General features: G+C 66.4%; 54 protein-coding genes and 1 pseudogene (1 of these 55 running past the window's edge). 41 read left to right on the forward strand and 14 right to left on the reverse strand.

Going from position 1 to position 57671, the window contains the following annotated elements; genetic code table 11:
- Positions 1–107: 107 nt before the first annotated feature.
- From E3O67_RS17645 to E3O67_RS12880, 10 genes are all read left to right on the forward strand, one after another.
- A complete protein-coding gene (locus E3O67_RS17645; protein WP_255575876.1) occupies positions 108–230 on the forward strand; it encodes a hypothetical protein in 123 nt (40 codons plus the stop codon).
- A gap of 127 nt (positions 231–357) precedes the next feature.
- A complete protein-coding gene (locus tag E3O67_RS12845; protein ID WP_135102873.1) occupies positions 358–786 on the forward strand; it encodes a hypothetical protein in 429 nt (142 codons plus the stop codon).
- A 4-nt stretch (positions 787–790) separates the two neighbouring features.
- The gene (locus tag E3O67_RS12850; protein WP_135102874.1) at positions 791–1474 is read left to right on the forward strand and encodes a hypothetical protein; all 684 of its coding nucleotides are present in this window, start codon (positions 791–793) and stop codon (positions 1472–1474) included.
- A gap of 614 nt (positions 1475–2088) precedes the next feature.
- A complete protein-coding gene (locus E3O67_RS12855) occupies positions 2089–2373 on the forward strand; it encodes a helix-turn-helix transcriptional regulator (protein ID WP_135102875.1) in 285 nt (94 codons plus the stop codon).
- 1 nt (position 2374) lies between these two features.
- Complete coding sequence (locus E3O67_RS17010; protein WP_167726628.1) at positions 2375–2512, forward strand: hypothetical protein; 138 nt, start codon at positions 2375–2377, stop codon at positions 2510–2512.
- Positions 2502–3365 (forward strand): bifunctional DNA primase/polymerase, encoded by an 864-nt coding sequence (locus tag E3O67_RS12860; protein ID WP_135102876.1) that lies wholly within the window; start codon positions 2502–2504, stop codon positions 3363–3365. The genes E3O67_RS17010 and E3O67_RS12860 overlap by 11 nt, the downstream gene beginning before the upstream one ends.
- A complete protein-coding gene (locus E3O67_RS12865; protein WP_167726630.1) occupies positions 3362–4600 on the forward strand; it encodes an AAA family ATPase in 1239 nt (412 codons plus the stop codon). The genes E3O67_RS12860 and E3O67_RS12865 overlap by 4 nt, the downstream gene beginning before the upstream one ends.
- Positions 4601–5543: 943 nt before the next feature.
- Positions 5544–5864: a hypothetical protein gene (locus E3O67_RS12870; RefSeq protein WP_134507000.1), complete on the forward strand. Its 321-nt coding sequence runs from the start codon at positions 5544–5546 to the stop codon at positions 5862–5864.
- Positions 5857–6150 (forward strand): hypothetical protein, encoded by a 294-nt coding sequence (locus E3O67_RS12875; protein ID WP_135102878.1) that lies wholly within the window; start codon positions 5857–5859, stop codon positions 6148–6150. The genes E3O67_RS12870 and E3O67_RS12875 overlap by 8 nt, the downstream gene beginning before the upstream one ends.
- The gene (locus E3O67_RS12880; protein WP_135102879.1) at positions 6147–6761 is read left to right on the forward strand and encodes a recombinase family protein; all 615 of its coding nucleotides are present in this window, start codon (positions 6147–6149) and stop codon (positions 6759–6761) included. The genes E3O67_RS12875 and E3O67_RS12880 overlap by 4 nt, the downstream gene beginning before the upstream one ends.
- Before the next feature lie 19 nt (positions 6762–6780).
- Here E3O67_RS12880 and E3O67_RS12885 read toward each other — a convergent pair whose 3' ends face one another.
- Positions 6781–8406 carry a DNA methyltransferase gene (locus E3O67_RS12885; protein ID WP_135102880.1) on the reverse strand — a complete coding sequence of 542 codons (1626 nt, stop codon included), beginning with the start codon at positions 8404–8406 and terminating at the stop codon, positions 6781–6783.
- 270 nt (positions 8407–8676) lie between these two features.
- Here E3O67_RS12885 and E3O67_RS12890 point away from each other — a divergent pair, with 270 nt between their 5' ends.
- Positions 8677–9303 carry a DUF4145 domain-containing protein gene (locus E3O67_RS12890; protein WP_167726632.1) on the forward strand — a complete coding sequence of 209 codons (627 nt, stop codon included), beginning with the start codon at positions 8677–8679 and terminating at the stop codon, positions 9301–9303.
- 81 nt (positions 9304–9384) lie between these two features.
- Here the strand turns inward: E3O67_RS12890 and E3O67_RS12895 are convergent, their stop codons facing one another.
- Together E3O67_RS12895 and E3O67_RS12900 are read right to left on the reverse strand one after the other, a co-directional pair.
- Entirely contained in the window at positions 9385–9735 is a 351-nt protein-coding gene (locus tag E3O67_RS12895) for a hypothetical protein (protein ID WP_135102882.1), read from the reverse strand.
- Positions 9736–9838: 103 nt separating this feature from the next.
- Positions 9839–11413 (reverse strand): recombinase family protein, encoded by a 1575-nt coding sequence (locus E3O67_RS12900; protein ID WP_135102883.1) that lies wholly within the window; start codon positions 11411–11413, stop codon positions 9839–9841.
- Positions 11414–11456: 43 nt separating this feature from the next.
- Between E3O67_RS12900 and E3O67_RS17650 the strand changes: the two are divergent.
- The 3 genes and pseudogenes from E3O67_RS17650 to dprA form a co-directional block, all read left to right on the forward strand.
- Positions 11457–11720: pseudogene (locus E3O67_RS17650) on the forward strand (ATP-binding protein); the annotation flags it as partial.
- The gene (locus E3O67_RS17655; protein WP_255575882.1) at positions 11709–12068 is read left to right on the forward strand and encodes a hypothetical protein; all 360 of its coding nucleotides are present in this window, start codon (positions 11709–11711) and stop codon (positions 12066–12068) included. The pseudogene E3O67_RS17650 and the gene E3O67_RS17655, both read left to right, overlap by 12 nt.
- The gene (dprA, locus tag E3O67_RS12910) at positions 12065–13324 is read left to right on the forward strand and encodes a DNA-processing protein DprA (protein ID WP_134430120.1); all 1260 of its coding nucleotides are present in this window, start codon (positions 12065–12067) and stop codon (positions 13322–13324) included. Before E3O67_RS17655 ends, dprA begins: the two co-directional genes overlap by 4 nt.
- Before the next feature lie 79 nt (positions 13325–13403).
- Here the strand turns inward: dprA and E3O67_RS12915 are convergent, their stop codons facing one another.
- Entirely contained in the window at positions 13404–15422 is a 2019-nt protein-coding gene (locus E3O67_RS12915; RefSeq protein ID WP_135102884.1) for a hypothetical protein, read from the reverse strand.
- A gap of 111 nt (positions 15423–15533) precedes the next feature.
- Complete coding sequence (locus tag E3O67_RS12920; protein WP_135102885.1) at positions 15534–16040, reverse strand: hypothetical protein; 507 nt, start codon at positions 16038–16040, stop codon at positions 15534–15536.
- A 230-nt stretch (positions 16041–16270) separates the two neighbouring features.
- On the opposite strand from E3O67_RS12920, the gene E3O67_RS12925 reads away from it, so the two are divergent.
- Positions 16271–17170 carry a phosphodiesterase gene (locus E3O67_RS12925; RefSeq protein WP_135102886.1) on the forward strand — a complete coding sequence of 300 codons (900 nt, stop codon included), beginning with the start codon at positions 16271–16273 and terminating at the stop codon, positions 17168–17170.
- A 5-nt stretch (positions 17171–17175) separates the two neighbouring features.
- Positions 17176–18213: a tyrosine recombinase XerC gene (locus tag E3O67_RS12930; RefSeq protein WP_135102887.1), complete on the forward strand. Its 1038-nt coding sequence runs from the start codon at positions 17176–17178 to the stop codon at positions 18211–18213.
- A 54-nt stretch (positions 18214–18267) separates the two neighbouring features.
- On the opposite strand, the gene E3O67_RS12935 is transcribed toward E3O67_RS12930, so the two are convergent.
- Entirely contained in the window at positions 18268–18873 is a 606-nt protein-coding gene (locus E3O67_RS12935; RefSeq protein WP_135102888.1) for a M23 family metallopeptidase, read from the reverse strand.
- Positions 18874–19196: 323 nt separating this feature from the next.
- Between E3O67_RS12935 and rpsB the strand changes: the two genes are divergently transcribed.
- The 9 genes from rpsB to E3O67_RS12980 all read left to right on the forward strand — a co-directional run bounded on the left by rpsB (position 19197) and on the right by E3O67_RS12980 (position 25998).
- Positions 19197–20120 (forward strand): 30S ribosomal protein S2, encoded by a 924-nt coding sequence (rpsB, locus tag E3O67_RS12940; RefSeq protein ID WP_134430137.1) that lies wholly within the window; start codon positions 19197–19199, stop codon positions 20118–20120.
- Between the two features lie 9 nt (positions 20121–20129).
- Entirely contained in the window at positions 20130–20957 is an 828-nt protein-coding gene (tsf, locus tag E3O67_RS12945) for a translation elongation factor Ts (protein ID WP_135102889.1), read from the forward strand.
- A gap of 291 nt (positions 20958–21248) precedes the next feature.
- The gene (gene pyrH / locus E3O67_RS12950) at positions 21249–21965 is read left to right on the forward strand and encodes a UMP kinase (RefSeq protein ID WP_134430143.1); all 717 of its coding nucleotides are present in this window, start codon (positions 21249–21251) and stop codon (positions 21963–21965) included.
- 31 nt (positions 21966–21996) lie between these two features.
- Positions 21997–22551 carry a ribosome recycling factor gene (gene frr / locus E3O67_RS12955; protein ID WP_134430146.1) on the forward strand — a complete coding sequence of 185 codons (555 nt, stop codon included), beginning with the start codon at positions 21997–21999 and terminating at the stop codon, positions 22549–22551.
- 15 nt (positions 22552–22566) lie between these two features.
- Entirely contained in the window at positions 22567–23562 is a 996-nt protein-coding gene (locus E3O67_RS12960; RefSeq protein ID WP_241979261.1) for a phosphatidate cytidylyltransferase, read from the forward strand.
- Between the two features lie 46 nt (positions 23563–23608).
- The gene (locus tag E3O67_RS12965; RefSeq protein WP_135102890.1) at positions 23609–24154 is read left to right on the forward strand and encodes a DivIVA domain-containing protein; all 546 of its coding nucleotides are present in this window, start codon (positions 23609–23611) and stop codon (positions 24152–24154) included.
- Between the two features lie 141 nt (positions 24155–24295).
- The gene (locus E3O67_RS17520; protein ID WP_241979262.1) at positions 24296–24904 is read left to right on the forward strand and encodes a lytic transglycosylase domain-containing protein; all 609 of its coding nucleotides are present in this window, start codon (positions 24296–24298) and stop codon (positions 24902–24904) included.
- A gap of 39 nt (positions 24905–24943) precedes the next feature.
- Positions 24944–25240 (forward strand): hypothetical protein, encoded by a 297-nt coding sequence (locus E3O67_RS12975; protein WP_134430152.1) that lies wholly within the window; start codon positions 24944–24946, stop codon positions 25238–25240.
- Between the two features lie 29 nt (positions 25241–25269).
- Complete coding sequence (locus E3O67_RS12980; RefSeq protein WP_174776838.1) at positions 25270–25998, forward strand: alpha/beta hydrolase; 729 nt, start codon at positions 25270–25272, stop codon at positions 25996–25998.
- Here the strand turns inward: E3O67_RS12980 and E3O67_RS12985 are convergent.
- Together E3O67_RS12985 and E3O67_RS12990 are read right to left on the reverse strand one after the other, a co-directional pair.
- Positions 25995–27044, reverse strand: coding sequence for an AI-2E family transporter (locus tag E3O67_RS12985; protein WP_135102891.1), 1050 nt, complete (start codon positions 27042–27044; stop codon positions 25995–25997). The two genes, E3O67_RS12980 and E3O67_RS12985, sit on opposite strands and share 4 nt — an antisense overlap.
- A 20-nt stretch (positions 27045–27064) precedes the next feature.
- Positions 27065–28696: a hypothetical protein gene (locus E3O67_RS12990; protein WP_134430158.1), complete on the reverse strand. Its 1632-nt coding sequence runs from the start codon at positions 28694–28696 to the stop codon at positions 27065–27067.
- A gap of 251 nt (positions 28697–28947) precedes the next feature.
- Here E3O67_RS12990 and E3O67_RS12995 point away from each other — a divergent pair, with 251 nt between their 5' ends.
- Positions 28948–30726, forward strand: coding sequence for a hypothetical protein (locus E3O67_RS12995; protein WP_241982175.1), 1779 nt, complete (start codon positions 28948–28950; stop codon positions 30724–30726).
- Complete coding sequence (locus E3O67_RS13000; protein WP_134430164.1) at positions 30723–31703, forward strand: tetratricopeptide repeat protein; 981 nt, start codon at positions 30723–30725, stop codon at positions 31701–31703. The genes E3O67_RS12995 and E3O67_RS13000 overlap by 4 nt, the downstream gene beginning before the upstream one ends.
- 255 nt (positions 31704–31958) lie before the next feature.
- Here the strand turns inward: E3O67_RS13000 and glgB are convergent, their stop codons facing one another.
- Positions 31959–34304, reverse strand: coding sequence for a 1,4-alpha-glucan branching protein GlgB (glgB, locus tag E3O67_RS13005; protein ID WP_135102893.1), 2346 nt, complete (start codon positions 34302–34304; stop codon positions 31959–31961).
- On the reverse strand, positions 34301–36376 hold the full coding sequence (locus E3O67_RS13010; protein WP_174776839.1) for an alpha-1,4-glucan--maltose-1-phosphate maltosyltransferase: 2076 nt from the start codon (positions 36374–36376) through the stop codon (positions 34301–34303). The genes glgB and E3O67_RS13010 overlap by 4 nt, the downstream gene beginning before the upstream one ends.
- Before the next feature lie 80 nt (positions 36377–36456).
- On the opposite strand from E3O67_RS13010, the gene glgP reads away from it, so the two are divergent.
- Positions 36457–39030, forward strand: coding sequence for an alpha-glucan family phosphorylase (gene glgP, locus E3O67_RS13015; protein WP_134430170.1), 2574 nt, complete (start codon positions 36457–36459; stop codon positions 39028–39030).
- 78 nt (positions 39031–39108) lie between these two features.
- Here the strand turns inward: glgP and ybaK are convergent, their stop codons facing one another.
- Both ybaK and glgX read right to left on the reverse strand, forming a co-directional pair.
- Positions 39109–39603 (reverse strand): Cys-tRNA(Pro) deacylase, encoded by a 495-nt coding sequence (gene ybaK / locus E3O67_RS13020; RefSeq protein ID WP_134430173.1) that lies wholly within the window; start codon positions 39601–39603, stop codon positions 39109–39111.
- A 31-nt stretch (positions 39604–39634) separates the two neighbouring features.
- Entirely contained in the window at positions 39635–41677 is a 2043-nt protein-coding gene (glgX, locus tag E3O67_RS13025) for a glycogen debranching protein GlgX (RefSeq protein WP_135102894.1), read from the reverse strand.
- Positions 41678–41771: 94 nt separating this feature from the next.
- Between glgX and E3O67_RS13030 the strand changes: the two genes are divergently transcribed.
- The 5 genes from E3O67_RS13030 to ligA all read left to right on the forward strand — a co-directional run bounded on the left by E3O67_RS13030 (position 41772) and on the right by ligA (position 47348).
- A complete protein-coding gene (locus E3O67_RS13030; RefSeq protein ID WP_135102895.1) occupies positions 41772–42956 on the forward strand; it encodes a cysteine desulfurase family protein in 1185 nt (394 codons plus the stop codon).
- Positions 42957–43157: 201 nt separating this feature from the next.
- The gene (locus tag E3O67_RS13035; RefSeq protein WP_134430182.1) at positions 43158–43463 is read left to right on the forward strand and encodes a winged helix-turn-helix domain-containing protein; all 306 of its coding nucleotides are present in this window, start codon (positions 43158–43160) and stop codon (positions 43461–43463) included.
- Entirely contained in the window at positions 43463–43702 is a 240-nt protein-coding gene (locus E3O67_RS13040; RefSeq protein WP_134430185.1) for a hypothetical protein, read from the forward strand. Before E3O67_RS13035 ends, E3O67_RS13040 begins: the two co-directional genes overlap by 1 nt.
- Positions 43703–43843: 141 nt before the next feature.
- Positions 43844–45034, forward strand: a complete 1191-nt coding sequence (mnmA, locus tag E3O67_RS13045) for a tRNA 2-thiouridine(34) synthase MnmA (protein ID WP_135102896.1) — start codon at positions 43844–43846, stop codon at positions 45032–45034.
- The gene (gene ligA, locus E3O67_RS13050; RefSeq protein WP_134430190.1) at positions 45027–47348 is read left to right on the forward strand and encodes an NAD-dependent DNA ligase LigA; all 2322 of its coding nucleotides are present in this window, start codon (positions 45027–45029) and stop codon (positions 47346–47348) included. The genes mnmA and ligA overlap by 8 nt, the downstream gene beginning before the upstream one ends.
- A gap of 2 nt (positions 47349–47350) precedes the next feature.
- Here ligA and E3O67_RS13055 read toward each other — a convergent pair whose 3' ends face one another.
- Together E3O67_RS13055 and E3O67_RS13060 are read right to left on the reverse strand one after the other, a co-directional pair.
- The gene (locus E3O67_RS13055) at positions 47351–48127 is read right to left on the reverse strand and encodes an alpha/beta fold hydrolase (RefSeq protein ID WP_135102897.1); all 777 of its coding nucleotides are present in this window, start codon (positions 48125–48127) and stop codon (positions 47351–47353) included.
- A complete protein-coding gene (locus E3O67_RS13060) occupies positions 48124–48669 on the reverse strand; it encodes a PadR family transcriptional regulator (RefSeq protein ID WP_134430196.1) in 546 nt (181 codons plus the stop codon). The genes E3O67_RS13055 and E3O67_RS13060 overlap by 4 nt, the downstream gene beginning before the upstream one ends.
- A 262-nt stretch (positions 48670–48931) precedes the next feature.
- Here E3O67_RS13060 and E3O67_RS13065 point away from each other — a divergent pair, with 262 nt between their 5' ends.
- The 8 genes from E3O67_RS13065 to E3O67_RS13100 all read left to right on the forward strand — a co-directional run.
- Positions 48932–50296 (forward strand): alpha/beta hydrolase, encoded by a 1365-nt coding sequence (locus E3O67_RS13065; RefSeq protein ID WP_166786978.1) that lies wholly within the window; start codon positions 48932–48934, stop codon positions 50294–50296.
- A 38-nt stretch (positions 50297–50334) separates the two neighbouring features.
- Complete coding sequence (gene gatC, locus E3O67_RS13070; RefSeq protein WP_166786979.1) at positions 50335–50631, forward strand: Asp-tRNA(Asn)/Glu-tRNA(Gln) amidotransferase subunit GatC; 297 nt, start codon at positions 50335–50337, stop codon at positions 50629–50631.
- Positions 50632–50634: 3 nt separating this feature from the next.
- Positions 50635–52197: an Asp-tRNA(Asn)/Glu-tRNA(Gln) amidotransferase subunit GatA gene (gatA, locus tag E3O67_RS13075; protein ID WP_134430202.1), complete on the forward strand. Its 1563-nt coding sequence runs from the start codon at positions 50635–50637 to the stop codon at positions 52195–52197.
- Complete coding sequence (gene gatB, locus E3O67_RS13080; RefSeq protein WP_134430205.1) at positions 52197–53702, forward strand: Asp-tRNA(Asn)/Glu-tRNA(Gln) amidotransferase subunit GatB; 1506 nt, start codon at positions 52197–52199, stop codon at positions 53700–53702. The genes gatA and gatB overlap by 1 nt, the downstream gene beginning before the upstream one ends.
- 5 nt (positions 53703–53707) lie before the next feature.
- The gene (locus E3O67_RS13085; protein WP_134430208.1) at positions 53708–54016 is read left to right on the forward strand and encodes a hypothetical protein; all 309 of its coding nucleotides are present in this window, start codon (positions 53708–53710) and stop codon (positions 54014–54016) included.
- Between the two features lie 5 nt (positions 54017–54021).
- Positions 54022–55140: a VIT1/CCC1 transporter family protein gene (locus E3O67_RS13090; RefSeq protein ID WP_134430211.1), complete on the forward strand. Its 1119-nt coding sequence runs from the start codon at positions 54022–54024 to the stop codon at positions 55138–55140.
- Positions 55141–55623: 483 nt separating this feature from the next.
- Entirely contained in the window at positions 55624–56742 is a 1119-nt protein-coding gene (locus tag E3O67_RS13095; RefSeq protein WP_134430214.1) for an ABC transporter ATP-binding protein, read from the forward strand.
- A 17-nt stretch (positions 56743–56759) separates the two neighbouring features.
- On the forward strand, positions 56760–57671 hold the 5' portion of the coding sequence (locus E3O67_RS13100) for an ABC transporter substrate-binding protein (RefSeq protein WP_134430217.1). It continues 294 nt past the right edge of the window; 912 of the gene's 1206 nt are visible here — the first part of the coding sequence; the start codon lies at positions 56760–56762; its stop codon lies beyond the right edge, outside the window.

Here is a 57671-nt window from a genome sequence, read left to right on the forward strand (position 1 = left end):
ACCAGCTTCACGGCCTCGTCTTTGTACTCAGGGGTGAAGTCCCGACGTGATCTTGCCATAGTGAACATTCTCTCTTGTGAGGTGTCCACTCGACGGGGTCAGGGCCAATGCGCTACCCGTTGATCGACTCCGTGTACATGCGCGGCTTCGGTCTCGGCGTCCGCAACCGCGAAGCTGCGGCCGTCACCCAAATCAAGGCCAGCGGAACCTACACGGCTCCGGTCTGGTAACAAGCCGGGCGCTGGAGGGTTTTTTCACCCCTTTCACCTTTCAGCGCCCAACATCGGGGGCGTCGTTGCCTGGCCCTGGCGGCGACGCCCCTTCAACCTCACAGAGGGCCGATTGGGAGGGCCAACTATGCATGACAGCACTGACACTTCGGTAAACGCGATGACGGACCAGCTTGAGGCCGAGGTAGACGAAGCGCGGCGACTCGCTCCACATAATCGTTTCATGCGAGCGCATCCGGGCATCGGGCCGATGATTATCGACGCGGTGACCCACCTCGACGGGAGGCAAGAGGCCAATGGCGACAATCCTGTGCCGATCGTCCGGGCCCGGGATGCCCTCAGCGCACATACGAGTGAACTGACCCGCACGGGCACTGTCCCTATTGCATCCAGAGCGTGCGTCCGATACTGCGATGTCTGCAACAACGCTCAGGCGATTCTGGTGCCGTTCTGGGTTGCCTTCGGACAGTACATTGTGCAAATCGAGATGTGCGGCCTTTGCGCGGACTACTTCGTCTTCAACTATGGCGCGTCGCCACAGGCCGCGACGGAGTGAAATCATGGCGGCGAAGCGACAATGCAAAGGGACAGTCGGCGGGGCAAAGAATCCCAACAAGGGAAAGCCGTGTCGCAACTGGGCTATCTCGGGCAGCGAATTCTGTGGTGTGCACGGAGGGTCGATCAAGATTGCCACTGCGACAGCGGCCGATCTTCAGAACCGCTGCAAGGCTCATTCGTCTCGCACCGGTGAGCAGTGCAAGAAAGCAGCCATTCGTGGCGGCACAGTCTGTAAGACGCATGGCGGCTCGTCTGGGCATGTCGCAAACAAAGCACGCCAGCGACTTTTAGAGCTTGCCGAGCCTGCTGTCGTGCAGCTCAATCGCATCCTTGATGCCCCGGGCACCTCGGACAGTGACCGACTGCGCGCCATCCAGATGGTGCTCGACCGCACAGGCTCCGGCCCAGGGGTGAACGTGGAAGTTGAAGTGAAGCCGTGGGAAGTCACCATGCAGCACGTCTTCGCACAAAGCACTGGGATGCAAATCAACCGTGCCGTGCCCGAGGCGCTTCTCGCGCAGATGGGTGAACTTCCTGCCTACGCCACGACAGATGCAACCTTCCTGAACGTCGAGGATGCCGATGTAATCGAGGACGAAAACGACATTCCTCGCATCATTCCGGGGAAGCTCCTTGGCGAGAAGGCACACGTTCGAGGTTCAGCCGAACCTCCACAACGCAAGTAAGGGAGCCACCGTGAACGATCTGCGACTACCCGCTGGCCGACAGACAGGCGAATTCTCGCCCGAGCCGACCCCGAAGCCAGTGCCTAATCCCAAAGACCTTGTGCCGCCAAATGAATCCAGACGTGGCATGTCGGGGCACGGGTCGGGTGTTGAAGAATGAGCGATTCCACCACAGACATCAAGACATGGCGGCATCGCACGATTGAGTCGCGGCACGTCGCCACTGCACCTGGCTGTTTGAACAGTCCACACGGAATGGCGCACTGCGAATGCCGCACGTTTCCCTTGCATCGAGACTGCATTCGTTTCGTCGAGGAACAACAGGGCGAGGACTCCTAGTGCACTCGGAGCGATCCCAAAATGCCCGCTGAGGCCCTGGCTTCGCGAGGTCGATAAACACTGTCACCGCGCCTGCCGATTTTCTAGATGACCGCCAGACGATTGCGTCAACTTTTGTTTACGCGAGGAAACAAATGTGATAAATCTATAACTAATCGAGGCACATCTACACCCAGTCTCGACGGTGAGGAAAAGAAGGCCCACGGGTGGACATCTGTCCATCTGGCGGGCCTTTAGCTTTGCCCGTTTGGTGGACCCGCAGAAAGGTCCTCACCGTGACACTTCAACGTCGAAAGCAGATGCTTGGAAAGTTCATCCCCTTCAACGACTTTACGCGAGCCCAAGTAGCTCAGGCGCTCGGCACCGACAAGGTGCGTCTCAACAATCTCATTCATGGCGGCACCTATCCGACGCCGAACGAGTGCGATGTGCTCGAAAAGCTGTTCGGCCTGCCGGTTCAGGTTCTCTTCGACAAAGAGATGCTTGAGTACCGCTACGACTGGCCACCGCCTCGCGGCATCATGACGTCGGAACGCCTGCGCAAGAAGGCCGGCGAGTGACATGGCCACCAAGCAAACGGCAGAGGATCGCCTCGCGCCGTTCTACGGCGCCGTCGAAGAAGCGAAGGTCATCTCAGACGCGACAGTTGATCGTGTCATCGCCTTCCTGTACTCGCTAGAGGTCGAAGATGACTCGTGAGACCGCACGATCGGTCGAGCCAATCCGATTCCTACCGCTTATCCCCAGAACAAATCGCCCGTGGCTGACCGAATGGCCAAAGCGTGCAAGTGCTGATCCTGATCAGTGGCGCGCCTGGCAACTGGAGCTTCCTCACTGCAACTGGGGAATTCTGACCGGGGACGGTATCGGCGTACTCGACATTGACTGCAAGCCGAATCCGGAAAAACCGTGGAGCTTTCAAGGATTTACCTCGCTCATCGACGTTGAGGAACTGCTGGATATTGACCTCAGAAACTTGCCTTTGGTGCAGACCGCGAGTGGTGCCCACCTGTACTTCCGGTACGAAGGTGAGTTGCCGTCGAAAGTGCCGTGGGTTCCGCAAATTGACGTGAAGGCAGACGGCGGGCATCAGGTCGCAGCACCGGGCACCATCCGCGACGGCGTTGACGGTGAGCGGGTCTATACGCTGCTTCGCGGTTCTCTGGAAGATATCCCCTTCGCGCCTGAGCCTTTGCTACGGGCAATTCGAGGGTGGAGAATCAACCGCTCAGGGTTCGGTGGCGGCTCGCCATCGCCCGGTGCTGACCTTCCCTCCACAGAAGAAGCGATCACAAACGGCCTGCCTCTCAACTCCAGGAATGACTACATGCACCGGCTGGCCTGTCGGTGGTGGCTGAAGCTAGGTCTTGACGCCGAAGCGGAGGTCTGGGCGTTGGCTCGATTGGTCTGGGGGGCAACGCCTGGACAAGACAGCTTCCCATGGTCAGAGGTCGAGAAATCTGTACGCAGCGCTCGTGGCTTCATCGACAGAGAGGACCACATCAACCGGCAGATCATCACTGCTTGGCTCTGCAAGGAGGGCTTGGCATGAGCGAAGCATTCGACAACAAGCGGATTGCGGAGCTGCTAGGGAAGGTGAACGACAGTAGGCCTGACGTTGGAGGAAATCGCAGAACCAAGAGAAGGAGGGCATCTGACATGACGCCTAAGAAGACATGGTGGGCGTGGCAAAATTACGTCCCGATGGGAGCGCTGACGATCATTGCAGGAACGGCCGGCGTTGGAAAGTCAACGATCCTCACCCGCATGGCGGCTGACTGGTCGAAAGGCGTGATGGCTGGCGATCTCGCCGGGAAACCGGTCAACGTTCTCATGGCTGCTGGTGAAGACGACTTTGAGCGACAGGTGGTGCCGAGGCTGACTGCAGCCGGTGCTGATCTAACGCGCATCGAAGACTTCGTTGTCGAGATGGACACTACGACGGTAAAGGGTGTCGAGACGATGTTTCGTCTTGGTGACGACCTTGACTCGCTGCGGGCCGACATTGAGGACTCTGGCGCTCGGATTATTATTCTCGACCCGATCATCAGCTTCATGGACGGTAGCCCTGACCGCCCGAAGGAAGTTCGCATGGCACTTGATCCAGTAGCGAAGCTTGCACAGGAACTAAACGTGGCGATCATTGCAGTCATGCACTGGCGAAAGGGCCACGGCTCGATTGCTGAAAAGCTGTCAGGTGCCCATGCTTGGCGGGATATCTGCCGGTCGTATATCGCCGTTGCTCGTGAGCCTGGCACCAATCGCACTATCGCCCAACAGGACAAGAACAACTACGGTCCAGACGGTGACTGCTGGGCATATGAACTGACTCAGGCACCGGTCGAGGTTGAATCTGGCGAGTGGGATGAGAAGGGTGAACCAATCACCGAAACGCAGCTGTTCGGCGTCGCGGTCTACCTCGGGCCGAGTTCGACGTCTGTTGACGACCTGCTCGCGCAAGACAAGCGCACCAAGGATGGCCGTAGCGCCGGAGACCAGATCAAGGACGACATTCTTTCCTTCATCATGCTCGCGCAAGAACCTGTCACGCCCGCGCAGATTCTGGAGCACATGAACAACATTGATGGTGAGGGTGTGGGCTACGGCATGAAACAGCCTGCCCTTGTCAGTCGGCTGAAGCGGATGGTCGCCAATCACGAGATTGCTCAGCCGACCTATGGGCACTACGGGCGCGTAGTAGATCCGTTCGCGATGCCGTTCGAATCAGTCCAGCCAGCCGTCAATCAGCCGCCTTCGCCTAGCTTCGACCGTGACGACTGGGATTGACAGATTCACTGCACCCTCGGGTATATACAAATAGGGTGAATCTGTGAATCTAGGCGCTCAAAATGGCCAGATTCACCCTATTCACCTCATTTTATATATACGCGCGAGGAACAACTTAAGAGGCCACAGGACCTCAACATCGGCCGAAAGGAAGAACAATGCCAGAAGCACAGACTGTTGCTTGCCCGCAGTGCAGTACATCATGGGCGGGCGAGGCGAAGAAGGGCGTGCATGGGCAGTGCTCGGGCTGCGGTGCATGGCTCGTAGCGGACTATCCGAAAACGCACGGCAAGCCTCTCCGACTGTTCGCATACAAGACACGGTACCCTTCCGACCAAAAAGTAGGCGTTACTCGCATCCTCGGCCACAGTGATCCGTCCGTCGTCATCGAGTGCCCGTACTGCGGAGGGCTGCATAACCATGGAGGCTTCGGGCATCGGTTGAGCCATTGCAGCACTTTGGTCACGGTGCCAAGGCATGGAACCGTCGAGCTGACGGATAAGCAGCCTGCTTCGGGCTACCACATCGTCGAGCAAAGTGGCGGACCAATCGCCTGGATAGAGGAGCCGCAGACTATATGAGTCGTTAGGCGTGCTTGAACCTCTCTCAAGCCATGGACGGTCAAAGCCATAGAGGACGTTTTGAGGTGCATTTCGACAGTGAGGCACAGATCGAAGTCGCTTGCGCGATGTCCATTCCGCACCAGCGCCGCAGTGGCTTTCGGTAGGCCACACGATGCCCACCGAAGCAACGTCGGTGTGAGGTCGGGGATCGATATTACCTTGCCTGTCGATGCCTTAGATGTGCCCACGTCGCATGAAGTAAAACCCCAGATCAAACCCTATGTACAACAAACCGAGGGGTTAGTTGACACGAGGTCCTAGGTTGATATTGTCAACTTTGTAATCGAACACATCTTCGAGACTCAAAGGATGTAAAGACAATGATCGTTCAAGACCTCATCGAGGCGCTTCAAGGCCTCAACCCAAGTGCCGAAGTACGCATCGCGTATCAGCCGAACTACCCGCTCTGGTCTCTCGCCCGAGGAGTTGCCGAGGGCGACGAAGACGGCACGGCTGTTCACGCCTCGCCCGAGTGCAGCGAGTGCGGCGAAGACTCCGAACACCTTGCCGGTTGCCCTGCCGAAGGCGAGCCGATCTCTGAGGCGGTGCCGGAAGGCGAAGCCGGGTTCGTCTACCTCACGGCGAGCGACGCTCGCAACGGCTACGCTTCACCGTCGCTGTGGGAGGCCGCGAATGTCTAACCTCGATGCTTACTGGCAGGCATACGCCGCGACGCTCGCACGAATCCGTGCCGAAAAGCCGGACACGTTCGCGGCGTTGAAGGCGATCCTGGATACCTTCGAGCCGCCAAGCAGTGGCGATGCCTTCTTTCCAGATGGTGCCGACGACACGCTTGCCGACGCACTGGATAACTCAGGCTGGCGCGTTGAGTTCCGCGAGGCGTCATATGTCTACTTCGCAAAGCATTCCAAGACCGGTGCCCGTCTGTCCTATTTCGAGGGCGATCTGTTCGAGGGCATTCGATGAGGGTGATCGGCTACCTCCGAGTCAGTACCGTCACTCAGGAGCATGGCCTCGACGCTCAGCGGGCGAGCATCACTGCTGAGGCGAAGCGTCGAGGTTGGCAGGTGGAGTGGATCGAGGACGCTGGCAAGTCGGGCAAAGACATCGACCGTCCCGGCATCACGGCTGCGCTCGCCATGCTGAAAGCGCGTGAGGCCGATGCCCTGGTCGTCGCGAAGTTGGATCGGCTGTCGCGTTCGCTTGCCGACTTCGCTCGACTGCTGGAGTCCGCTGCGAAGCAAGGCTGGAGTGTTGTTGCGCTTGACCTCGGCATCGACACGACCACGCCGACAGGCAAGCTGGTGGCGAATGTCATGGCGGCCGTTGCCCAGTGGGAACGCGAGACTATTGGGCTTCGCACCAAGGAAGCGCTCGCAGCCGCAAAAGCCAAGGGCGTGCATGTCGGCCGGCCTCAAGGTCAAGACCCTGCCGTCGTTCGGCGCATTCGCCGTTGGCGCGCATCCGGCCGGACATATCGCGCCATCGCAGATCGCCTCAACGCCGATGCCGTGCCGTTACCAGGCGGGGGAGTGAAGTGGCACGCGAACTCGATCCGAATCATAGCCACACGCTAAGTTGACGCTTGACGTCTGTTTAGAACAGCGTAGCCTTTCCCGTGGCACTCGGCGCTTTCGCCGCAGCAATGTAGGGCAAGTATGTTCCGGGCATATTCGGAAGCTTGCCCGCAAGCAGCTCAGCAACCGTTATGACCTGAATTCGTGGATACGATTGGCCGGTGTTCGGGTGTTTGTACGACCCAGACTTGTCTGCGACCTCCTGTATGCCCTTCGTTACCGGACTTTGCACGATCAATACGCCGAGTTCGGCCTTCTGCTGGGCGAGCGTTCCTTCGAGGTCGCGAGCCATCGAAGGGTTGATGGTCTTGCCGCCTTTTACGCTCACAAGGACGCGCCCGGTCGTCTTCGAGTCGATTGGGAATCGTGCAACACCGTCGATGCCTTTGTCGCCGACCTGCTTCGCGTTCGGTTGTGCACCGACCTGCGAAACTGCCCACCGTTCAAAGTCGAACGGATTCTTAAGGAAGAGAGCTTGCGCCGCTGCTGAATCTTTCGGGATGCCAGCCACTGTGTATTCATTTTTGATCGCATCACCGTAGGTGTGCTGTAGGCGCTTCTCAATGAGGTCGACAGCAATATAAGTGATGTCGATGCCGACCCATTTCCGGTCCAAGGCCTGAGCCGCGTCAACGGCAGTTCCGCATCCACAGAACGGATCCAAAATGACATCATCAACATCAGTCGCAGTTTCGATGATGCGCCGAAGGAGACTTAGTGGCTTTTGCGTAGGATAACCGAGCGCTTCGGCACTTGCCGCTTGGAGGTTCGGGATGTCGTCCCACAGCGATTGTACTGGAACACCCTTGCCCTCGTCCAAATAGAGCTTGCGATTAGGCACGGTGCCAGGCTTCGTTTGGACGACCATGTCGGCATCGATTAGATCACTCATCTTCTTCTTGGAGTAACGCCAGTAGCGTGTGACTCCCAGGACCTCATACTGTGGGTTGCCTTTGGCCGCACCGCCTGGCCCGATCATAGAGATCAGCCTGTAACGTCGATCAGTGCCAGGTTCTACATACTTATACGCGGTCTTGACATATTCGTCTGAATACGCAGTGAACAGTTGGTTGTACTTCGCGTCCTTGGTCTTTTGGTAGTAGAGAATCGTGTCCGTGTTTGCCCCAAAGGCCTTTTGGCCCTGACCGAAGTTGCCCTTCACGGTCGTCGCGCGCTTCCAAATGATTTCGTTTCTGAAATTGCGCGGATCAAAAATGGAGTCGAGAAGCACTTTGAGGTAGTGACTCATGGTGGGATCACAGTGGAGAAACAAACTGCCAGTGCTCTTAAGTACCCGATGAAGCTCGACAAGTCGAGGTGCCATATTGACGAGGTAGGCAAGTGCGTCGTTTTGACCTATAAGAATGTTGAAGGCAGTGAGTGCTTCTGCGACTGCATTGGGGACCGCACCCCCTACATATTCGTCGTATTGGTCCTGCGTCCCTTGCGTCCACGTCCACGTGTCTTCGAACGCGTGGATCTGAGCACCGGCGTCGCTTGGGGTATCGCCTGTTCTCGCGAAGATGACGTTGTAATTCCGCGCCGAGTTGAATGGCGGGTCGAGGTACACAAGATCGACGCTCTCACTCGGCAGCTTTGCAAGTACTTCGAGGTTGTCGCCGTAGTAGAGCTGGTTGTCGGTCACAGGTGGAGTCTAAGGGGTGGGCCGATCGGCCACTTTGCACGACTCGCACCACCAGGCACCGATGACAGCCTCCATCGGCTCTAGGCACTTGGGACAGTTCGGCGTGCTCAGGTCGTCGAAGTCGTCCATGCGCCGATAGTACTGCGGGCACTCGAACTGGGGGGCGGCTGAGTAGGCGCACAAGTGACCTCTGCACTGGATGTCGGCTGTCGCTGGCAGAATGTAGGGATGAGCTCAACTACGTGTGCATTCTGTGGCCGATACTCACATATGACCACGAACTGGGCAGTCGGTCTGGAGACCAAGCGCTATACCGAGGTAGGTACTGTTAGCGGCACGTTGATTCAAGGTATCGCCACATGCGACTACTGCAAACGTGCGAGCCTGGGCGTGAGCGATTCGCCTGCCAGCGGGAGCTCAAACGTCGACAGGTTCGAGAGGGCGTCCGACGCAAGCTTCGTTTGGTATCCGAGGACGGGGGAATCGAAAGAATTCCCAGACGTGCCAGACGCGATTGCGGCGGCGGCGAAGGAAGCACATTCCGCGTCCAGCATCAACGCGCCGATGGCCGCGATTTTGATGGCGCGCACCGTCGTCGAGGCTACTGCCAAGGACAAGGGGATCAAGACAGGCAACCTTGTTGCGAAAATCGATGCTATGGCAAGTGCGGGCCTCATCCGGCCCGCTACCAAAGATGCGGCTCACGAGATCCGGCACTTCGGTAACGACATGGCTCACGGCGACATCGAAGACGTACCGACAGTTGAGGATTCGAGCGAGGTCCTGGAGTTGATGGACGAAGTGCTCAACGAAGTCTTTCAGGGGCCGGCGAGGACAGCACGCATCAAGGAAAAGCGCACTGGCAATGGCGCGACGGTTCCGGGTATGCCTGTATGACCCCGACGCGCTTGCTCAGGCATTGAGAGCACCGGTTCGATAGTCGATATCGCCGGTGCCCTCGTCGCGCCTGATGCACTTCTACGCCGAAACCTCAGCGCGACTCAGTAGCTCGACGACCTCAACGTCGGCATCACCTTCCGCGATGGATGCGTTTCGACGCGTGGCATGGAAGAAGCGCCTGCTGTCCGAGTCGTGGGCACCCGCATTCCGGCAGGTGTGCGTGAACCGAAATACCCCCTCAACAGCGCCCTCCGGGCCTTCTTCAAGGTAGGTGGCGCTCACCCACTCACGATCGCTGATCGTGTCAGCCTTGCGACCGAACGTCTCGGCGGCGAACTTCCGGTAGGTTGCTTCGTCCTTGAACCACAGCCACATCTCGATGCGTGCAGCGGTGGTGGGCTTGCGTTTCTTTGTCCTGACCGCGGTCATGATGGTTCCTTTCGTTCGAGCCGAACGAAGGTCGCCTAGACATGCAGATAGCCGAGAACTTCGCTCGGCTATCTTTTACCTGAGTGGCCCTCAGCCTAACTTCTCAGTTGACCTCGCGCCACTGAATCCGAACCCGCTGTTCCACGGCTTTCGCAAGGTTCGCTTTCTTTCGCGCGGCGTATACATCGGCAGATTCGTTTCGCGCTTGCGGGAACGTGCGAGGCACGCCATCGGGCCATTCATTGACGACGACACGATCAATAAGCATCTTCAGAAATTCTCGACGCTGGCCGGGAGTCCACCTAGGCCACGAGGTCAAGATATGGTCCAGCTTGCCGAAGACTTCACCGATCGAGGGTTTCCCGACCAGCTTGGCGATGTCCCTGCCGATTTGCTCGACCTCGGCATCAATGCTGTCTCGCGCAGCTTTCAGTTTCGCCTTGCTGATTAGTCCGTCCATCGCAAAGTCCTCAGTGCGGTCAAGTTTTTCAGCCAGTGCCGTGCGGCGTTCGTTGAGGGCCGCGATCTTCCCATCGACTGCAGGGTCTTTTTCAGACTTGCGCGAGTGCCAGTGCTCGGTCGACTTCAGTCGCGCTATCGCCTGGCTGAACACGTATGCCTCAAGGAGGTCGTGCGCTATGGCGACCCGTCCGGTGTCCTGCCAGACTTCGACCTTCTCACCGTTGCGAGCGACCATCCGCTGCACCTGCGGGTGATGCTCGCTGGGACCATGTACGCGCCGGAGGCATGCAAGGGCAGGGTGCTTGCCATTCATGCCTGACTTGGTGCTGGTGATGAGGGGCTTGCCGCACTTGCCGCAAACGGTCAAGCCTCCACCCATGCTGTACTTCCCGCCCTTGACGCCGGGGGAGTGCACCACCTTGCGCGAGGGGCCTGTGAGCAGAGCATGGAGGCGGTCGAATGTGGCTTGGTCGATGATCGGCTTCCAGCCCACCACACCTGCCTTGGTCTCTCCGAGCATTGCGCGGTTCAGAAGAATTGAGCGCAGATTGGGCTGTCGCCAGTGGTGGTTGCCTCGCGTCTGATGCTTTGGCTCAGACCCGCCGGGAACCTTCGGGCTGTTCCAGTCTGTGATGATCGCATACATCGGCTCGTAGTTTTCGAGAAGGCGTTTCGCAGCCTCCTTGATGAGCTTGACCTCGCTTTTCACTTCAACCAGTGCGCCGTCTTTGGCGGTGTAGCCATATGGAGGGATTCCTCCATGCCATTTGCCTGCCTCGCTCGCATGCTGCTTCGACCGCTTCTGACGCTCTGATGAACGGCGTGACTCGAACCGAGCAATGCCAGCGAGCATGGTGCCTCGAAACTCGCCGTCAGCAGTGCTGAGGTCAATCTCGCCATCAACAGTGACCACCCGTGCGCCAAGGTCAATCAGCGTGTTGAGGTCTCGGGTGTTCCTGAGCAAACGGTCGAGGTCGACGGCAATGACAACGGTGAAGTCGTTACCAATGCGGGGGAGCATTTGACCCCACCCAGTTTCAGGACCGCGAGGCTTGGACGCTCGAATCTCGTTGTCTGTATAAGTCGCGACGATATCCCAGCCACGAGCTTCTACAAGCTTGGTGCACCGAAGAAGCTGGCTGTCGATTCCTTCCGCACGATCAAGCGATTGCCGCAAATAGAGAGCAGCTCTCATCGGGGTTGATGATTGACTCATAGTTGACAATATCACACAGGTGTATTGCTAATTCTTTGTTGAGGCTCCCGAATTCGCGTCGGCGGTGCTCGACGCGCTCCGGCAGCCGCTGGAATCCGGGATGATCAGCATCCACCGCGCCAATGCGGTCGCGCACTTCCCGGCCCGCTTCCAACTCGTGATGGCGGCCAACCCGTGCCCGTGTGGCCAGTACGGCGCTCCCGACCTGGACTGCACCTGCCCGCCGAGTTCCCGGCGCCGCTACCTGGCGCGCATCTCGGGGCCGCTGCTCGACCGCATCGACATCCAGCTGAAGGTGCAGCGAATCACCGCCGCCCAACTGCGGCTCGCCGCCGAGACGCCGCGCCTGGTCAGCGCGGTCGCCCGCGGACGGGTGGTAGAGGCACGTGCCGCCGCGGCCCATCGCCTCGCCGGCACACCGTGGGCGCTCAACTCCGACGTGCCTGGCCCCTGGCTGCGCGGCCCCGCGGCCCGGCTCGGCGGCGCGGCCACGGCCATCCTCGACCGTGCGCTCGAGCGCGGTGGCATCACCATGCGCGGCTACGACCGCGTGCTGCGGGTGGCTTGGTCAATCGCTGACCTCCAGGGTGTCTCCCGGCCCGGCATCGAACAGGTTGGGCAGGCCCTGTACCTGCGGAAGGGAATGACGTCATGATGCTGTTCGGGCTGGAGGAATCCACGGTGATCGCGCTGACCGGGGGTGTGCGGGCATCCTGGGGGCCGGGCCCGACGGATGCCGCGGCCGCCGCCGACCTGTTCGCGCGCGCCGCGTGGACCGGCATCGCGGAGCCGGGCGACGGAGCCGCCGGACTGCTCGTGCAGGGGCTTGGTGCAGGGCCGGCCCTCACCGCCGTTCTCGACCTCTGGACCGGGGCCCGCCTCGCGGCCGCGCTGGCCGCCACGGGGTGGCCGCTGACCGACGACCTGCCGGTTCAACTGGAGCAGGGGCTGCAACGGTGGCGGCCGCGGCTGTCCTCGGCCGAGGTGATTCGCTCGCTGCAGCAGGCGGCGCGCGTGTCCACCGGGCTTCTCGTGCCCACCGATCCGCCCTGGCCGACGGGCGTCGACGACCTGGCGGTCCACGCGCCGGTCGCGCTGTGGTGGCGGGGCGTCCCGACGGCTCTGAGCGCACTCTCCAATTCGATCGCCCTGGTGGGTGCCCGTGCGGCCACCGGTTACGGCGAGCATGTGGCGATGGAGGCCTCCGCCGGGCTCGTCGACCGCGGCTTCCTGATTGTGTCCGGGGCGGCCTACGGCATCGACGGCATGGCTCATCGGGCGGCACTGGCCAGCTCGGGGCTGACCGTCGCTTTCCTCGCCGGGGGAGTGGACCGCTACTACCCGAGCGGCCACGACGCACTGCTGAGCCGCATCGCTACCGTGGGGGCGATCGTCTCCGAACTGCCCTGCGGGGCCGCGCCCACCAAATGGAGGTTCCTCCAACGCAACCGGTTGATCGCCGCCGCTAGCGCGGCCACGGTCGTGCTCGAGGCCGGCTGGCGCTCAGGTTCGCTCAACACCGCAGGGCACGCCGCCGCGCTCGGCCGCCCGCTCGGGGCCGTGCCGGGTCCGGTGACCAGCCCGACCTCGGCCGGTTGCCATCGGCTGATCCGCGAGTATGACGCCGTATGCGTCACCACGGCCGCGGAGATGGCCGAGCTCGTGGGCGAACGGATGCTGAACCTCACCCTCGACCTGCCGCCCGCCAACGGCGACACGGCCGGGTTCGGCGGCCGCACGAGTGAGCAGGTGCGCGTGTTCGACTCCCTGAGCACGCGGGCGGCGCGCACCGTGCCCGACATCGCCCGCCGGGCGGGTCTGTCGACAGCCGCGGTGCAGGGCTCCCTCGGCGCCCTCGACCTGGAGGGGGTGGTGCGCGAGAAGGAGACCGGCTGGGTGCGCGGCCGGTAGCGGCGAAGGGGCACCGGATACGCCCGTCGCCGGGTAAGGGTCCGGGGTGTCTCCTCACCTGTTTTTGCCTGCCCGTACGCTAATTGTTGTTCGTGATGACCACAGTGGCGGTGGCCGAGAACCCGAGGCCCGTTGCGGTCACGGAATACGTGCCGGCCTTGTCTATCTCACAGTTCGAGAAGGTGGCGACCCCGGCCACGGCCGACTGAGTCTTCCCGCCCACGGCCGGACAGGTCAGAGAGCCGGGTGGATTCGAACTGGTGGCCGAGGAGAGCACGACGGTTGCGCTGGAGATGACGGTGTTTCCACCGGCATTGTGAATCAGGACCAGTGGTGAGAAAGGGGAACCCTTCTTGAGGGTGGCGGGCACCTGGCTGACGATCAACTTGGCCGGAACACCCACCGCGACGGTGATGTTGCTGCTCACGCTGATGAGACCGGGCGAGGTCGCTGCCAGCGTGTAAGAGCTGTTCGCGGCGTTCGCCCTGTCGATCTTGCAGTGGCCGAACGTCGCGACGCCGGCCACGGCTACCACCGAGGTCGCCGTGCAGATCAGCACACCGGTGGCGGGGGACCCGGTGACGCCCAGGGTCACCGTCGCGGTGCTGCCGGTGACGGTGTTCCCGAACGCGTCCTGCACGGTGATGACCGGCTGGGTGCCGAATTCCAGTCCGCCCGTCGCGCTGGCCGGCTTCGTGCTGAAGATCAACGCCGTGGCGGCACCGGCGGTGATGGTGATGATCGCGCTCTGGGCGGGCGCGAGGCCCGCCGAGGTTGCCGAGAGAGTGTAGGTGCCGGCCGTGTCGAGCGTGCAGCCGGTGAATGAGGCGGCGCCGGCAGTGGGCGTGGACGAGCCGCACGTGGTGGAACCGTTGGTGACGCCCAGGGTGACGAGGTTGGTGCTGTCGGTGACCGTGTTACCGCCCGCGTCCTGTACCGCGACGGTCGCGGACAGAGCAGCCCCGGCGGTACTGGGGGTGAGGGGCTGCGTGGTGAAGGCGAGTGTCGCCGGGGCGCCGACGACCACGGTGACGGGCTCGCTGGTGGTGGTGAGCAGGCCCGCCGTGGCGGTGAGGGTGTACGTGCCAGCCCTGGCGATCGCGCAACCGGTGAACGCGGCGATGCCGGCGCTGGCCAACGCGGTGTTCGAGGCAGGGCTGCACGTCAGTGACGGGCCCGTCGCCGTGGCGGTGACGCTGGCCGTGCTGGTCGTGACCGTGTTCCCGAAGGCGTCCTGCACCGTGACGACCGGCTGCGTGCCGAATGCGATTCCACCGGTGGCGTCGGACGGTTGAGAGGTGAAGGACAGTTGGTCTGCGGCTCCGGCCTCGATGGTGAAGCTGCTGCTCGTGGCGGCGGCGAGCCGGTTCGCGGTGGCGGTGAGCGTGTAGCTGCCCGCCTTGTCGATTCGGCAGCCGGTGAAGGTCGCGATGCCGGCTACGGCAGCCACCGGATTCTGCACACACTCGAGCGTCGCACCTGCAGGAGAATCGGTGATGGTCAGGGTCACCGGTTCCGTACTTGTCGGCACGGTCCTTCCCTCGGCATTCAGGATGGCGACGCTGGGCTGGCCGGTGAAGGCGGTGCCACTGGTCGCGCTGGGCGGCTGCGCCTGGAACGCCAGTTGCGTCGGATTCGAGACAGTCACGCCGCCACTGGCCGCGCTCGCCGCCGTCCAGCCGTTGTAGACGGCGGTGACCGTGTAGGTGTAGTCGCCGGTCAGAATATCGAGGTCGGTGCAGGAAGCCGTAACGACCGTGGAGGTCGGGCCGGAGCCGCAGGCCGGAGCGGTTGTACCGGTGCCGGTTTCGATGCGGGTGGCGTAATAGCCGGTCGGCGCGGGCGTGCCGACGGATGCCGTCCAACTGAGACTCACGGTGCCGGCGCTCGTTGCGGGAACGAGTAGGTCTGTGGGCGGCAGCAGTGTGCCCAGTGCGGACGAGCCGGAACCTGTTCCGGGGGTGGTGTAGTAAGCAGAGGCTGCGCCGGTGACGGAGACGGACACGAGCAGAGCGGTGAGGGTAGCGGTGACGGTCAGGCCGAAGAACGAGAGGCGGGTGTTTCCGGACGGGGAACGTCGAGGACGGAGGGAAATCACGTCAACCTCTCACAGCTGTCGAACGAGCGGGGATAAACAAGAACCTGCATACGCGAACGGGAAATCGCATCTGCGGGCGGGCTTGGAGAGAGCCCGCCCGCATGAGATCGGCTAGTTGGAGGTGAGGTCCAGCGTGACGATGGCGCCCTTGCAGGCGTCCTGGTTCTCGGCCGTGTCGAGGAACATGAGCGTCGAGGTTCCCGCAACGGTCTCGTCGACGGCGGTCTGGTTGGCCGGGGTGCCCATCACTCGCGTGTTGGAGGAGACCGTCGAAGCGATGGTGAAGTTGTCGGCGAAGTCACACCCCGGGGCATTGGTGGTGCCGGTCTGCGCGATAGTCCCGACGCGGAGGCTGGACGTGCCTGCGTTCGTCGCGGAGTACGTCACCGGGACGGAGGCGCCAGGGGTCAGACCGTCGGCCAGATGAGCGATCAGGACCAGCGAGCCATTGGACGGGCCGTTGGTTGCCTTGCCGGAGCCGGACCCGGTCGTCGACCAGTACGCGTACGCTCCACCGCTGCCGACCAGAAGCATGGCGGTCGCGACGAGCGCGATGCTCCTGACTCGCCGCTGCTTGACGGTGCCGGCGGTGGCCACAGGCGTGGTCTTCTTGTTCATGTGATGCCCTTCAATCGATTTCGGGTCTCGACAGTCCTCATGGGTGAGAACACGTGGTAGAAACTAGGGCGGACCCGCGTGAGCCGTTAGGCCAGACGAGCCCCCAGACGGGGCCGCGGGCACCCCCACTGAAGGGCGCACGCCACCCCTGCCGAAGGCTGGATTCGCAAGGCGGGAGGCCCGCGTCAGGGGCAGGCCGTAGTCTGGGCGGCACCGACGAAAGGTGCGCCATGTCAGCCGTGCAACTGGGCCAGTACCCGCCCGCCACCCACCTCATCGCGCACATCAGCGACACCCACTTCCTCGGCGGCGGTCGGGCGCTCTACGGCTCGATCGACACCGACACCACGGTGTACCGGGCGATGGCACAGCTGGAGCGGTCCGGTCTCCGGCCCGACGCGCTGGTCTTCACCGGTGACATCGCGGACCGCGGTGAGGCCGATGCGTATCGCCGGGTGCGCGACATCGTCGAGGCCGCTGCCGAACGGATGGGTGCCCCCGTCATCTGGGTGATGGGAAACCACGATAAACGCGAGGCCTTCCGCACCGAGCTGCTCCGGGAGGAGGGATCGACCGCCCCGGTCGACCGGGTTTTCGACGTCGGGGGAGTGCGCATCATCGCGCTGGACACCAGCGTTCCGGGTTACCACCATGGCGATCTGTCCGACGCGCAGCTGGCGTGGCTGGCCGAGGTGCTCAGCGAGCCTGCTCCGCACGGCTCCCTGCTCGCCCTGCACCACCCGCCCGTGCCCACGATGCTGCCGCTGATGGCCATCCTCGAGCTACGACGGCAGGCACGACTGGCCGAGGTGGTGGCCGGCAGCGACATCCGGGCGATCCTGGGCGGGCACCTGCACTACGCGACGACCGGTCTCTTCGCGGGTATCCCGGTGTCGGTGGCCGCCGCCACCTGCTACACGATCGATCCGACCGCGGCGCGGGGGAGCCTCAGCGGCCTGCAGGGTGGGCAGTCGATCAACCTCGTGCACGTGTACGACGACCAGGTCGTGCACTCGCACGTGGCTCTCGGCGAGTTTCCGGCGGTGACCGGTTTCGACGCTGCCTTCCTTTCCCGAATGGAGGCGCTCACGCCCGAGGAGCGCACCGAAGCCTTCTCGCGGCAGGTGTGACCGCGATGACCATCCCTGGCTCGGTTCACGTTCCCCCGGAGGCACCGGAGTCCGGGCAGGCGCACCTCCTCGATGCCTACGTCGATGATTTCGTGGTCTATCTGGCCGTTGAGCGCGGCTTCTCCGTTCACACCGTGCGCGCGTACCGCACCGACCTGTCCGGGCTGGTCTCCTTCGCCGAGAGCCGCGGCGTCGCCGACACGAGCGGGCTCAGCCTGGACCTGCTCCGCGACTGGTTGTGGATCGGAACCCAGGCCGGACTGGCCCGGGCGACCATTGCACGCCGGTCGGCCTCGGCCCGCAGCTTCACGGCCTGGCTGGCACGCACCGGCGGCAGCGCGGCCGACCCCGCGGTGCGGCTGCGCTCGCCGAAACCTGGCCGGTCGCTGCCGCGCGTGATCAACCACACCCAGATGCAGGAGCTGCTCACCCACCTGGAACTCCGGGCCGCCGACAACGAACCGGCGGCGCTTCGCGACCTCGCGATCGTCGAACTGCTCTATGCGTCGGGGCTGCGGGTCTCCGAGCTGGTCGGCCTCGACCCAGCCGACGTCGACCTTCATCGACTCACGGTGCGGGTCACCGGCAAGGGGGCCAAGGAACGCGTGGTTCCCTTCGGTGTGCCTGCCCAGCACGCGATCCTCGACTATCTCGAGCGGGGCCGCCCGGTCCTGGCCAAGGCAGCACGGCCGACCACAAACGTCGCGACCGCCGCGAGCCCTGTACTCACCGTGAAGCCGGCTGTCGAGAACACCGCCGCGCCGGTGAGCGCGTTGTTCCTCGGTGCGCGCCGGCAGCGCCTCGGTGTTCGGGCGGTCTACCGGCTGGTCGCCGCACTGCTGGCCGATGTGCCCGGCAATGGGCCGGCCGGTCCGCACGCCCTCCGCCACACAGCGGCCACCCACCTGCTCGACGGTGGAGCCGACCTCCGGGCCGTGCAGGAGTTGCTCGGACACTCCAGCCTGGGCACCACCCAGATCTACACTCATGTCTCGGCCGAGCGCCTCAAGCAGAGCTACCGCACCGCGCACCCGCGCGCCTGACCCCGGAGCAACCGGCTCCGCACACACGGGCACAGGCATCTCAGCTATCTCCCCTCAGTCATCTGCCCTCAGCAGCAGGGCCGGCAGCAGCACCGCGCGAGGAATCCCGGCCAGGTACAACAGTGGCGACACATAGCCACCGTTCAGCCGGGCGCCCAGATGCAGGCAGCGCCCCGCGCAGTGCCCGCCGTCGCCCACCTGGCCGACGGGTTGCCCCGCCGTGACATGGTCGCCGACCGTGACGCCGGCCGACACCGGCTCGAGGCTGGACACCAGGCCGTCGGCATGCTCGATCGAGACCACAGGGCGATCGCCCACGACCCCGGCGAACGAGACGACACCGTCGGCCGGGGCAACCACCTCCCGGCCGGCCTCGGCCGAGAGGTCCAGACCCCGATGCCCCGGCGCATACAGAGTGGCTGGCGCCTGGAAACCCCGGAGCACCGGATGCGGCGGTGGCAGTGGCCAGAGCCAGGTGCCGGCCGTGTCCGTCTTCGCGGTCGGCGCCGCGCGGGGCGCCGGGCCCACCGGGCCCACGGACGCAATCACAGACACGGCTGCGCTTGAACCAGGCGCCGCAGCGGTCGCGTCATTGGGAACGGCGGACAGGAACACGAGCGGCGGCAGCGCGGCCGCGAGGACCAGTCGGAAGACATTCATGCCACCACCGTGCGGCATCCGCCCCGCTCGAAACCGATGGGGGCGGCATCCGTGACCGAGTCCCGCACCACCTCGCCTGGGGAGGGATGCCCCCACCCACCGGCGCGCATGTGGCACCTCCCGGGGGTGCTAAACTCTTCGAAGCAGCGCTTTATGCGCTGACTACGCGTGCCCACTCGGCCTCCAGAGCCACTCGGTCCTCGCTTCCTTCAGAAGCTGGGCGGGTCTGTGCCGGGCACCAGGAGTAGTGGTCATCCGATCACGACACAAACCGATTGGCGTTCGTCTGCTTCGCAGCGCGCGCCGGACAAGGAGAACGGCTCATGGCCGTCGTAACCATTCGTCAGCTGCTCGACAGCGGCGTGCACTTCGGGCACCAGACCCGCCGTTGGAACCCGAAGATGAAGCGCTTCATCTTCACCGAGCGGTCCGGCATCTACATCATCGACCTGCAGCAGTCGCTCGGATTCGTCGACAAGGCCTATGACTTCGTCAAGGAGACGGTTGCCCACGGCGGCACCATCCTCTTTGTCGGAACGAAGAAGCAGGCGCAGGAATCGATCGCCGAACAGGCGATCCGCGTGGGCCAGCCCTACGTCAACCAGCGCTGGCTCGGTGGCCTCCTCACCAACTTCCAGACCGTGTCCAAGCGTCTGGCCCGCATGAAGGAGCTCGAAGAGCTCGACTTCGAAGACACCGCCAAGAGCGGTTTCACGAAGAAGGAAATGCTCATCAAGAAGCGCGAGCTCGTCAAGCTTCACAAGAGCCTCGGCGGAATCCGCAACCTCACGAAGACGCCGTCGGCGCTGTGGGTTGTGGACACCAACAAGGAGCACCTCGCCATTGACGAAGCGCGCAAGCTCGGCATCCCCGTCATCGCGATCCTCGACACCAACTGCGACCCGGACGACGTCCAGTACCCGATCCCGGGCAACGACGACGCCATCCGCTCCGTCGGCTTGCTGACCCGCATCATCGCGGACGCCGCAGCCGAGGGCCTCATTCAGCGTCACGCCAAGCCGGAGGCCGAAATCGAGCCCCTCGCCGCGTGGGAAGCCGAACTCCTGGCCGCTCCGGCCGAGACTGCTCCGGCAGCTGACGAGACCGTCGCCGCGTCTGAAGCGACCGCCGAGCCGGTCGCCGTCGAAGCCCCCGTCGTCGAAGCCCCCGTCGTCGTAGCTCCCGCCGCAGAAGAAGAAGCCGCAACCGTTGTTGCCGCCGACGCTCCCGCCGAAGAAACCAAGTAAGGACCAAGCATGGCAAGCATCAGCCTCGCAGACGTCAAAGCGCTGCGCGAGCGCCTCGGTACCGGCATGGTCGACACCAAGAACGCCCTCGTTGAAGCCGAAGGCGACATGGAAAAGGCCGTCGAACTCCTCCGGATGAAGGGTGCCAAGGGCAACGCCAAGCGCGCCGACCGTTCCACCTCCGAGGGACTCGTCGCCGCCAAGGAAATCGGCAACACCGCCACCCTGATCGAGCTGGCCTGCGAGACCGACTTCGTCGCCAAGGGTGACAAGTTCGTCGCACTGGCCGACAAGGTCCTCGACGCGGTCGCCGCTGCCGGCGCCACCACGGTCGAGGAAGGACTGGCCGCTCCGGTCGACGGCCAGACCGTCGGCCAGCTCATCGATGGCGAAGCCGCAATCATCGGCGAGAAGTTCGAACTCCGCCGCGTCGCATCCGTCACGGGTGAGAAATTCGCGATCTACCTGCACAAGACCAGCAAGGACCTGCCCCCGCAGGTCGGCGTTGTTCTGGGTTACACCGGTGAGGATGCCGAGACCGCGCGCAGCGTGGCCCAGCACATCTCCTTCGCGAACCCCGAATACCTCGCCCGCGAGGACGTTCCCGCCGACCTCGTCGAGTCCGAGCGCCGGATCGTCACCGAGATCTCGAAGAACGAGGGCAAGCCGGAAGCGGCACTGCCCAAGATCGTCGAGGGTCGCGTCACCGCGTACTTCAAGCAGGTCGCACTCCTCGAGCAGGATTACGCCAAGGACAACAAACTGTCCGTCAGCAAGGTCCTGGCCGACGCGGGACTGACCGTCTCGGGCTTCGCCCGATTCAAGGTCGGCGCGTAACCGGTCGTTTGATCACAGTGAAGGAGATCGGGTTGCAGTCGCAATCCGGTCTCCTTCTGTGTGTGGGCACCCACCGGCCCACCCAGTAGTTTTAGAACGCAGCCGGAACGCGGCCTGGACTCGGCTCACAGCACAGCACAGCACAGCACAGCACAGCACAGCACAGCACGGCGCACAGCACAGCACGGCGCACAGCACAGCACGGCGCACAGCACAGCACACAGCACACCGTACGGCCCCCGCACAGCACACCGCACGGCACAGAGCAGCACAACGAAAGAAGCGCACAGCATGTCAGACACGGTCAAGAAGCGCAGGGTCCTCCTCAAACTTTCCGGCGAAGCATTCGGGGCAGGCAGCCTCGGCGTCAATCCGGATGTCATCAGCGCCCTCGCGCGCGAGATCGCCGAGGCGGCCAAGCAGGTCGAGATCGCGATCGTCGTCGGCGGCGGCAACTTCTTCCGCGGCGCCGAGCTCTCGCAGCGCGGAATGGACCGCGGGCGCGCCGATTACATGGGAATGCTTGGCACAGTCATGAACGCCCTCGCCCTGCAGGACTTTCTGGAGCAGGCCGGCGCCGAGACGCGGGTGCAGTCCGCGATCGCGATGACCCAGGTCGCCGAGCCGTATATCCCGCGCCGCGCGGAACGTCACCTCGAAAAGGGCCGGGTCGTCATCTTCGGTGCCGGTGCCGGTCTTCCCTACTTCTCCACCGACACGGTCGCGGCCCAGCGTGCCCTGGAAATCGACGCGGAGATCGTGCTCGTCGCCAAGAACGGCGTCGACGGCGTCTACTCCGACGACCCGCGCACCAACCCGGACGCGCACAGGATCGACCGCATCACCTACCAGGAGGCCCTGCAGCGCGGCCTGAAGGTCGTCGACTCGACGGCCTTCAGTCTCTGCATGGACAACGGGATGCCCATGCAGGTGTTCGGCATGGCCCCGCACGGCAACGTGACGGCCGCCATTCTCGGCGCCGATCTGGGAACCCTCGTCTCCAACTAAGCTTGTCAACGCCACCGAAGAAGGAGTCATCGTGATCACGGATGTCCTGTCCGACGCCACCGCCCGCATGCACAAGGCCGTCGAAGCCGCCAAAGACGACTTCGCGACCGTGCGAACCGGTCGGGCGAACCCGCAGATGTTCGCCAAGATCCTGGTGAACTACTACGGCACGCCGACGCCGTTGGAACAGCTGGCCTCCCTGCAAAACCAGGAAGCTCGCACGCTCCTGATCGGCCCGTACGACAAGGGTGCCCTGCGCGACATCGAGCAGGCCATTCGGGACACCCCGAACCTGGGCGCCAACCTCGGCAACGACGGCAACGTCATCCGGGCCACGCTGCCCGAGCTGACGGCAGACCGCCGCAAGGAGTACGTCAAGATCGTTCGCACCAAGGCCGAAGACGCCAAGGTGTCGGTGCGCAATCTGCGCCGGAAGGCCAAGGACGACCTCGACGCGCTCAAGAGCGAAGTGGGTGACGACGACGTGGCCCGCGGGGAGAAGGAACTCGAACACATCACCAAGGCCCACGTGGATGCCATCGACGATGCCCTCAAGCGCAAAGAAGCCGAACTCCTCGAGATCTAAGGACGATCCAGCCTCATGACGGACGAATCAGGTGATTCCGGGGAACGCGAAGGCCTGCGCGCCAAGCGTGAGCACGGCGTCAGCCGCGCCGAGTTCAAGGCCCAGATGCAATCGAAGAAGGCCGATCTCGAACGTCAGATGCTGGCTACCCGGGCGCAGTTGGACGCGACCCAGGAACGCATCCAGGCGCGCACCGGGCGCAACCTGATCCTGGCCACCCTGATTGGGCTCGCACTGGGCCTGTTCATGTTCTTCAGTCTCATCTTCATCAAAGACCTGTTCATGGTCTGCGCGATCGCGTTCGTGGGCTTCACGGCCTTCGAACTCGCCCAAGCGCTTCGCCTCGCCGGACGCAACGTGCCGCGCGTGCCGGTCGTGCTGGCATCGGTGGGCGTCGTCCCCGCGGCTTTCTACCTTGGTGCGGCCGGCCAATGGCTGGCCACGCTCGGCGGCATCGCGCTGATCGCACTGTGGCGACTTGTCCTCCTCGCTTGGCGCGACCACCGTGCCCCCGTCAGGGTCGTGCTCCGCGACATCGGCGGCGGCTTCCTGATCCAGTCCTATGTCGTCTTCCTCGGCAGCTTCTCGGTGCTCCTGGTCGCCCAGCCCGACGGGCAGTGGTGGACGCTGGCCTTCCTCCTGCTGGTCATCTCCGCCGACACCGCAGCGTATGCCGCCGGCCTCAGCTTCGGCAAGCACCGCATGGTCCCCTCGATCAGCCCGAAGAAGACCTGGGAGGGGTTCGCCGGAGCCGGCGTTGCCTGCCTCGGAATCGGCGTGCTGCTCGCCGTGTTCATGCTCGACCAGCCCTGGTGGTTCGGTCTTATCTTCGGTGTGGTCATCCTGTTCAGCGCCACCTTCGGAGACCTGGCCGAATCCCTGATCAAGCGCGACCTCGGCATCAAGGACATGAGCTCCTGGCTTCCGGGACACGGCGGCCTCCTGGACCGGCTGGACTCGATTCTGCCGTCCGCCGCAGCCGCGTATGCCCTCTACCTGATCTTCACCTAGCGACCTCGGTTTCGTCAGTCGGGCGGCTGTGAGGCAGAATGTTCCAGTGACCACCTTCCCTCGAACCGGCAAGAAGACGCTCGGCTACAGCGTCCCGCAAGTCGAGGAGTTCCTCACCGTCGCCCGAAAGGCCTATGACGCCACCGATGACAGTGTCGGGTTGACGGCCGCGGACATCCGTCATACCGCGTTCAGCATGCACAAGGCCGGCTACTCGCCCGCGCACGTGGATGCGGCCCTCGAGCGTTTGGAAGACGCCTTCGCGACCCGCGACCGGGACCGTGCGGCGCAGACCCAGGGAAGCGAGGCTTGGCTGGCCGAGGTGCACGGTCTCGCTCAGGTGCTCGTCAACCGGCTCAGCCGTCGGGACGGCCACCGCTTCCACCGGGTGAGCGTTCTCAGCGTCGGTTACAGGCGAACGGATGTCGACCGGTTCGCCCAGAAGCTCGTGCGTTACTTCGAAGACGGATTCCCCGTCACGGTGGAAGAGGTGCGGTGCGCCGTGTTCCGGCCTCAGCGTGGCGGCTACCGGGAATCACAGGTCGACGTCGTGCTGGACAGCGTCGTCGACGTGATCCTGGCCGTCCGCTGAATCGTGCGACGAATCCTGCCGTCGATCGATCCGTGTCGTTATCTGGCTGTTATGTCGGATTTCCGATAAGCTCAACAAATCGTGGGTAGACATTTGAACATCATTCCGTCCGAACACGCCAGCAGGCCCGTCAAGGTCAGAATGAGTAGGTCTCGCGCCCGAGGGCGCGTTTCCCTCTTCGCCTTCACCGCCGCAGCGGCGTTCGTGCTCGTCACGGTTGTCGACCCGTATTCCGGAGCCACGGCTTCACCCTACTTTCAGGTGGCCGGCGACCGGTTCAACGGTCAGGAAGCCCAAGAGATCCAGGTTACCGCGGCAGCTTCGAACACCTTCACGCGCGACAGCTTCACCGTCACCGAGAAGCCCAAACCCGTTCCGATTCCCGTCGCGGCTCCCGTCGCGTCCAAGTCCTCGTCGAGCTCGGCTCCGTCGGCGGCCATCCCCGACCCCGGTTCGGCCCAGGCGATCGCGGCGGACGCCGTGGCCGCTCGCGGCTGGGGCGACGACCAGTTCAACTGCCTGGTGTCGCTCTGGCACAAGGAATCCGGCTGGCGCGTCAATGCGGAGAACCGCTCGAGCGGCGCCTACGGAATCCCGCAGTCTCTGCCGGGTTCCAAGATGGCGTCCGCCGGAGACGATTGGCAGACCAACCCCGCCACCCAGATCCAGTGGGGCCTCGGCTACATCTCCGGTCGCTACGGCACCCCGTGCGGCGCCTGGGCCCACTCCGGCGACGTCGGCTGGTACTAGCGCGCCGCGGTCCGCCAGACCCGCACGTAGACTGGCCCAATGGCTCGCCGCAACCGACCCCGTGGCCGCAAGCCCGGACCGGGTTCTGATGACGAGGGCATCGAACGGATGCGCGCCGGCTGGCGACGCACGGAGGCCCGCCGCGACGGCCTCTGGACCGTGCAACCCGTACCGGGGCCGCAGGCCGTGAAAGCGTATGTGTGCCCCGGCTGCCACCGTGAGGTCTCTCCGGGCACCGCCCACGTGGTCGCCTGGCGCGGCGACGGCGTCATGGGTGAGGCATCTGACCTCGCCGCGCGGCGCCATTGGCACTCGCACTGCTGGAAGATCAAGTAGCCGCCCTGCGTGGCATCAAAGGAGAAACCGTGACGTCGAGCGTCGAGATTCGTGGCGGCATCGAACTGCCGGCCGTGCGTGAGCAGATCGAGCTGCACACGGCGGACGGTCTGACCCTGGTCGGCGAACTCGCCACGCCCGTGGACCGGGCGCCGGTGGCCACGCTGGTGACCCTGCATCCGCTGCCCACTCACGGCGGCTTCATGGACTCGCACATCTTGCGCAAGGCAGCCGGGCGGCTGCCTGCCCTCGCCGATCTGGCGGTACTGCGCTTCAACACCCGAGGCACGGCCTCACCGCGGGGCACGAGCGGCGGAAGCTTCGGCGAGGGCGTCGACGAGCGCCTCGATGTCGCCGCCGCGATGGCCTTCGTCGCCGAGCGCGGTCTGCCTGATCCCTGGCTGCTGGGCTGGTCGTTCGGCACCGAGCTCGCGATCAAGTACGGTCTCGAGCACTCGATTCGCGGCGCCATTCTGCTCTCGCCGCCGTTGCACCGGGCGTCGGACGCGGAACTCGCGGCCTGGGCCGGCCGAAACGCGAAGCTGGTGGCCGTCATCCCCGAGCTCGACGACTACCTGCGCCCCGCGGAGGCCCGGCAGCGCTTCGCGAGTGTGCCCGACACCCGGTTCATCGCCGTGGAGGGCGGGAAGCACCTGTGGGTGGGGGAGAGTGCCACCCGCCGCGTGCTCGACGAGATCGTGGCCGTGGTCAATCCTGCCGCCGCGCCGTTGCCCACGAGGTGGGCCGCTTCGAACTAGAGCTCGTTCTGGCGGGGAATCACGACCTGCTTGATGATCGTGATGGTCGCCGCGGCGACCGGGATGGCGATCAGCGCGCCGAGAATGCCGAGCAGGTTGCCACCCGCGAGGGCGGCCACCACTACAACGGCGCCGGGAACGGCGACGGCCCGGTTCATGATGTTCGGGCTGAGCAGGTAGGCCTCCACCTGCATATAGATCAGGTAATAGATCGCGGCTACCAGCGCCGTGAACGTCGTGCTGCCGATCCCGGGGATCAGGCAAGTCAGCACGATGATGATCGACCCGGTGATCGTGCCCACGAGGGGGATCAGCGAGAACAGGAACGCGATCAGCGCGAGGAGCGCCGGGAAGGGTGCTCCGATGATCGACAGGAAGATGAAGCTGAGCACGCCGTTGCAGAGTGCAAGGGCACCCTGGCCGATCACGAAGCGGCCGACGGATGTCGTGATCTGCTCGCTGAGATCGGCGAACCGGGCCCGCTTGGACGCCGGTACCAGCTGGTACATGGCCTGCTTCATGCTGTTCAGCGACGCCGTGAAGTACAGCGTCAGGATCAGGATGATCAGTGCGCCGAAGAGACCGCTGACGATCGCCAGGCCCGACTGGATGATGGTGCCCGTGATGTTGGAGATGTTGCCGCCGATGAACTCGGTGATCGATTCGGTGATCTTCGACAGTGGCAGGGCCGGGAACTGCTTCTGCACGTCGGCGAGGAACGTGGAGGTGTTGATGGACTTGATCAGGTCCGGCACGGCCTTGGAGAGCTTGGAGACCTGGTCGACGATGATCGGCACGACGGCGAAGATCACGCCGGTCAGCACGCCGATCACGGCAACCAGCACGGTGAGCATGGCGGCCCAGCGGGGGAACCTTTTCTTCTCCAACCAGCACACTGCTGGGTCGAGCCCGAGGGCGAGGAACAGCGCAGCACCGATGTAGGTGATGATCGTCTGCAGCGTGATCACCGACGTGATGATGAGCAGGCCGACACCGACGCCGAGGGTGCCGATCAATCCGACGCGAAAGGCATTCTGAATCTTCACTTATTTCCCCACGGCTCGTGTCAGTGCTCGACGTCGGAGTCGTCGCCGCTGGCGGCGACCTTCTCCGCCTGCGTGAGCAGGCCGCGCAGGCTCTCGAAGTAGCCGGCCACGGCGTCGCGTTCAATCCTAATCTGGGACAGGCGCTCCTCGGCGTCGGCCACGAGCACGCGCGTGCGCAGTTCGGCGTCCGTCACCAGCGCCGCGGCCCGGGTCTCGGCGTCCCGCACGAGGCGTTCCGCCGACTCCTCGGCCACCTTCTTCGCCGCCCTGACCTCGTCCCGGGCGGATGCGTCCAGCTGGTCGTTCAGGGCACGCAGTTCGACCGTGCGCTGCTTCGTCTCGGCGAGCTGCTTCGTGGCATCCGTGACGAACTTCTGCGTCTGCGCCACCGCCTCCTGGTGGCGCTGCAACTGGCCCTGCTCCGCTTCGTCCCGACGGGCCTTCAACTCGACGTCGAAGTCCGCCCGGGCCTGATCGATCTCGCGCTTGAGCTTGGCGGCCTCGTGCTCACCCCGCTTGCGGGCGGCCGTCAGGTGGTTGTCGAGGTCGATGCGCAGTTGCTCGCTCTCAGCGGTGAAGTCGGCGCGGGTCTGCTCATTGACGCGACCGTGATCGGCGTGCGACTGCTCGATCTCGGCGGCGAGGTCGACGCGCGCCTTGTCGATCTCGCGGCTGAGGTCGGCGCGCTGGCGCTCCAGGTCCCTGGCCAGGTCGGTTTGGGCCTGCTCGCTCTCAATGGCCAGGTCGGCCTGGCCCTGCTCGATCTCCCGTTCGAGGTCGGTGCGGGCCTGGTCGATCTCGATCGCGAGGAGGTTGCGCGCCTGCTCGGTCTCGTGGGCCAGTTCGATGCGGTCCCGTTCGGTCTGCCGGGCCAGGTCGATGCGGTGCTGCTCGGTTTCGGCGGCGAGGTCGATGCGGGCCTGTTCCGTTTCCCGGGCCAGGTCGGCGCGCTGCTGGTCAAGTTCATGGGCGACCTCGGCGCGAGTCAGCTCGGTCTCGCTGGTGAGCCCGGCTGCCACCTCGCGGGCCTCGGTGGCCTCTCGCTGGGCCACCACGCGTACCTCGGCGGCCTCGCGCTCCGCTTCCGATCGGATCGCGGCGACTTCCCGCTTCACGGTGGCGCGCAACTCGGCGGCCTCGGTGGCCACTGCGCCGCGGATGGCGGCCGCTTCATGCACGGCGTCCTGGGTGAGGGTGGTGGAGTCCTCGTGGGCCCGGGCGAGCAGGTCGTCGGCTTCGGCGACGGCGTCGCCCTGGATGCGGCCCGCCTTCACCGTGGCATCGGACAGCATCCGTTCGGCGTGCTCCTTGCCCTCGCGCAGCAGTGTCTGCACTTCGCTGGCCGCGGAGGCGCGCAGACGCTCGGCGTCGATGTCGGCCTGGGCGATCACCCTTGTCGACTGCTCCTCCGCCACACGCAGGGTGTTCTCGAGTTTGGTGCCGAGGCCGGAGAAGGTGGGACTGCCCACCTCTTCGATCTCCGCGTTCAGATCGTCGATCTGCGTGTTGAGGCGCTTGATCTCCTTCTTCGCCTCGGTGCCTTGGGTGTTCGCCTGAATCAGGTCCCGGCGCAGCCCCTGAATGGTCTTGTCGACTTCGTCACGGTCGTAACCGCGGAATACCTGGGTGAAGTCTGCTTCGTCGTTCGCCACGCTGTCTCCTCAAAATGGGGCTCTGACCCCCGGTTACGGTCTGCCGAGGGGAGCGTCTGCAATTTTAGTCTGTTGTGAAGGCACTGACGCGCCCCGACATGAGGGGTTATTAGGTGCCTCTCAGGGGCAGCCGGTATCGTGGGAAGTCCTGTCTGTTGCTGATCGGGCCCGTACCCGGGCCCAGTGCGTCCGCGTGCGCGATGAGCGGCCGGCTACACAGGAGGGTTGACGTGCGTTTTGTTCTTGCCATAGTGGCATTCGTAATAGCTGCCGGGATGATTGTGCTCGGCATCGCTCAGCGGACCATTTTTCTCGAGCCGGCCTCGGTGAGCCTCAGCACCTCCGTCGAGGATGCCCGCTTCGCGGTGGTCGAGTCCAGCGCGCTCAACGCAGTGCCGGGAAGCCAGACGATCACCGTCAGCGGCTCCGACACGGTTTTCCTGGCCTACGGTCGTACCGACGATGTGAAGGCGTGGCTCGGAGACGAACCGTACGTCGACATCCGAAAAGCCAAGGATGCGGTCGCCCTCAGCAGCAAGCTCGTCGAGCCGGTTGCCGAGGCCGAATCGGCTGCCGAGGCCGACCCCGCGGACGCGCCGGAGACGGTCACCAACCCCGCGGGCTCCGACCTGTGGCTTCAGGAGTTCACGGCGGAGACCACCCTGACCACCACTCTCAAAGTGCCCGACGGCATCTCCCTGATCGTGGCGTCCGACGGAACGGCCGCTGCCCCCACAGAGGTCAGCCTGTCGTGGCCCACCGACAACTCGACGCCCTGGGCAGGCCCGTTGATTGTCGGCGGTGCCGCCGTCGGCCTGATCGGCCTGATCATCTACCTCCTGGCACTTCTGCACCTGCGCCGCTCCCGCGGCCCCCGCCGTAACCTGCCGCCGGGGCCCCGGATGCCCCAGCTCCCGCGCGTGCCCCGCCCCAAGTCGATCAAGGCGAGCCAGATCAACGGTTCGGGCAAATCCGTCACCCGGTCCATGGTCGCCGTGCCCGTGATCCTGGTCAGCGGCCTCGTGCTCAGCGGCTGCTCGGCCGATTTCTGGCCGGCCGCGTCCACTCCCGAGGCTGCCGTCAGCGCGACGCCGACCCCGACCGGCACCGAGGCTCCGGCCCAGGACGTGCCGCCGCCGGCCGTCACGGTGCCGCAGCTCGAACGCATCGTGACCGGGATCGCCACACTGACCGTGGATGCCGATGCGAACCTGAATGCGGAAGCCCTCGCCACCCGGTTCACCGGCCCCGCGCTGGAGAAGCGGCTCGCGAACTACAAGATCCGCGGCGTCGACCCGGCGATCGCAGCCCTGCCGCCGCTGCCGACGTCGCCCCTCCGACTCACCCTGCCGCAGCAGTCCTCCACCTGGCCTCGGGTCGTCATGACGGTCCTGCAGGACGAGGCCGATACCGCCACCGCACCGACGGCCCTTGTGTTGCGTCAGGAGTCCCCGCGGGCGGACTACCTGGTGGAGTACATGATCCAGCTCGAGGCGGCCGCGACCGTGCCCAAGGTGGCGCCGGCGACCATCGGCGCCCCGATTATCGCGCCCGACTCGACTTTCCTGCTGCTCTCGCCCGACCAGGTGGCCGCCGCCTACGCCGACGTGCTCCAGCTGGGGGAGGCCAGTCCCTCCTTCGGCCTGTTCGAGGCGGAGGGCGACAGCTTCCGCACCCAGGTCACCGAGCTGAAGAACTCCCGCAAGGAGGGCTTGCCCACGACAGCCTCGATCGAATTCGGCGCGGCCGCCGGCACCGGGCCAACCGTTGCATTGGCGACCAACGACTCCGGCAGTATCGTCGCCGTCAGCCTGACCGAGACCGAGACGGTCAAACCGGTGGATGCCGGCGCGACCGTAAGTCCCGAGGGGGCCAGCAAGGCACTCTCCGGCATCACCGCTACGGCCAAGGGCATCACCAGCACCTACGGCGACCAGCTCCTGTTCCACGTTCCGGCCGCCGGTTCGAACGAAAAAATAGTCCTCCTTGGCTTCTCCCAGGGTCTGATCTCATCATCGGAGCTTCCATGAGTGTTGTCCCCCCGTCCGGCATGAACCTGCGCGGAGCCGTCGACCTGTCCTCACTGGTGAACCGACCGGCGGCGCCGGCCGCGGGTGCACCCGTGGTGGCCGGTGAGCCGGGCGCGCCCGCAGCGGGCCCGGTCGCGGTGCCCAGCCTCGTGCTCGAGGGCACGGATGCGAATTTCGGCGAGATCCTGGAACTCTCGATGAGCGTTCCGGTCATCGTCGACCTCTGGGCCGAATGGTGTGAGCCGTGCAAGCAGCTCACCCCGATCCTGGAGAAGCTCGTCCTGGAGTACGACGGCCAGTTCGTGCTGGCCAAGGTCGACGTGGACTCGAACCCCCAGCTCACTCAGGCCTTCCAGGCACAGTCGATCCCGACCGTGGCCGCCGTCATCGGCGGTCAGCCGGTGCAGCTGTTCAGCGGCGCACTGCCCGAGGGCCAGGTACGCGAGGTCCTGCACCGCGTCTTCGAGCTCGCTGCGCAGCACGGCGTCACCGCCATGGCTGTTCCGGCGGAGGCCGCCGCAGGCGAGGCCGCGGCTGAGGGGACGGTCCCCGTCGAACCCGAGCTCCCGCCGCTGCACCAGGAGGCCTACGACGCCATCGAGCGCGGGGACTACGACGCGGCGATCGCCCTGTACAAGACCGCACTGGCCCGAGACCCTCGGGACCAGATGGCCGTCGCCGGCCTGGCTCAGGTGAGCCTCCTGGCCCGGTTGCACGGCAAGACCATGGCCGAGATCCGTTCCGCGGCCGCGGCTGCTCCCGATGATCTGCAGGCGCAGCTCGCGGTCGCCGACCTCGACCTCTCCGGCGGCCACATCGAGGATGCCTTCGATCGGCTGCTCGGCCTCTTCCCCGCGCAGGACCCGGCCGGCCGCAACCTGATCCGCGAACGCATCCTGGAGATGTTCGAGGTCATCGGCCAGGAGGACCCCCGAGTGCCGCCCACCCGATCCCGGCTCACTGCGCTGCTCTACTAGCGCGCGACGTCGAACGAATTCGACGGAGATTGTGGGCTGAGACCGCTCTTTCGTTGTATTCAGGGGCACTTTCGGCAAAATCTCCGTCGAATTCGTTCGGAGCGGTCGGTTCGGAGCGGTCGTTTCGGAGCGGTCGTTTCGTGGCGGTCGTTCGGGCGCGGTCGCTTGCGCCCACGCGTCTCCAACGCACGAATGGCCCCCTCGGCAACGTCGAGGGGGCCATTCGTGCGCTGTCGTGAGCGCGGGTACTGGCCCTTAGCGACGCAGGCGCAGCCAGAGACCGGCCAGCGGGGGCAGTGTCACCACGGCGGATGCCGGGCGTCCGGCCCACGGCACGTCGACCGCGGTCACGGCGCCCAGGTTTCCGACTCCGGAGCCTCCGAAGTCCTCGGCATCCGTGTTCAGGATCTCCTCCCACACCCCCGCGAACGGCAGGCCGACCTGGTAGCTGTTGTGCGGTGCCCCGGAGAAGTTGAACAGACAGGCGATCGGGTTGCCGTCGGTGTCCCAACGGAGGAATGAGACCACGTTCTCGGCGGCCGCGTCGCCGTCGAGCAGCTCGAAGCCGCTCGGGTCGTTGTCCTGGGCCCAGAGGCTCGGGTTCGATCGGTACACCCGGTTCAGCTGGCCGACGAGCGTGAACAGGCCGCGGTGAGCCGGCTGGTCGAGGGTCCACCAGTCCAGGCCGCGCGCCTCGCTCCACTCGGAGCGCTGCCCGAATTCCTGGCCCATGAACAGGAGCTGCTTGCCGGGGTGCGCCCACATGAAGGCGAGGTAGGCGCGCACGTTCGCGAGCTGCTGCCAGGAGTCACCGGGCATCTTCGCGACCAGCGATCCCTTGCCGTGCACGACCTCGTCGTGGCTGATCGGCAGGAGGAAGTTCTCGCTGAACGCATAGACGAACGAGAACGTGATCTGGTTGTGGTGGTGCGCTCGGTACATCGGGTCGACGGCCATGTATTCCAGCGTGTCGTGCATCCAGCCCATGTTCCACTTGAAGCCGAAGCCGAGGCCGCCGGCGCTGGTCTGCGCCGTCACCCCACCCCAGTTGGTGGATTCCTCGGCGATCATGACCGCTCCGGGATTGCGCTTGTAGGCGGTGGCCGTGATCTCCTGCAGCAGGCTGATCGCCTCGAGGTTCTCGTTGCCGCCGTGCACGTTCGGCTCCCACTGGCCGTCCTCGCGGGAGTAGTCCAGGTAGAGCATCGAGGCGACGGCATCGACCCGCAGCCCGTCGATGTGGAACTCCTCGAGCCAGTAGAGGGCGTTCGCGACCAGGAAGTTGCGCACCTGCTTCTGGCCGAAGTCGAAGACGTAGGTGCCCCAGTCCATCTGCTCGCCGCGGCGGGGGTCCGGGTGCTCGTACAGCGCTTCGCCGTCGAAACGGGCCAGAGCGAAGTCGTCCTTCGGGAAGTGCCCCGGCACCCAGTCCATCAGCACGCCGATGCCGGCCTGGTGCAGCCGGTCGATCAGGTAGCGCAGGTCGTCGGGGTGGCCGAATCGGCTCGTCGGCGCGTAGTAGCCCGTTACCTGGTAGCCCCACGAGCCGCCGAACGGATGCTCGGTGAGCGGCATGAACTCCACGTGCGTGTACGCCAGCTCGTCCAGGTAGTCGATCAGCTGGTCGGCGAGGTCTCGGTAGCTGAGGCCCGGACGCCAGGAGCCGACGTGCATCTCGTAGATGCTCATCGCCCGGTTGTGAGGGTCCGTGGCCGAACGGTCGGTGAGCCAGCCGGAATCCGCCCACTCGTAGTTGGTCTCACCGATGATGGAGGCGGTCTTGGGTGGGATCTCGGTATAGCGGGCCATCGGGTCGGCCTTGCGCACGAACTCGCCTGCCTGGGTCAGCAGCTCGAACTTGTAGTTGGAGCCGGCGGTCAGACCGGGCACGAACAGCTCCCAGACCCCGGTGCTGCCCATGTTGCGCATGGCGTGCAGCGTGCCGGTCCAGGAGTTGAAGTCGCCGATCACGCGGACGGCCTGGGCGTGCGGAGCCCACACGGCGAAGGAGGTTCCCTCGCGGTCGCCGAGCGGGCCCGCGTTCGGCCGGTAGTGGGCGCCGAGGACATCCCACAGGCGTTCGTGGCGGCCCTCGCCGAGGAGGTGCAGGTCGAGCTCGCCGAGGGTGGGCAGGTAGCGGTAGGGGTCGTCGACGATCCAGGTGGGAGCGTCGCTGTACCGGGCCTCCAGCACGTAGTCCTGAACGCCGAGCGTGTTCACACCCTGCCAGATGCCGTGGCCCAGGTGCGCCAACTCCACCTGCTCGCCGGTCGGAAGCACGGCGAAGACCTCGGTCGCGAACGGACGGAGGGCACGGATGACGGTGAGCGGGTCTGCGGTGCCGGTTTGCTCGATCAGGTGCTGGCCCAGGACCTCGTGCGGGTTGTAGTAGCTGCCGGTGGAGACGGCCTGGAGCACGTGGTCGGCGATGACCGGCAGGCCCGACTTCGCGGCGGAGGGCGTCGGTTCCACCGGCACCGACGCGGACGCCTTCTTGGAGCCGGCCGCCTTGGCTGCGGCCTTCTTGTCCAGGGGCTTATTGTCGGTGGGCTTCTTGTCTACGGACTTCTTGGCCGCCGAACTTCCCTGCGCGTTCTTCATTGAGCTGGTCCCTTCACGTGCAGGATGTGCACCGGTTCGGTGAATGCGTCGAGGCGCACGAAGTTGTCGGCCGACCAGTTCCAGATGGCGCCGGTGATCAGGTCCTCGACCTCGAAGGAGGAACCATGGGGGAGACCGAACCGGGGCAGGTCGAGGTGCACAAGGGTCTGGCGCACGGAATGCGGGTCGACGTTGGCGACGATGATCAGTGCGTCCGAGCGTCCGGTGCCCGTGAACGGTGCGTCGAGGAACTTGCTGTAGACGAGGATCCCCTCGTCCTCGCTCTCGTGCAGATGGAGGTTGCGCAGTTGCCCGAGCGCCGGGTGCTCGGCGCGGATGCGGTTGAGGAGGGTGAGGTAGGGCGCCAGGGACGTGCCGGCAGCCTCGGCGGCCGCGAAATCACGTGGCCGGTACTGGTATTTCTCGTTGTCGATGTTCTCCTCGGCGCCGGGCCGGGCAACGCTCTCGAACAGGTCGAAGCCCGTGTAGACGCCCCAGGTCGGCGCCGCCGTGGCCGCGAGGGCCGCCCGGATCTTGAACGCCGCGGGGCCGCCGAACTGCAGGTACTCGGAGAGGATGTCGGGCGTGTTCACGAACAGATTCGGCCGGAGGAAGTCGGCGGTCTCGTGGGCGAGCCCGTCGAAGAATTCGGACAGCTCCTCCTTCGTGTTGCGCCAGGTGAAGTACGTGTAGGACTGCTGGAACCCCACCTTGCCCAGACCCTGCAGCAGGGCCGGGCGGGTGAAAGCCTCGGCGAGGAAGAAGACATCCGGGAACTCGGCGTTGATCTCGAAGATCAGCCATTCCCAGAAATCGAGCGGCTTCGTGTGCGGGTTGTCGACCCGGAAGATGTTGACGCCGACGCCGATCCAGTACCGCACGATCCGGAGCACTTCGGCGCGGATGCCCAGAGGGTCGTTGTCGAAGTTGACCGGGTAGATGTCCTGGTACTTCTTCGGCGGGTTCTCCGCGTAGGCGATGGAACCGTCGGGCAGCGTGGTGAACCATTCGGGGTGCTCGGTGACCCAGGGGTGGTCGGGCGACGCCTGCAGGGCCAGGTCGAGGGCGACCTCGATGCCGTTCTCGCGAGCGGCCGCAAGGAAGGCCTGGAAGTCGGCGACGGTGCCGAGGTCCGGGTGGATGGCGTCGTGGCCGCCGTCCGCCGAGCCGATCGCCCACGGTGAGCCCGGGTCGTTCGGTCCGGCGTTGAGCGTGTTGTTGGGGCCCTTGCGGTAGGCCAGGCCGATCGGATGTATCGGCGGAAGGTAGAGCACGTTGAAGCCCATCGCGGCCACCGCGGGAAGCCGGTCGACGGCGGTGCGGAAGGTGCCGCTCTGCCAGGAGCCGTCGCCGCGCTTCACGGCGCCCTCCGACCGCGGGAAGAACTCGTACCAGGAGCCGACGCCGGCCCGGGTGCGCTCGACCAGCACGGTGCGGGCCTCCGAGACCGAGTCGAGCCCGGCCATCGGTCGCACGGCCGCCGCGGCGGCCAGCTTCGGGCTGCTCAGCACGGCGAACCGGGCCGCGACGGACTTGGCAGGGTCGACGAGGGTCTTCGCGGCCGTGGTGAACGCCCGGCGCTCGGGGAGTGGCCGGGTCGTGTCGGCGCTCTCGCGCTTCAAGAGCTCCGAGCCGATCAGGAACATCAGCTCCACGTCGACCTCCGCCGGGATCTTCACCGAGGCATTGTGCAACCAGGTGGCCCAGTCGTCGGCATAGGCGCGAACGCGATAGGTCCAGCGGCCCTGGGCGCCGAGGGTGACGAGCGTCTCCCAACGGTCGGTGCCCGCGGACTTCAAGGACATCGGATGTTGCGACTCGGTTCCATCCGGTGCGGTCAGCAGCAGCATGACGCCGATGAGGTCGTGACCCTCCCGGAACGCGGTCGCGGCGAACGGAACCGCCTCGCCCACGAACGCCTTCGCCGGCCAGAGGTTGTCGTTCAGTTGAGGGGACAGATCAAGGATCGGGATACGGCCGATCCGGGGTTCTGCCGGAACTGTCGTCTGGAGTTCCTGAACCGCGCCGGGGGTTTCAGGAGCCGCGCCTGTGCGTATTACTGTCTTAGCCACCTACTGACCGTAGCGCGAATTGGGGGTGCGATGCTGCCTCAGTTAACCTGTGCGACACGTCACGGCCCTAGGCTGAAGTTGTGAAAGCGATCCGCAAATTTACAGTCCGAACCGTGCTGCCCGAGTCGCTCGCCGCGCTCGACGAGCTTGCCGGCAACCTGCGCTGGTCCTGGCATGAGCCGACTCGTCAGTTGTTCGAGCACATCGCCCCCGAATTGTGGCGAGAGGGCGGTACCGACCCGGTCGCGTTGCTGGGAGCCGTCGACACGGCCCGCCTCGAAGCCCTCTCCCGGGACGACGATTTCGTGACGTGGGCGAACGCCACCCGTGACGAACTGCGCGAATACCTCGAGAAGCCCCGCTGGTACCAGGCGCTCGAGGGCGACAAGCCGGCATCCATCGCCTATTTCTCCCCGGAGTTCGGCATCGCCGCCGCGCTTCCGCAGTATTCTGGCGGCCTCGGCATCCTCGCCGGAGACCATCTGAAGAGTGCCTCGGACCTCGGCGTGCCTCTGGTCGGCGTCGGTCTGTTCTATCGCGCCGGCTACTTCAGCCAGGCCATCTCGCCCGACGGCTGGCAGCTGGAGAGCTACCCCTTGCTCGACCCGGACGGTCTGCCGCTGTCGGTGCTCCGCCGGGCAGACGGCTCGCCCGTGCAGGTATCCCTCGCACTTCCCGACGACCGCACCCTGCACGCGCGGGTCTGGCAGGCGAAAGTCGGTCGCATCCGGCTGTTGCTGCTCGACACCGACATCCCGGAGAACACGGACGACCTGCGCCTGGTCACCGACCGTCTCTACGGCGGGGGTGGCGAGCACCGCCTGTTGCAGGAGCTCCTGCTCGGCATCGGCGGCGCGCGCGCCGTGAAGAAGTGGAGCAGCCTCAACGGTCAGGCCGACCCTGAGGTGTTCCACACCAACGAGGGTCACGCCGGCTTCCTCGGTCTCGAGCGCATCTCCAGCCTGATCGGCGAGGGGCTCAGCTTCTCGGAGGCGTTGCAGGTGGCCCGGGCCGGAACGGTGTTCACGACCCACACGCCGGTCGCCGCCGGTATCGACCGGTTCGAGCGCAGCCTGGTGCGGCGCTACTTCGAGACCGACCTGCTTCCGGGAGTGGCCGTCGACGACCTCCTCGCCCTCGGCGCTGAGAACTTCGAGGACGGCAACCCGGATGTCTTCAACATGGCCCTGATGGGCCTGCGACTGGGACAGCGCGCCAACGGCGTCTCGAAGCTGCACGGTCAGGTCAGCCGGGTGATGTTCAAGGGCCTGTGGCCGGGCTTCGACGCCGATGACGTGCCGATCGCCTCGATCACGAACGGCGTGCACGCCCCGACCTGGACCGACCCGGCCCTCCTCGCCCTCGCGCAGAGCCGCCTGGGCACCAGCGACACCTCCGAGGCGGACTGGGCGTCGCCTGCCGTGTCCGACATGGACCTCTGGCAGGTGCGCGGGCAGATGCGCCTACAGTTCGTCGAGGACGCCCGCCGACGGATCGCCGCGGCCTGGGAGGTCCAGAACCCGGGCGGGATCGTGCCCTCCTGGATCGGGCGGGTCTTCGACCCGAACGTGCTCACGATCGGGTTCGCCCGTCGCGTGCCGACCTACAAGCGCCTGACGCTGATGCTGCACGACCCCGAGCGGCTGCGCGCCCTGTTGCTGCACTCGGAGCACCCGATCCAGATCGTGATCGCGGGCAAGTCGCACCCGGCCGACGAGGAGGGCAAGCGTCTCATCCAGCGCATCGTGCAGTTCGCGGCCGACCCGGCGCTGCGCACCAAGATCGCGTTCCTGCCCGACTACAACATCGGAATGGCGCAGCTGATGTACCCAGGCACGGATGTGTGGCTGAACAACCCGCTGCGCCCGCTCGAGGCCTGCGGCACCTCCGGCATGAAGGCGGCCCTGAACGGCGCCCTCAACCTGTCGATCCTCGACGGTTGGTGGCCGGAATACTACGACGGCAACAACGGCTGGGCGATCCCCACCGCAGATGCCGCCGGTGACGCGGCCGAACGTGACCGGCTCGAGGCCGACGCGCTGTACGAGCTGATCGAGCACCAGGTCGCACCAAAGTTCTACGACCGCAATGCCGACGGAGTGCCCGAACGCTGGGTGTCCTCGATCCGGCAGACCCTCGCAAAGCTCTCACCGGAATTGAACGCCGGTCGGATGGTACGTCAGTACGTGCAGGAGCTGTACCGGCCCGCCGGCACGGCCGAGGCCCGTCTGTCCGCGAACAATTACCGGGCCGCCAGGGAACTGGCCATCTGGAAGGGGCGGATCGTCGCGGCGTGGCCCGGCGTCGCCGTGGCCCACGTCGAATCGGGCGGCGTCGCCCCGGTGCCGCAGGTCGGCGATGAGCTGCACCTGCGCGCCCACGTCCAGTTGAACGGTCTGGCGCCCGAGGACGTCACGGTCGAGGTGGTCTACGGCAAGAGCCTCCTCAACGACGATCTGACCGATGTCAGCACCTTGCCGCTGGCGACGGAACCGGCCGCGGCGGGCGTGACGGATACCGGTGCGCCGACGCTCTTCACCGGCACGATCGAACTCGACCGTGGCGGCGCCTTCGGCTACTCGGTGCGGGTTGTGCCGCGCAACGAACTCCTGGTGAGTCCCGCTGAGATGGGGCTGATCGCCGTCGCCGGTTAGCGCTGCCCGGCAGCACGAGAAAGCACCTTCGTTTCGACGGAGGTGCTTCTTCGTGCAGTTGCGGGCGGTTGCGGGCGGTTATGGGCGGGCGATCGCCGCGAAGACCGCGCGGGTCGCCCGGGCCAGGTCGGCCGGCGTCAGTTCGATGTCGAAGCCGCGGCGACCGCCGGAGACGAAGACGGTGTCGAAGGCCAGGGCGGTCTCATCGACCACGGTCGTGAGCGTGCTCTTCTGCCCGATCGGGCTGATGCCGCCGACCACGTAGCCGGTCTTGCGCTCGGCGAGCGACGGGTCGGCCATCACGGCCCTCTTCGCGCCGACGGCGGCGGCCAGCGCCTTGAGGTCGAGCTGGCCTGTGACCGGCACGACGCCGACGACCAGCCGGCCGTCGACATCCGTCAACAGGGTCTTGAACACCCGGCCGGCATCGACGTCGAGCTTCTCCGCCGCTTCCAGACCGAAACTCGACGATGACGCATCGTGCACGTAGGCGTGCGGGGTGAAGGGGATGCCGGCACGCACCAGCGCCACCGTCGCCGGGGTTCCGACGCTGCCCTCCACCCGCTTGGCCACGGTCAGCGGCCCACAATTCGGGTGCCCACGCTCAGTTCGCCCGAAGCAGCTGCATCGACGCGGCCGGAACCAGGAACTGGTCGCCGGGGGCGTGCTCGATGACCGCTTCGCTCAGGTCGTCGTGGCTGGAATCCCAGAGCAACGAGTACGACGTGACGCCCGTGTGCACAGGCAGCGTCACCGTCACCTCTTCCTCACGGCCCTGCACGATCAGCAGGATGCGGTTGAACTCCTCGTGCTCCGGGGTGCTCGCCGCCAGATACTGCAGCGTGCGCTCCTTGGAGGAGTGCCAGTCGTCCTCGGACATGGACCGGCCCTCCACGTTGTACCAGTCCATCTCGCTGGCGCTGAGGGTCTTCTCGCCGGGGCGTCCGAATCGCACCGGCCGGAGCGCCGGGTTCTCGCGCCGCAGTTGAAGGAGGCGCCGGGTCACCCGGTGCAGGTCCTCCTGCCAGTCGTCGAGGTCCCAGTTCAACCAGGTGAGCTCGCTGTCGTGGCAGTAGGCGTTGTTGTTACCGCGCTGGCTGCGACCGAATTCGTCACCCGCGGTGATCATCGGCACACCGGCCGACAACAGCAGGGTTGCGAGCAGGTTGCGCATGGCCTTCCGCCGGGCGGTCAGGATGGCCCGGTCCCGGGTCGGGCCCTCCGCGCCATGGTTGAACGAGTTGTTGGAGTCGGTGCCGTCCCGGTTCGACTCCCCGTTGCCGACGTTGTGCTTGACGTTGTACGAGGTCAGGTCGGCCATGGTGAAACCGTCGTGGGCCGTGATGAAGTTGAGCGAGGCGAGGGGCCCGCGCTCCCGGGAGAAGGTGTTCGCGGAACCGGCGAGACGGGTAGCGAAGCGCCCGATCCCACTGCCGGCGTGCCCGTCGCGGGCCGCCGCCAGGTCGGTCAGCCAGAAGGAGCGCATGCGGTCGCGGTAGCGGTCGTTCCACTCGGTCCACTCGGAGGGGAAGTTGCCGGTCTGCCAGCCGCCCATCCCGATGTCCCAGGGCTCGGCGATCAACTTCACCTGGGACAGTTCCGGGTCGGCCTGGATCTCCGCGAGCAGCCGGCTGTTCGCCTGGAACTCGACGTTCTCGTCTCGGGCGAGCGTGGCCGCCAGGTCGAAGCGGAAGCCGTCGATCTGCACCTCGTTCGCCCAGTAGCGAAGCGAGTCGAGCACCAGGCGGCGGGGAACGTCATGGGACACGTTCAGCGTGTTGCCGCACCCCGTGACGTCGATGTACCCGCCGGCGCTGTTCTGCCGGTAGTAGGCGGCGTTGTCGATGCCGCGCAGGCTGCTGACCGGGCCGTTCGGACCCTCCTCTGCGGTGTGGTTGTAGACCACGTCGAGGATGACCTCGAGGCCGGCCTCGTGCAGCAGCTTGACCATGCCCTTGAACTCCCGCAGCACGGCCTCGGGCCCGGCGGCCTGCGACGCCTGGGTGGCGTAGTCGGCGTGCGGAGAGAAGAAGTTGAAAGTGTTGTAACCCCAATAATTGCTCAGCCCCTGCTTGATCAGACGCTGCTCGGACACGAACGCCTGCACCGGGAGTAGTTCGACACTGGTCACTCCGAGGTTTTTCAGATAGTCGATGGTCGACTCGTGGGCGAGGCCCGCGTAGGTGCCGCGGAGTTTCGCCGGCACCGAGGGGCTGAGGTTGGTCAGGCCGCGCACATGGGCCTCGTAGATCACCGCGTGGTCCAGGGCGATCTTCGGTTTGACCGATCCGGCCCAGTCGAATTCGTCGTCGACCACGGAGGACTGCCACTGGTCGGGGCCGACCCGCACGAGTCCGCGCGAATAGGGCTCGATCAGTGCTTTCTCGGGGTGGAAGGAGTTGCGGGGCGCGGTGGGTCCGGAGACGCGGATGCCGTAGCGGCGTCCGGGGGAGAGGGTGCGGGAACGTCCGGACCAAACGCCGTGCTCATCCTTGACCATGGGCACGGTCTTGATGATCCAGTTGGGGTCGGTGGCGTCGAAGATGCACAGGTCGATAGCATCGGCGGTCTCCGACCACACGCGGAGTTCGCCGCCGTGGGTCGTGACTCGCACGCCGAGGCTGCGCAGGGGATCAGGCGGGGTCATGCGTTCTAGAGTAATGAGTACAGAAGCTGAGTTTTACCACCGGGAGACCCTCCGGTGAGACCCTCGGCGCTCGAGCATGCGCGGACGGAGCGAGATGGCGATCTATCTGGACCATGCGGCAACCACCCCTATGCTGCCTGAGGCCATCGACGCCTACGTTCGCATGATGGGTGTGGTGGGCAACCCCGCATCCGTTCACAGCCAAGGACAGAACGCGAAACGGATGCTCGAGGAGGCCCGCGAGCACGTCGCCGCCAGCCTCGGCTGCGACCCGATCGAGGTGGTCTTCACCGGCGGGGGCACCGAGGCGATCAATCTCGGCATCAAGGGGCTGTTCTGGGCCAGGCAGCCGCGCCCCCGTATCCTCGTTCCCGGCGGCGAGCACCACGCCACCATGGACACCGTCGAATGGCTCGAACGCCACGAGGGCGCCGTGGTCGAGTGGCTGCCGCTGGACTCCCTCGGCCGGATCGACCTCGCCGCGGTCGCCCAATCCATCGCCGCGAACCCCGACGACATCGCCCTGGTCACGCTGCTCAGCGCCAACAACGAGGTGGGCACCCTGCAGCCGGTCGCCGAGGTCGCCGCGCTCGCCGCAGAGCACGGTATCCCCGTGCACGTCGACGCGGTGGCGGCGTACGGGCACGTGCCGATCGACTTCCACGCCCTCAGCCGGGCCGGCGTGGCCGCGCTGAGCGTCTCGGCGCACAAGATCGGCGGCCCGGTGGGCATCGGGGCGCTCGCGCTCTCGCGCCGGGCCACGATCGAGCCGCTGCTGCACGGCGGCGGGCAGCAGCGCCAGGTGCGCAGCGGCACCCAGGACGTCGCGGCGGCCGTGGCGTTCGCTGTCGCCGCGAACGCCCTGCACGACCTGCCGGCGGAGAACCTGCGGGTCACGGCGCTGCGCGAGCGGCTCGTCTCGGGCACCCGCGCGGCCGTGCCGTCCGTCGTGGTGAACGGCGACCCGGACCCGCGGAACCACCTGCCCGGCACCGCGCATTTCAGCTTCCCGGGGTGCGAGGGCGACTCGCTCCTATTCCTGCTCGACGTGGCCGGCATCTCGGTGTCTACCGGCTCAGCCTGCCAGGCGGGTGTGCCCGAGCCCTCGCACGTGCTGCGCGCCATGGGCCGCAGTGAAGTGGAGGCGCGCGGCGCCCTGCGGATCACCCTCGGCCGCACCAACACCGAGGCCGACGTCGACGCGTTGCTCGCCGCTCTCCCGGCCGCCCATGCCCGGGCGGAGCGGGCCGGCCTAGCCGACCGGGTGCCGGGGCGCTGAGCCGCGCCGCGGCATCCGCGCTCTGCTGCACGTTGTCGTTTCTCACCCGCGGCGCGGGTGCCGCGCCGCTGCGCGCCTGGCACGCCACGAGCGCAGCGGCTCAGCTGCCGCGCGGCTGATGTGGTGGTGCTGGACGCCGTGGACCTACACGTGTAAAGTATTTCTTACAGGTAAACGGATGTCGAGGGGAGCGGGGGCACGATGACGCTTGACGAGGAGATCGCCCGGCTGTCCGCCCTCGCCAACCCGCACCGGTTCCGCATTATCGCCCTGCTGGCGGCAGAGTCCCTCCATGTGAGTGAGCTCGCCCGTCGGCTGGGGATGTCCCGGGCACTGTTGTACATGCACCTGCAACGACTCGAATCGGCCGGTTACGTGACCGGGCACCTCGAACTCTCCGACGACGGCAAGGCCCTGAAATTTTTCGAGGTCGTTCCGTTCGAGGTCACCACCAACGTCGCACGCATCGTTGCGGCGGTCGCAGCAGATACAGAAAGCACACACTGATGGACAACATTCCCTGGTTCGCCTGGATCGCCATTGTCGGCATCATCGCCGGAGTCACATCGAGCATCGTGGCGGCCGTGCTGCGCTCGCGCGAAAAGCAGACGGAGTTCGCCGGAGCGGCGGACCTGCGCGGCCTTGTCGAGCAGAGCACCGCGAGCAATCAGGCCGTGCTGGACCGACTCGCCCTGCTGGAGCTCCGCCTCGCCTCGATCGAGCGAACCCTGACCGATATCCCCTGACCGATATCCCGTGACCCCGGCCTTGGCTGGTGCCGTGGGCATCCGTCGTCGCTCGTCCCGGCCCATCGTTCCGTTGCGCGGGGGCTGCGCGGGGGCTGCGCGGGGGCTGCGCGGGGGCGCTCACCCGATTACACTCGTCAGGTGAAGGTTTTGGCAGCAATGAGCGGTGGGGTGGACTCCGCCGTCGCCGCAGCCCGCATGGTCGAGGCGGGGCACGAGGTGGTCGGGGTGCACCTGGCCCTGAGCCGGATGCCCGGCACCCTGCGCACCGGCAGCCGCGGCTGCTGCACCGTCGAAGATTCGATGGATGCCCAGCGGGCCGCCAACATCATCGGCATCCCGTATTACGTCTGGGACTTCTCCGAGCGTTTCAAGCTCGACGTGGTCGACGACTTCATCGCCGAATACGCCGCCGGCCGCACCCCGAACCCCTGCATGCGCTGCAACGAGCGGATCAAGTTCGCAGCCCTGCTTGAAAAGGCCCTCGACCTAGGCTTCGACGCCGTCGCCACCGGCCACTACGCCACAATCGAGACGGATGCCGACGGCAACCGCGAACTGCACCGCGCCAGCGCCTGGGCCAAGGACCAGTCCTATGTGCTGGGCGTGCTCACCCAGGAGCAGCTGGCCCACTCGATGTTCCCGCTCGGCGCGACGCCCTCCAAGGCCGAGGTGCGCGCCGAGGCCGCCGAGCGCGGCTTCTCGGTCGCGAACAAGCCCGACTCCTACGACATCTGCTTCATCCCCGACGGTGACACCCGCGGCTGGCTGGCCGAGCGCGTGCCGCCGGCGACCGGCGCCATCCTGGACCGGGACGGCAACACCCTCGGCACGCACGAAGGAGCGGCCGCGTTCACCGTGGGACAGCGCAAGGGGCTGCAGATCGGCACCCCAGCCGCCGACGGCAAGCCGCGGTTCGTGCTCGAGGTGCGCCCGATCTCCAACACGGTCGTCGTCGGGCCGAAGGAGGCGCTGGCGATCAAGGAGATCGCCGGAACGACGTTCACCTGGTGCGGCGTCGCCCCGGCGCACCCGGAGATCGCCTTCGACTGCGATGTGCAGATCCGCGCCCACGCCGACCCGGTTCCCGCCGTTGCCCAGGTGGTTCCGCTCAGGGCCGCCTCGTCCACCGAGACCAGCGCGAGCCACGGGACCGGCGCCACCACTGAACTCGTCATCATCCCGTCCGAGCCGCTCACCGGCGTCGCTCCCGGGCAGACCGCCGTCGTCTACGTCGGCACCCGCGTGCTCGGCCAGTGCACGATCGACCGCACGGTCAGTGCCGTCGAGAGCGTCCTCGCCGCCGTCGATGCCGGCGCCGTCGATGCGTAGTCCCGCGGCCGATTCCGAGGCAGACGCGGCCCTGCACGCCGCCGCGGCCGAGGTCGCAGACCTGACCCGGCGCATCCTCGAGGCCCGTGACGCCTACTACGACCGCAACGAGGTCGTCATCTCCGACACGGAGTACGACGAGCTGGTGCGCCGGTTGGCCGAGCTCGAGCGGGAATTCCCGGAACTGGCCAGCCAGGACAGCCCCACCCAGACCGTGGGCGGCCGCGCCGAGACCAGCCTGTTCGATCCGGTCCAGCACGCCGAGCGCATGCTCAGCCTCGACAACGTGTTCTCGATCGAGGACTTCGGGATCTGGGCGGCGAAGGTCGAACGCGACGCCGGGCGGCCCGTGCGCTACCTCTGCGAGCTCAAGATCGACGGGCTCGCGATCAACCTCCGATACGAGCACGGGGTGCTGGTCAGCGCCGCCACGCGTGGCGACGGGGTGGTCGGCGAGGACGTCAGCGAGAACGTCGCCTGGGTGCCGGGTATCCCGAGACAGCTGGCGGGCACCGGGCACCCGGCCCTGATGGAGGTGCGCGGCGAGGTGTTCTTCCCGGTTGCCGCCTTCCTCGACCTCAACGCCGCCCAGGTCGCGGCCGGCGAACGCGTCTTCGCGAACCCCCGCAACGCGGCGGCCGGCTCCCTGCGCCAGAAGGCCGAGGGCAAGGCCGCTGAACCACTCCGCCTGATGCGCGCCCGGCTCGGCCGCCTCCGGATGCTGGTGCACGGCATCGGCGCGTGGGCGACCCCGCCGGTCGCGTCCCAATCCGACGTCTACGAGCTGCTGCAGGGCTGGGGTCTACCCACCAGCAGCTACTACCGGGTGGAGCCATCCGCGACCCCGGCAGCGGAGTTCATCGCGTACTACGGGGCGCACCGGGCGAGCGTGGACCACGAGATCGACGGCATCGTGATCAAAGTCGACGAGCTGGCCCTGCACGCCGAACTCGGTGCCACCAGCCGCGCGCCGCGCTGGGCGATCGCCTACAAGTACCCACCGGAGCAGGTCAACACCCGGCTTCTCGACATCGTCGTCAGCGTCGGCCGCACCGGCCGCGCCACCCCGTTCGCCGTGATGGACAAGGTGCGGGTCGCCGGCTCCGAGGTGCGCCAGGCCACCCTGCACAACCAGGACGTCGTCAAGGCCAAGGGCATCCTGATCGGCGACACCGTCGTGCTGCGCAAGGCCGGGGACGTCATCCCCGAGGTGCTCGGCCCGGTGCTCGAGCTGCGCGACGGCACCGAACGTGTCTTCGTCATGCCGGCGAACTGCCCGGAGTGCGGCACGCCGCTCGCTCCGGCCAAGGAGGGCGACATCGATCTGCGCTGTCCGAACGCCCGCAGCTGCCCGGCCCAGGTGCGCGGTCGGGTCGAGCACATCGGTTCCCGCGGCGCCCTCGACATCGAGGTGCTCGGTGAGGTGGCCGCGGCCGCGCTCACCCAGCCCACCCGACCGGCGGAGCCGCCCCTGCCCACCGAGGCCGGGCTGTTCGACCTCACGCTCGGCGACCTGCTGCCGATCGAGGTCATCGTGCGGGATGCCGAGACCGGGCTGGCCAAGGAGGAGGACGACGGCTCCGTGCGGCTGCGCACGCCGTTCCGGCGCAACCCCACGGCCGCCGAGAAGAAGCAGGGCACTCAGGGCCCGCAGCCGTCGTCGAGTGCGCTGAAGCTCCTGCGCGAGATCGAGTCGGCGAAGACCAAGCCGCTCTGGCGGCTTCTGGTGGCCCTCAACATCCGTCACGTCGGGCCGGTGGCCGCGCGCGCCCTGGCCGGCCACTTCGGGTCCCTCGACCTGATCCGCGCTGCCTCCCGGGAGGATCTGGCCGAGGTCGACGGGGTGGGCGGCATCATCGCCGACGCCGTCATCGGCTGGTTCGAGGTGGACTGGCACCAGGGCATCGTCGAGCAGTGGATGCGTGCCGGTGTCCAGTTCACGACCCCGGGGCACCTCGGTCCGGGAGCCGCCGCAGCAGCCGGGGGAGTGCTGGCCGGGCTGACGGTCGTGGCCACGGGCTCGATCGAGGGCTACACCCGCGAAGAGGCGCAGGAGGCGATCATCTCCGCCGGTGGCAAATCCGCCTCGAGCGTGTCCAAGAACACCGACTTCGTCGCCGCCGGTCCGGGCGCCGGGTCGAAACTGGCCAAAGCCGAGGCGCTCGGCCTGCGCGTCCTCGACGCCGCCCAGTTCCGCCTGCTCGTCACCGAGGGCCCGGATGCACTAGCCGAGTCGTCGGACGATGCCGATGCCGCGGTCGTCGAACCGCAACCAGCAATAGCCGACACCGACACGGACACCGACCCGGCCTGACGTCAACCGGGATCCCGGGCCGGGACCTCCGACGCGTCCACCCAGCCGAGCACCATCCGGGTGAACAGCTCCACATTCTCGATGCTCCAGACGTGGTGCATGCCGGGCGCGATCCAGGTACGCGTCTGTGGCAGATGGGTGACCAGGAGGGGAAAGCTGTCTCGCACGATCCGGGATTCCCGCTCGCCCGCGACCGCCAGTAGAGGGCCGTGATAGTTGCCGAGGCCTTCCGGGGCGCCGCCGCGATTCACGTCGGCGAACATGCGCCGGGCATTGTCGGCGCGCAGGCTCAGGCCGTGCTCCACGAACAGGTCGACCGCGTCGGCGGGCAGGCCGAAGGCCTTCGCCTGGGCCCGCCAATACCAGGGGCGGTTCCAGAGCGGCAGTTGCAGTGTGTTCAGGAACCGCACCGTACCGTGCACGCCGGTGAGTGGAACGCCGGACACCAGGCACGAGCGCAGCAGCCCTGGGTGCCGGGCCATGACCTGCGTGGCCACCAGGCCGCCCAGGGACAGCCCCACCAGGTGTGCCCGGCCGCCGCGTGCATGCGCGGCGATGATGCCGGCCACATCGTCGGCGGCCTGCCCGAGGGAGAGCCAGTCCTCCCCGGACCGGTCGCCGAATCCGGGCAGATCCGGGGTCAGCAGATGCCGGCCGGGCATGCCCTCCACCTGAGCCTGCCAGGACCAGGAGGCAACGTTGCCGCCGTGCAGGAACAGGATCGTGTCGGTCCCCGTGGCGTCCGCACCGTGCTCCAAGGGGTAGTGGACCTGGCTCATCCGAGGGCCTCCTTCGTCTCGACCAGCCACGCCAGTTCGGCTTCGGCATGGAGGATTCCGTTCCGCAGTGTCGCGAAGCGCAGCCGGCGTCCGAGGTCGTCCGGGGCGCGGTCGTCGGGCTCACGGGGGGACTGCTCCTGCTCCGCCACGCCGCGCAGCGCAGCCAGCAATGCCGTGGCCTGGTTGCGCCGGGTCCGCAGCAGCGCCCGAGTGGCCGGAACCCCCAGAGTGCCGACGAAGAACAGTCGCATCAGAAACGCGTCGTGCGGCGTCTCGGGCTCCAGCGGCGAACGCAGCCAGTCATTCAGGGCCCCACGGCCGGCCGGGGTGATGTGGTGCTCGCGCCGGTCGGGGCGTCCCTGCTGCGGAACGACCTCGACCTCGGCCAGTCCGTCAGAGACCAGAACCGCGAGGGTGCGGTAGATCTGGGACTGGTCGGCCGACCAGAAGTGGGCGACGGATGCCTCAATGCTCTTCTTGAGGTCGTAGCCCGTCATCGGTGCGAGATCCAGAATGCCCAGGAGGGCGATTTTCAGCGACATACCTATATAGGAGCACACCTATACAGGACTTAGCAAGTATGAGAATGTGTGCATTTGGCCCTTGATCGGGGGGTCATGCAGACCCGCTATGGGGGCACGGCCGCGCCATCCGTTTCAGTAGTCTGGATACGCGATGCTTGTCTTCCAGGCTCGTGTCGATGTGCTGCTCGGTGTTCGTGAGGGGACGTGCCCAGGTTTGCTGTTAGAAGCGGCGGTTCTAACGTTCTCGCTGGCTCTCAATGGGGTCAGCGAGACCATTGGAGTGCACGCTCTCAGCAACACCGTCCAGGGCCAGCCGGTGCCGAACCGAGGCGCCGAACCAGCCGCGGCCGAACCGCTGTGGCTGAACCTGACGGCGCGTACGGGCACCTCGGTCGGGGTTCCCGCAGCCGGCGACTCGACCGTGTCCGCGCAACCCATCGCATCCGTCCCAAGGACTGCCACGGTCGCGACCGCTGAATCCGTGCGGGGGATGACCGGAGCGAGCCTGCTGGCCGGACTGTCCAGCCTCTCCGGGGCGGAGATGGCGGCGTTCGTGGAACAGGCCCCCGCCCAGGTCGACGCCCTGCTCACGAGTCCGCCCGCAGCCTCCGCGGTGGCCGGTCTGTGGACCGAACTCGGCGCCGACGAGCGGTCGTCGATGCTGGCGGCCGCACCCAGGCTCGTCGGCAACCTGGAGGGTATCCCCTTCCGGGAGCGGGGCCGTGCCAACGCCCGCTACCTCACGCAGAGCCTCGCCGACGTCACGGAGCGGCTGGCCGGCGCGACCGACGACAACGAGCGCACGCTGCTCACCCGGGAACTCGCCGTTTTGAACCAGGTCAAGGCGGCCCTGCGCACCCCCGACGGCGCGCCTCGCCGTTCCCTGATCCTCCTGGACCGCACCGGCGGCGGGCGGGCCGCGATCGCCCTCGGCAACCCCGACACCGCCGATTTCGTCACCTATCTGGTGCCCGGCATGAACTACGCGGTGGAACAGCAGATCGCCAACTGGACCGACACCGCCAATGCCGTGTACGCGGAGCAGACCGCGGTGCTGCGCGAGCAGGCGCCCGGCGGGCGGGGCTTGACCGGCGACATCCGTGCCGCCGGCGTCGCCACGATCGCCTGGATCGGCTACGAGGCGCCCAACGTGTTCAACGTCGGCGGGACGGGCCTGGCCGAGGTCGGCGCCGACTTCCTGGAGCAGTCGGCGCTGGGCATCGAGGCCGACCGGGGCACGCGTCGGCCCTTCGTCTCCGTCCTCGCCCACTCGTACGGCTCGACTGTGGCGCTCACGGCGCTGGCCCGCGGGACGTTCGGCGTGGACGCCCTGGTACTGGTGGGTTCACCGGGCAGCCAGGTGCAGTCCGTCGACCGCCTGAGCGTCGCGCCGGGGAAGGTCTATGTGGGCAGTGCCGACTGGGACCCGACCGTGAACAGCGCGTTCTTCGGCAGCGATCCCGGTACGGAGTCCTATGGCGCGAACACCCTCGGCGTGTCCGGCGGGCACGACCGGGTCACCGGCTCCTGGCTGCATGGATCGGTCGGCCATAACGCCTATTTCGACGTGGGCAGTGAGTCCCTGCACAACATGGCGCTGATCGGAACCGGCAACGCGGATCTTGTCACCGACGGCTCCGAATAGAATTGGGGAATCCACCCCCGACGATCGTACGGAGCAACATGTCTGAAATCACGGCCGAGCAGGTTGCCCATTTGGCCAACCTTGCCCGGATCGACCTCAGCGCGGAGGAGATCACCCGCCTCACGACCGAACTCGGCCAGATCGTTGACTCGGTCGCGAAGGTAGCCGAAGTGGCCACGCCGGATGTGCCGGCGACGAGCCACCCGATGCCGCTGACCAATGTCTTCCGTGCCGACACGGTGGTCCCCTCGCTCACGGTAGAACAGGCGCTCTCCGGGGCTCCAGACCGGGACGGCGACAAGTTCCGCGTGCCCGCAATCCTGGACGAGGAGTAACCCATGGCCAATGTGATCAAGCTGTCCGCCGCCGACCTCTCGGGTCTGCTGTCCGATCGGTCCGTCAGCTCCGTCGAGGTGACCCAGGCCCACCTGGACCGCATCGACGCCATCGACACCGGGGTGCACGCGTTCCTGCACGTGGCCGGCGAGGCCGCGCTCGCCGCCGCCGCCCGCATCGACGCCCGGCGTGCCGCCGGTGAGGTGCTCGGGCCGCTCGCCGGGGTGCCGATCGCCATCAAGGACGTGCTCGCAACCATCGACATGCCCTCGACCGCCGGTTCCAAGATCCTGGAGGGCTGGATCCCCCCGTACGACGCCACCGTGGTCCGGCGCGTGCGGGACGCCGGGCTGATTCCCCTCGGCAAGACCAACATGGACGAGTTCGCGATGGGCTCGTCGACCGAGTTCTCCGCCTACGGCCCGACGCACAACCCGTGGGACTTCGACCGGATCCCCGGCGGCTCGGGCGGCGGCTCTGCGGCCGCGGTCAGCTCCTTCGAGGCGCCGCTCGCACTCGGCAGCGACACCGGCGGCTCGATCCGCCAGCCGGCCGCCGTCACCGGTTCCGTCGGCGTCAAGCCCACCTACGGCGGTGTGTCCCGCTACGGGTCGATCGCTCTCGCATCCTCTCTCGACCAGGTCGGCCCGGTCACCCGCACGGTGCTCGACGCCGCCCTGCTGCACGATGTGATCGGCGGGCACGACCCGCTCGACTCGACGTCGCTGACGGACACCTGGCCGTCGATGGCCGCCGCCGCCCGCGCCGGCCTCGCCGACGGGGCACTCAAGGGAGTGCGGGTCGGCGTGGTCACAGAGCTGAACGGCGACGGATTCCAGTCCGGCGTCTCTCAGCGCTTCACCGAGACCCTCGCGCTTCTCGCCGCGGCGGGCGCCGAGATCGTCGAGGTCTCCGCCCCCAACTTCGAGTATGCGATCGCGGCCTACTACCTGATCCTGCCGGCCGAGGCGTCGAGCAACCTGGCGCGTTTCGACTCGGTGCGCTTCGGCATCCGGGTCAACCCGGAAGACGGCCCGCTGACCAGCGAACGGGTCATGGCGGCCACGCGGGACGCGGGCTTCGGTCCCGAGGTCAAGCGCCGCATCATCCTCGGCACCTACGCCCTCAGCGCCGGCTACTACGACGCCTACTACGGCAGCGCGCAGAAGGTGCGCACCCTGATCCAGCGCGACTTCGAAGCGGCCTTCGCGAAGGTCGACGTGCTGGTATCGCCGAGTGCGCCTACCACGGCCTTCAAGTTCGGCGAGAAGATGGCCGACCCGATGGCGATGTACCTCAACGACGTCACCACGATCCCGGCCAACCTGGCCGGAATTCCCGGCATGAGCCTGCCGATGGGCCTCGCCCCCGAAGACGGCCTGCCGGTCGGCTTACAGATCATGGCGCCCGCGAAAATGGACGCCCGCCTCTACAGCTTCGGAGCCGCCGTCGAGGCACTGCTGGAAGCCTCCTGGGGGCGCACCCTCCTCAGCCAGGCGCCGGAACTGGCGCCGAAAGCAATGTCTGCCGGCACAGCGTCAACGAGCACAGAGGGAGCCGTCTGATGAAGAAGGCCGAACTGATGGATTACGACAAGGCCCTGGAGCTGTTCGAGCCGGTGCTCGGCTTCGAGGTGCACGTGGAGCTCAACACCAAGACCAAGATGTTCTGCGGTTGTGCAAACGAATTCGGCCAGGGTGCCAACACCAACACCTGCCCGACCTGCCTGGGACTGCCCGGCGGGCTGCCCCAGGTGAATGCGAAGGCCATTGAGTCGAGCATCCGTTTGGGGCTCGCCCTCGGCTGTGAGATCGCGGAGCACTCGCGATTCGCTCGGAAGAACTACTTCTACCCGGACACGGCGAAGAACTTCCAGACCTCACAGTATGACGAGCCGATCGCGTTCAACGGTCAGCTCACGATCGAGCTCGAAAGCGGCCGCCTGGTCACGGTCGACATCGAGCGCGCACACATGGAGGATGACGCCGGCAAGCTCACCCATGTGGGTGGGGCGACCGGTCGCATCCAGGGTGCCGACTACTCGCTGGTCGATTACAACCGCGGTGGCGTGCCGCTGGTCGAGATCGTCACCCAGATGATCGAGGGCGGCGAGGCCGACTCGCCCGAGATCGGCCGCACCTACGTCGCCGCCATCCGCGAGATCGTGAAGGCGCTCGGCGTCTCCAACGCCCGGATGGAAGAGGGCAACGTGCGTTGTGACGCGAACGTGTCGCTTCGCCCGCGCGGTTCGAACGTGCTCGGCACGCGCACCGAGACCAAGAATGTGAACTCGCTGCGTTCGGTCGAACGCGCCGTGCGCTACGAGATCCAGCGTCAGGCGGCCCTGTTGCACGCCGGCGGAACCATCACCCAGGAGACCCGGCACTGGCACGAGGACACCGGCATCACCTCGGCCGGCCGGCCCAAGTCCGACGCCGACGACTACCGGTACTTCCCGGAACCCGACCTCGTTCCCGTGGCCCCGTCGCGGGAATGGGTGGAGGAGCTTCGCGCCACCCTGCCGGAGCCTCCGGCCGCCCGCCGCAAGCGACTCCAAGCCGACTGGGGCTTCGCTGATCTCGAATTCCAGGATGTCGTCAACTCCGACCTCTTGGACGCCGTCGAGGCCACCATCGCGGCCGGTGCAGCGCCCCAGGCCGCCCGCAAGTGGTGGACCGGTGAGGTCGCCCGCCTCGCGAACGTCTCCGGAGTCTCCGCGGACTCGCTCGTTCAGCCGGTGCAGGTCGCCGCGCTGATCGAACTCGTCGTGGCCGGCACGCTGACCGACCGTCTGGCCCGTCAGGTGCTCGAGGGCGTCATCGGCGGCGAGGGCACCCCAATCGAGGTCGTCGAGTCCCGCGGTCTCGCGGTCGTATCGGACGACGGCGCGCTCATCGCGGCCATCGACGAGGCTCTGGCTGCCCAGCCCGACGTCCTGGCGAAGATCCGGGACGGCAAGGTCCAGGCGGCCGGCGCCGTGATCGGTGCCGTCATGAAGGCCATGCGCGGACAGGCGGATGCCGCCCGCGTGCGCGAGCTCGTGCTCGAGCGTGCCGGAGCGGCCGAGTAGTGGGATTGCGGAACAAGCGTGAGCCTGCCGCCGACGGGCAGTCCGGTCCCAACCCGGGCGCCCTCGGCGTGGGGGCGCAGGTTGTGGTGCGCCTGGACCGGGAGCGGTATCCGGATGCCACCGCCGAGGACCCGAGCGGCGTGATCGTGGCTGCCGGCGAACTCCAGGGCGCGGCTCTGTACGCCCCCGTAACCGGCCGGGAAACCGTGTGGGTCGTGGAGTTCGACGAACCCTTCTACGGTCTCGACGGTTCCGGTCCGCACGCATCGGCTCGAGTGGCGCAGAGCTCGCTCGAAGCGGCCCCCGAGGCGTAGCCGCCGTGGAACAGGAGGAGCGGGAGCCGGAGCCGGATCGTCCGGCGACTGCGCGGGACATCCGTCGCTGGCGACGGTATCTTGCGGACGAACGGGCCGAAGCGAACGTGTACCGCGATCTGGCCCGGCGCCGTTCCGGCGAGGAACGCGAGATCCTGCTGGCTCTGGCCGATGCCGAGGGGCGGCACGAGGAACACTGGCGGCATCTGCTGGGCGACCAGGTTGGAGCGCCGCTCCGAGGCGCCATCCGCACCCGCTTTCTGGGGTTCCTGGCCCGCCGGTTCGGTTCGGTGTTCGTGTTGGCCCTCGCCCAGCGTGCCGAGGCCCGCTCACCGTATGACGGCGATGCCGACGCCACCGACACCATGGCCGCCGACGAGCGTATCCACGAGGAGGTCGTGCGCGGGCTGGCCGCTCGTGGCCGGCACCGGCTGGCCGGAACGTTCCGGGCCGCTGTCTTCGGGATCAACGACGGTCTCGTCAGCAACCTGGCCCTGGTGCTGGGCATCGGCGCCACGGGAGTGCCCGCCGCCACGATCCTCTTCACCGGTATCGCCGGGCTCCTCGCCGGAGCGCTCTCGATGGGTGCCGGCGAGTACGTCTCGGTGCGGTCCCAGCGTGAGCTGCTCGAGGCGTCGACGCCGAATCCGGCGTCCCGGAGCGTACTGTCCCACCTCGATCTGGCCGCGAACGAGTTGACCCTAGTCTATCGCGCGCAGGGGATGTCGCCGGAGAAGGCCGAAATCCACGCCCGCGAAGTTCTGCGCACGGTGGCCATCGCCACCGGTCCCGTCGAGGTCAAGAAGACCGGCGGCCTGTCGCCGGCGGTCGACGAGCACGAAGCCATCGGCACGGGTATCGGGGCAGCCACGTCGAGTTTCTGCTTCTTCGCGTCCGGGGCGATCCTGCCGGTGCTGCCCTACCTGTTCGGGCTCGACGGGATCACCGCGGTCATCGTGGCCGCCGCGCTCGTGGGGCTCGCCCTGCTGGCCACCGGTGCCATCGTCGGTCTACTGTCGGGCGGGCCGCCCTGGCGCCGCGCCATCCGTCAGCTCATCATCGGGTTCGGCGCCGCCGGCGTCACCTACCTGCTGGGCCTCCTCTTCGGAACGTCGATCGCCTAACGCGGCTTCCGAGCAGCCCCGGTGGTTGAGCCGGTCGAAACCGCTCAGAACGGCGCGGCATCATCCGAGGCCAGCGATCGAACAATCCGCTTCGATTCCGGCGACTCCCCGGTGCACGGATGATTGTGGCCGCCTCGCTGATGAACGTGCGCCCGGTCGGTGAGGTCCACGTGAATGTGCCGTCCGGCAGCATCCGTCGTCACGTAAATGAGGAGCTTTTCCGGAAACGCCGTTCGCGGCGCCCGCCGAAGCGGCGTGTCGCGAAAATCTACCGCAGGCAGCGACTGCGACCGTGACGGATGCCGGCGAACATCCGGACGTCGGCGCACCGGGTCTCGACAGGCTCGACCACCGGGGCGGCTCGACCACCGGGGCGGCTCGACCACCGAGACCAGACCGAAACTGAGAGAAATGGCCGACGGGTCCATAATGTCTCGGCGTAGCCCCGAAAGCCGCCCAGCCCTGTCCGAGCAAGGAGTCGTCATGACCGCTGACCGCCCCGCGATCCGGTTGACCGGATTGACGAAGAGTTTCGGCGGCACCGCGAATGCCGTCGACGGCATCGACCTCGACATCGCCGAGGGGGAGTTCTTTTCTATGCTCGGGCCGTCCGGTTCCGGCAAGACCACCGTGCTGCGCCTCATCGCCGGATTCGAGCAGCCCACGGCCGGCACGGTGTCGCTGCTCGGGGAAGACGTCACCGACCGCGCCCCCTTCGACCGTGACGTGAACACGGTGTTCCAGGACTACGCCCTCTTCCCCCATATGAGCGTGCTCGACAATGTGGCCTACGGGCTGCGCGTGCGGGGCGTCCCCAGGCGCCAACGCCACGCCCAGGCCCGGCAGGCCCTCGAGACCGTGCGCCTCGGAGGTTTCGGTGACCGCAAACCCGGCCAGCTGTCCGGCGGTCAGCGACAGCGGGTCGCCCTGGCCCGCGCCACCGTCGTGCGGCCCAAGGTGCTGCTCCTCGACGAACCGCTCGGCGCCCTCGACCTCAAGCTCCGGGAGCAGATGCAGGTCGAACTCAAGGAGTTGCAGCGCGAACTGGGCATCACCTTCATCTTCGTCACGCACGACCAGGAGGAGGCGCTCACCCTGAGCGACCGCATCGCGGTCTTCAACGAGGGGCGCATCGAGCAGCTCGGCACACCGGCGGAGATCTACGACCGACCACTGTCGCCGTTCGTGGCCGCCTTCGTCGGTACCTCCAACATCTTCCCTGACGCCCTCTCCCGGGCCGTGCTCGGTCGCGTCGGCATGCACGCCCTGCGCCCTGAGAAGGTCACGGTCGGCCGGGCGGATGCCGCGCTGTCCACCCAGCGCACGGCACCCGGCACACTCGCCGAGGTGATCTACGTCGGCAGCACCTCCCGGCTGATCGTCGACCTCGACGCCGGCATGCGCATCATCGCGCTCGAGCAGAACGACGCGCACCGGGTGACGGAGGACGAGCGCGGATCCCGGGTGAGCGTCGGCTGGCAGGACGGCGACATCGTTGCGCTCGAGAAGGCGACCGCCGTCACCACCGACCCAGCCACCGTTCCAGCCACCGTTCCAGCCACCGTTCCAGCCCCGAAACACACCACCGACACAGCACGATAACCGGAATGGAGAATGCAATGACACATCTTTCAGCACGACGCACCCGTATTCGTTCGTCAATCCTCACGGGATTGGCGATCGCCTCGGTGGCGTTGTTGACCGCCTGCGGCACCGGGGGCGACACGGGCACCGGGGGAGCGGAGAGAAGCGAAGCGCCCACGGAACTCGCCGAGAACGAGGACACGGTCTCGATCCTGGCCTGGCCGGGCTACGTCGAAGACGGCGGCAACGACCCGTCCGTCGACTGGGTGAGCGCCTTCGAGGAGGAGACCGGTTGCATGGTCACCAGCAAGACCTATGGCACCTCCGACGAGGCTTTCAACCTGATGAAGACCGGCGAGTACGACGTGGTCGCGGCTTCCGGCGATGCATCGCTGCGCCTGGTCGCGGCCGGAGACGTGGCCCCGGTCAACACCGACCTCATCCCCAACTACGAGGGCATCTATGACTTCCTGAAGATGCAGGACTGGAACAGCGTCGACGGCGTCGCCTACGGGATTCCGCACGGCTACGGTGCGAACCTGCTGATGTACAACACCGATGCCGTGACGCCGGCGCCGACCTCCTGGGACGTCGTCTTCGACGAGTCCAGCCAGTACGCGGGCAAGGTGACGGCCTACGATTCCCCGATCTATATCGCGGACGCCGCCATGTACCTGATGACCCACCAGCCCGATCTCGGCATCGAGAACCCGTACTCGCTGGACGAGACCCAGCTTGCCGCGGCCGTCGACCTGCTCAAGGCGCAGCGGGAGAACATCGGCGAATACTGGTCGGACTACCTCAAGTCGATCCAGGCCTTCGAGACCGGTGACACCGTCGTCGGCACCACCTGGCAGGTCATCCGCAATTCCCTGGCCGAAGGAACCCCGGCCGAGGTTGTGCTCCCCGAGGAGGGCGTCACCGGATGGTCCGACACCTGGATGGTC

The organism is Cryobacterium sp. TMT3-29-2, from assembly GCF_004564305.1.
GTDB classification, from domain to species: Bacteria; Actinomycetota; Actinomycetes; order Actinomycetales; family Microbacteriaceae; genus Cryobacterium; species Cryobacterium sinapicolor.

Bases quoted from the DNA above. Each gene is read 5' to 3' on its own strand.
- E3O67_RS17645 (WP_255575876.1), top strand. From the start codon at position 108: ATGCGCTACCCGTTGATCGACTCCGTGTACATGCGCGGCTTCGGTCTC.
- E3O67_RS12845 (WP_135102873.1), top strand. From the start codon at position 358: ATGCATGACAGCACTGACACTTCGGTAAACGCGATGACGGACCAGCTT.
- E3O67_RS12850 (WP_135102874.1), top strand. From the start codon at position 791: ATGGCGGCGAAGCGACAATGCAAAGGGACAGTCGGCGGGGCAAAGAAT.
- E3O67_RS17010 (WP_167726628.1), top strand. From the start codon at position 2,375: ATGGCCACCAAGCAAACGGCAGAGGATCGCCTCGCGCCGTTCTACGGC.
- E3O67_RS12860 (WP_135102876.1), top strand. From the start codon at position 2,502: ATGACTCGTGAGACCGCACGATCGGTCGAGCCAATCCGATTCCTACCG.
- E3O67_RS12865 (WP_167726630.1), top strand. From the start codon at position 3,362: ATGAGCGAAGCATTCGACAACAAGCGGATTGCGGAGCTGCTAGGGAAG.
- E3O67_RS12870 (WP_134507000.1), top strand. From the start codon at position 5,544: ATGATCGTTCAAGACCTCATCGAGGCGCTTCAAGGCCTCAACCCAAGT.
- E3O67_RS12875 (WP_135102878.1), top strand. From the start codon at position 5,857: ATGTCTAACCTCGATGCTTACTGGCAGGCATACGCCGCGACGCTCGCA.
- E3O67_RS12880 (WP_135102879.1), top strand. From the start codon at position 6,147: ATGAGGGTGATCGGCTACCTCCGAGTCAGTACCGTCACTCAGGAGCAT.
- E3O67_RS12890 (WP_167726632.1), top strand. From the start codon at position 8,677: ATGACCACGAACTGGGCAGTCGGTCTGGAGACCAAGCGCTATACCGAG.
- E3O67_RS12895 (WP_135102882.1), bottom strand. From the start codon at position 9,735: ATGACCGCGGTCAGGACAAAGAAACGCAAGCCCACCACCGCTGCACGC.
- E3O67_RS12900 (WP_135102883.1), bottom strand. From the start codon at position 11,413: ATGAGTCAATCATCAACCCCGATGAGAGCTGCTCTCTATTTGCGGCAA.
- dprA (WP_134430120.1), top strand. From the start codon at position 12,065: ATGATGCTGTTCGGGCTGGAGGAATCCACGGTGATCGCGCTGACCGGG.
- E3O67_RS12920 (WP_135102885.1), bottom strand. From the start codon at position 16,040: ATGAACAAGAAGACCACGCCTGTGGCCACCGCCGGCACCGTCAAGCAG.
- E3O67_RS12925 (WP_135102886.1), top strand. From the start codon at position 16,271: ATGTCAGCCGTGCAACTGGGCCAGTACCCGCCCGCCACCCACCTCATC.
- E3O67_RS12930 (WP_135102887.1), top strand. From the start codon at position 17,176: ATGACCATCCCTGGCTCGGTTCACGTTCCCCCGGAGGCACCGGAGTCC.
- E3O67_RS12935 (WP_135102888.1), bottom strand. From the start codon at position 18,873: ATGAATGTCTTCCGACTGGTCCTCGCGGCCGCGCTGCCGCCGCTCGTG.
- rpsB (WP_134430137.1), top strand. From the start codon at position 19,197: ATGGCCGTCGTAACCATTCGTCAGCTGCTCGACAGCGGCGTGCACTTC.
- tsf (WP_135102889.1), top strand. From the start codon at position 20,130: ATGGCAAGCATCAGCCTCGCAGACGTCAAAGCGCTGCGCGAGCGCCTC.
- pyrH (WP_134430143.1), top strand. From the start codon at position 21,249: ATGTCAGACACGGTCAAGAAGCGCAGGGTCCTCCTCAAACTTTCCGGC.
- E3O67_RS12960 (WP_241979261.1), top strand. From the start codon at position 22,567: ATGACGGACGAATCAGGTGATTCCGGGGAACGCGAAGGCCTGCGCGCC.
- E3O67_RS17520 (WP_241979262.1), top strand. From the start codon at position 24,296: ATGAGTAGGTCTCGCGCCCGAGGGCGCGTTTCCCTCTTCGCCTTCACC.
- E3O67_RS12975 (WP_134430152.1), top strand. From the start codon at position 24,944: ATGGCTCGCCGCAACCGACCCCGTGGCCGCAAGCCCGGACCGGGTTCT.
- E3O67_RS13000 (WP_134430164.1), top strand. From the start codon at position 30,723: ATGAGTGTTGTCCCCCCGTCCGGCATGAACCTGCGCGGAGCCGTCGAC.
- glgB (WP_135102893.1), bottom strand. From the start codon at position 34,304: ATGAAGAACGCGCAGGGAAGTTCGGCGGCCAAGAAGTCCGTAGACAAG.
- glgX (WP_135102894.1), bottom strand. From the start codon at position 41,677: ATGACCCCGCCTGATCCCCTGCGCAGCCTCGGCGTGCGAGTCACGACC.
- E3O67_RS13030 (WP_135102895.1), top strand. From the start codon at position 41,772: ATGGCGATCTATCTGGACCATGCGGCAACCACCCCTATGCTGCCTGAG.
- E3O67_RS13035 (WP_134430182.1), top strand. From the start codon at position 43,158: ATGACGCTTGACGAGGAGATCGCCCGGCTGTCCGCCCTCGCCAACCCG.
- E3O67_RS13040 (WP_134430185.1), top strand. From the start codon at position 43,463: ATGGACAACATTCCCTGGTTCGCCTGGATCGCCATTGTCGGCATCATC.
- ligA (WP_134430190.1), top strand. From the start codon at position 45,027: ATGCGTAGTCCCGCGGCCGATTCCGAGGCAGACGCGGCCCTGCACGCC.
- E3O67_RS13055 (WP_135102897.1), bottom strand. From the start codon at position 48,127: ATGAGCCAGGTCCACTACCCCTTGGAGCACGGTGCGGACGCCACGGGG.
- E3O67_RS13060 (WP_134430196.1), bottom strand. From the start codon at position 48,669: ATGTCGCTGAAAATCGCCCTCCTGGGCATTCTGGATCTCGCACCGATG.
- gatC (WP_166786979.1), top strand. From the start codon at position 50,335: ATGTCTGAAATCACGGCCGAGCAGGTTGCCCATTTGGCCAACCTTGCC.
- gatA (WP_134430202.1), top strand. From the start codon at position 50,635: ATGGCCAATGTGATCAAGCTGTCCGCCGCCGACCTCTCGGGTCTGCTG.
- gatB (WP_134430205.1), top strand. From the start codon at position 52,197: ATGAAGAAGGCCGAACTGATGGATTACGACAAGGCCCTGGAGCTGTTC.
- E3O67_RS13095 (WP_134430214.1), top strand. From the start codon at position 55,624: ATGACCGCTGACCGCCCCGCGATCCGGTTGACCGGATTGACGAAGAGT.